Here is a 56231-nt window from a genome sequence, read left to right on the forward strand (position 1 = left end):
GCCACCAGTAACCAGGGATAGAACTCCGGCGAATGCAGCACGGCCCCGAAGCCGCCTTCGGCCACTTCGACGACTCCCTTTGTCAGCACCGCGAACAGTGCCAGAGACGAACCTGCCACCACCGCCAGCAACACCGCCGCGACCGGACGACCAGACCACACCCGCGCCGCCAGCACACACAACACCAATGCCGGGCCCATCACCAGGGCCACGACGATCCACATTGACAGCGGCGCCCGCTCCTGGCCGGACTTCGGGTCGCCGACGATGATGACCGCCGCCAACGCGCCGGCAAGTACTACCGCCCATATCCACTCCCAGCGCGTGACCCGGTGATGGGTCAGCCGCGCGTAGATCGGTAAGGCGAACAGCAGCGCGGTAACCTGCAGCGCCGTCACCATCACCACCGACCCCCACGCCAGCGCACCGGCCTGCAGGCTGTAATTGACGACAGCCGCCGCGCCGCCCAACCACCACCGTTTGTCGCGCAAGGACATGCGGAACAGCTCCAGGTGGCCGACTTTTTTGTCGGTGATTTCCTGTGCGGAGCGCTGCCGGATCACATCGCCGATCGCGGAGGCCAGTGCCGCGCACAACGCAATCAGCGCCGCGACATCCACTTTCGACATGGGGACCCCCTCACCAGCGTTCCCGTCAGCCTTCCCGGCGAAAGCTGTACGTACACGTGTTGTTCGGTCACAGTTCAACGACAACTGTAGTGCGGCAGCGCCGGGGTCTCGACCCCGGCGAGCCGCGATGGCCCATCAATACTCACCCAAAAAACGATGCACCACCTGTGTGAATCCTTTGTAAAGGCCGGGCTGCGGTTATGCCTCGCAGGTCGCGCGCAGCTCGACCGGAGCGGCGACACCGCAATATCCACCCTGGCGATGGTTATCCCCCCCGTAACAGCCGTAACATCTCGTCTCCGTCACGGTAACGGGCCAAGCGACCTTGCCACATGGCCGGAGCGACGGTGGAATCGAACTGTTATCCACCCGGGGCGGACCAACGCCGGCAAAAGGTAGGCGCGCACGGCCCGGCAAGCTGCTTGAATACTGTTGGAACCGGTTGACGACCAGCTGGCGCTAGCGGCAGGGCCGCGCCAGCCTCTCGGCCGGATGGGTGCCGCTACGCGCGGCAGGTGCGCGGCGCACAGCCGCGCAGAAGGTTGTGAAAGAGTGGTGACGAGCGCATGACGGCCGACGAGCCCCGCAGCGACGATTCAGCTGATCCGATTTCGGGGCCGGCACCACGTCCCGGGCCGCGACCCGGTCCACGGCCTCAGAGCTCGGGGCCACGACCCGCCTCCGCCCACCCGGTAGTAGGACACCAGCCCAGCAATCCGCACCAGTTCGGACGCGTCGACGACGACGGCACGGTGTGGCTGATCAACTCGGCCGGCGAGCGCATCATCGGCTCCTGGCAAGCGGGCGACCGTGAATCCGCATTTGCCCATTTCGGCCGCCGATTCGACGATCTGAGCACCGAGATCACGCTCATGGAGGAGCGTCTGGCGTCGGGGACGGGTGACGCCCGCAAGATCAAAGCCAATGCATCCGCGTTGGTCGAAACCTTGCCGACGGCATGCGTGCTGGGCGATGTCGACGCGCTCGCGGGCCGGTTGACCAGTCTTCTCGAGCTTGTCGAGGCCACGGTCGCCGCGGACCGCTCCCGGCGCGATGAGCATCGGGCCACCCAGACCGCCCGAAAGGAGGCCCTGGCGGCCGAAGCCGAGGACGTGGCCGCCAACTCGACTCAATGGAAAGCCGCCGGCGACCGGTTACGCGCAATCCTCGATGAGTGGAAGACGATCAGCGGTCTGGACCGGAAAGTCGACGACGCGCTGTGGAAGCGCTATTCGGCGGCCCGAGAAAACTTCAACCGGCGGCGGGGATCACATTTCGCCGAGCTTGACCGGGAACGATCGGGGGTCCGGCAGGCAAAGGAGCTGCTCTGCGAACGGGCCGAGGAGTTATCCGACTCGACGGACTGGAACCCCACCAGTGCGGAATTCCGGAAGCTGCTCACCGAATGGAAGGCGGCGGGACGAGCGAGCAAAGATGTCGACGATGCCCTGTGGCACCGCTTCAAGGCCGCCCAGGACTCGTTCTTCACGGCCCGTAACGCCGCGGCAGCGGAAAAAGACGTGGAGTTGCAGGCCAACGCCACCGCCAAAGAGGCGCTGCTGGCCGAAGCGGAAAGGCTCGACACAAGCGACCATGACGCCGCCAGGGCGGCGCTGCGGTCCATCGCCGAAAAGTGGGACGCGATCGGCCGAGTGCCGCGGGAACGGTCCGCCGAGTTGGAGCGGCGGCTGCGCGCGGTCGAGAAGAAGGTGCGCGACGCGGGCGAGTCGGACTGGTCCGATCCCCAGGCGCAGGCCCGAGCCGAACAGTTCCGGACTCGTGCCGAGCAGTACGAGCAGCAGGCCCAGAAAGCGGCGGCGGCCGGCCGGACCAAAGAGGCCGAAGAGGCCAAGGCCAACGCCGAACAGTGGCGGCAGTGGGCCGAAGCAGCCGCCGAGGCGCTGACCCGCAGACCCTAGTCTTCGGACTCCGGATGCGTCGGGCGTTCCGGGTCGCCGGGATCGTCGGAGATATCGGTGTTGGTTTGCAGGCTGTCCAGCAGCGTCATGGCCTGCTCGCGTGCGGCGACCCGGCGCCGCTGCTCCTCGGCCGCGAGTTGCACGACAGTGCGCGACCACACCACACGAGCCCAGTGAAACGTCAACAGGATCACGGTGATCCACGCGACGATCAGCCCGACCCCGGGGCCGGGATGCCCGGCGGCCACGGTCTGGCGCGACCACACGGCCAACAGGCCGGCCGCGCTGGCGACCGACGTACCGGCGAGCGCGATCCAGGCCAAGGCCCAGCGCCGGGTCATCAGCGCCAGCATCGAGAAGCCGATGCCGAACACCAGCGCCAACCAGGCGAACACCCGCGAAGGCAGGGAAACCGCGGCCGCGCCGGCGCCGTGGGTGTCGAACAGCACATCCCATCCCCGCACATCGCCGGTGTGCGGCAAGATGAACGAACCCAGCAGCACGAACACCAGGATCGCGACTACGAAAGCCCTTGGGCCAGGCTCGATCTCACGTGCCACACGCCGTTCTGCGGCCTCGATTTCGGTCCGTAAAGCGTCAAGGTTGGCGTGTTCTTTCTTCATCGGGCACATCCAAGGGGTTCGGCCGGGCCGACGGAAGGCCCAACGGCGGGCATGCCAAGACCGATGGTGCCCGGGCGCTGCCCGGCCGCGTACGCGTCGCCCGCACGCGTATGGCGGTGGGTGAGGATGCCCGCGTCCGCGATGAGGTGGTGCGGCGCGGCGTCGGTGATTGCTGTGGTGATGATGTCGCCGGGGCGCACGTGTGTGTCGCGGGGCTTGTTCGAGGCAAAGTGCACCAGCCGACCGTCGCGTGCCCGGCCGGTCATGCGCGCCGTGCGGGTGTCCTTGCGTCCTTCGCCGGTGGCGACCAGCAGCTCGACCGTCCGTCCGATCAGAGCGCGATTGCCCTCCAGGGAGATCCGCTCCTGTAGCTCGACCAGCCGCTCGTAGCGTTCCTGCACAACGGCTTTCGGCAGCTGCCCGCTCAGCTCAGCGGCGGGGGTGCCGGGCCGCTTGGAGTACTGGAAGGTGAAAGCCGCCGCGAACCTGGCCTGCCGCACCACATCGAGGGTGGCCGCGAAGTCCTCTTCGGTCTCACCGGGAAATCCCACGATCAGATCGGTGGTAATGGCGGCGTCTTGCATGGCCGCCCGAACCCGCTCGATGATGCCGAGATAGCGCTCGGCGCGGTAGGACCGCCGCATCGCGCGCAGCACCCGGTCGGAGCCGGACTGCAGCGGCATGTGCAGGGCGGGGCAGACGTTCGGCGCCTGCGCCATCGCCTCGATGACGTCGTCGGTGAACTCGGCGGGATGCGGGGAGGTGAACCGCACGCGTTCCAGCCCGTCGATACGGCCGCAGGCGCGCAGTAGCTCGGCGAAGGCGCCGCGATTGCGGGGTAGCGCCGGGTCGGCGAACGAAACCCCGTAGGCGTTGACGTTCTGGCCCAACAGGGTGACTTCGACCACGCCGTCGTCCACCAATGACCGCACTTCGGCGAGGATGTCCGCCGGACTGCGGTCGACCTCCTTGCCCCGCAGCGACGGGACGATGCAGAAGGTGCAGCTGTTGTTGCACCCGACGGAGATGGAAACCCAAGCGGCATAAGCGGACTCGCGGGCGCTCGGCAGCGACGACGGGAACTGCTGCAGAGCCTCGGCGATTTCCACCTGGGCGACCTTGTTGTGCCGGGCGCGGTCGAGCAGCGTGGGCAGCGATCCGATGTTGTGCGTGCCGAAGACGACATCGACCCACGGCGCCTTGCGCAGCAGTGCGTCTCGGTCTTTTTGGGCCAGGCAGCCGCCGACCGCGATCTGCAGGTCGGGATTAACGCGCTTGCGCGGGGCCAGATGGCTGAGGTTGCCGTACAGCTTGTTGTCGGCGTTCTCCCGCACGGCGCAGGTGTTGAAGACGACCACGTCGGCGTCGGCGCCTTCGGCCGCCCGCCGGTAGCCGGCCGATTCCAGCAGGCCCGCCAGCCGCTCGGAATCGTGGACGTTCATCTGACAGCCGAAGGTGCGGACTTGATAGGTACGCGCCGACCCCGATGCGGCCGCGGGCCCAGTCGGCCCGAAGGCGTCTGGGGCGTCTTTTGCCACCATCGAAGTCACGGAGCCATGGTACGGCGAGCGGGGCCGACCGGATTAACCCGCAGCTAGACCCGCCGGCGCTCCCGTTCGGCGGCCAGCGCGGCGAGGACAACCTCGCTCGCCAGGTTCTGGCTGTACCCACGGCGCGCCAGCATCGCCACCAGCCTGCGGCTCACCCGCACCTCGTCTTTGCTGTCCTCGCTCAGCGTCTCCCGCCGCAGTCTGGCCCGTACCAACTGCTCGGCGCGGTCTCGCTCGGCACCGGCGTCGATCCCGCCCAGCACCGTGGTGATCACGTCGTTGTCGACACCCCTGGTGTGCAACTCGGCGGCCAGGGCGCGCTTGCTTTTCCCGGCGTTAGCCCGGCGTGATTGCACCCACTGTTCGGCGAACTCGGTGTCGTCCACCAAGCCGACGGCGGCGAGCCGGCCGAGCACCCGATCGCTGACGTCGTCGGGATATCCGCGTTTCGTCAGCTGGCCCGACAGCTCGGCCCGAGTGCGCGATCTCGCGGTGAGCAGGCGCAGGCACAGCGCGCGCGCCTGCTCTTCGCGGGATGGCTCAGAAATCGACGGGGGCGGGCAGGACACCGTCACCAGAGGGGCCATCCGTCACGACCGCGCCAATGCCAAGCTTTTCCTTGATCTTTTTCTCGATCTCGTTGGCAACGTCGGGGTTTTCCTGCAGGAAGCTGCGGACGTTCTCCTTGCCCTGGCCGAGCTGCTCACCCTCGTAGGTGAACCACGAACCGGACTTGCGGATGAAGCCCTGATCCACACCCATATCGATCAGCGAACCCTCCCTGCTGATGCCTTTGCCGTAAAGGATGTCGAATTCGGCCTGCTTGAACGGCGGCGACACCTTGTTTTTGACGACCTTGACCCGGGTGCGGTTGCCGACCGCATTGGTGCCGTCCTTGAGTGTCTCGATCCGGCGTACGTCCATGCGCACCGACGCGTAGAACTTCAAAGCCTTTCCACCCGTCGTGGTTTCGGGGCTGCCGAACATCACCCCGATCTTTTCGCGGAGCTGGTTGATGAAGATCGCTGTGGTTCCCGAATTGCTCAGCGCGCCGGTCATTTTCCGCAGCGCCTGGCTCATCAGCCGGGCCTGCAGTCCGACGTGGCTGTCCCCCATCTCACCTTCGAGTTCCGCGCGGGGCACCAGGGCCGCCACCGAGTCGATGACCAGGATGTCCAGCGCGCCGGAGCGGATCAGCATGTCGGCGATCTCCAGGGCCTGTTCACCGGTGTCGGGTTGGCTGACCAGCAATGAATCGGTGTCGACGCCGAGTTTCTTGGCGTAATCCGGGTCCAGGGCGTGCTCGGCGTCGATGAACGCCGCGACGCCGCCGGCAGTCTGGGCGTTGGCCACCGCGTGCAGTGCGACGGTGGTCTTACCCGAGGACTCCGGACCGTAGATCTCCACGACCCGGCCACGTGGCAGGCCGCCGATGCCCAAGGCCACGTCCAGTGCGATCGATCCGGTCGGGATGACCGAGATCGGCTGACGCATCTCGTCGCCGAGGCGCATCACCGAGCCTTTGCCGTAGCTCTTCTCGATCTGAGCCATCGCCAGTTCGAGAGCCTTCTCGCGGTCGGGGGCTTGCGTCATGGTGCCTCTCCTGTAGTCGGTGTTCATGACCGGTATCGGTCGGTTGGCCGTGACACTAGAGAAGGCCACCGACAAGTCGTCCTCTTCGAATGATCACCACAGTAGACGAACACCTGTTCGATTCAAGTGAGACACGCCGTGGCAGGCGCCGAGTCTGCGCTAGTGGCGCCGAGCCTGCGGTGGCGGCGCGATTTTCAGCTGACCGACGCTCTGGACGCAGGCTCGATCGCAGGCTCGATCCCGAGAAAGATCACCACTGGTCGCGCGGCACGTCGAAGTCGACGCACAACGCCCGCCAGACCTCGCGGGGCTCGATACCATCCTCGATCGCCTGGGCGGCAGTCCGGCCGTCGAGGCCGGTCAACACATGATCTACCAGCACCGATGCGCCGTACGCGGAACCGAATCGCAGGACAACCCGTTCGTTGAACTCCGTCAGCCGCACGCCAGCCAACATACCGAGCGGATTACCCGGCCAGCGCCAGCGCTTCGTGGCACACCCGCACCGGATCGGCGACGCCGGCGATGCTGGCGGCGGCTTTTTGAGCGGCCTCACGGTAGTGGGGCGACGACAGCACCTCGTTCACCGCGGCCACCAGCGTGTCGGCGGTCAGCGGCCGAATCAACCGAGCACTCCCCTGACGTACCACCCGGTTGGCCATCTCCCACTGATCCCCTCCGCCGGGCACGACCACCAGCGGCACCCCGGCCAGCAGCGTCTTGGCCACCATCCCGTGACCACCGCCGCAGATCACCAGGTCGGCGTGCGTCAACAATTCAGATTGGTGTGCCAGCCCGACCACCGCCCACGGCGGCACGACCAGCTCCGCTCCGCCCAGGCGCGAGACCGCCAGGCGCGATCCCGTCGGCATCGTCTTTGCGGGTATGAGGCATTGCAGGGCGACTTCGGCCATCCCCGAGGTGCCGGTCAGCGCGGTCGAGGGCGCGATTACCACCAGCGGCCCGGAGCCTGCGGGGATATCCAGCACCCGATCGGTCGGCTCGAAGTGCAACGGCCCCACCACGAAGGCCTCGGCCGGCCAGTCCGGGCGAGGAACCTCCAGCGCGGGCAACGTGGCGATCAACCGTCGCAGCGGACCGGGGTCACGGGCCGGCAATCCGATCTCGACCCGCACTATTGCGCGCTGCCGCAGGCCGGCGCGCCACGACCGTGCGGTGAGCGCCCGCATCGTGGCATCGCGCAGCCTGCCGCGGATGCCGGTACCCGGCGCCAGTCCACTGCCTATCGGCGGCAGCCCCTTGGACGGCAGGTACAGCGGATGAGGGTTGAGTTCAATCCACGGGATTCCCAACAGCTCGGCGGCCATGCCGCCACCCGCGGTGATGACGTCGGACACCACCAGGTCGGGCGAAAGGTCGCGTAGCGCCGGCACGTTGAGCACGGCCATCCGCGCCGCACGGCGGTGGATTCTGGCCCCGGCGTCCAGGTCCTCGTCGGTGGCGGCGAGCCCGTCCAGCGGGACAGCGTCGATGCCCGCGGCGCGGGCGGCGTCGATCCACTCCTCGCCGGTGAACAGCGTGGGCTGATCGCCCGCTTCGCCGAAGCGTTTGCAGAGCGCAATCGCGGGAAACGAGTGCCCGGGATCCGGCCCGGCGACCACGGCGACACGCATCCGCCTTACCCTGCCACAGCGCCGAGCCGCCACGCTCGCCTACGCTGGCGACCATGACCGAGCCGATTGGCACAGCCGTTGCGAACACCCGCACGGTCGAGGGTTTCCTCAACGCCCTGCAGGACGCGGACTACGAAACCGCAGATGCCGCTTTGGACGAGAATCTCGTCTACGAGAACGTCGGGCTGCCGACGATACATGGCCGCGCCAGAGCGATGAAGCTGTTCCGTCAGATGGAAGGCCGCGCCGCCTTTGAGGTGAAGATCCACCGCATTGCCGCCGACGGCGCCGCGGTACTCACCGAACGCAGCGACGCGCTGATCTTCGGCCGACTACGGCTTCAGTTCTGGGTGTGCGGCGTCTTCGAGGTTCGCGACGGGAAAATCACCCTGTGGCGCGATTACTTCGACTTCTTCGACATGCTCAAGGCGACCGCACGCGGTCTGGCCGCGCTGGTAGTGCCGTCGCTCAAAGCGACGTTTTAGCCCGGGGCGGCTAGCGCTGGGGCAAGCCGCCGAGCTCGTCGAACGCCTGCGCCCAACCGATCAGGCGATCAGTAGCCCCGACCAACTCGGCGCGGTAGCGCTGCTGCGACACCGCTAACCCAGTCCCCGTGTCGCCGTTCGCCGACGACACCAATTGCGCTGCGGCAGTGACCATTTCGTTGTACTGCCGAACGCCGGCACTCAACTGCGCGGTGAACGCATTTATCGTCGGCACCAGATACGACCGCGATGATTCGGAATACTGCGCCGCCCGCTCCATCGACACCACCTGGGTGGCGGTGGCCGCCATCGCCGCGGAGCTTTTATTGGCCGCGGCGGTCAAGTCTCCGATCTCGGCCGTCGGCAACATGGAGCCCCGCTCGATCACGCCCAACAACGAGAAGAATCCGCGTTCGGAGGCGCCCAACGCGGACATCGCGGGCCGCGCCGCCGACCCGGGTGGCGGCAGCCGACGGGTGTTGGCGGACCGGCGTGGCGGCAGGGGCTCCGATCGCAGCCAGCGGTACCGAAGCAACAGCAATGTCGCCGGAATCGCCTGTACGGCCGCGACAAAGCCGGTGATCTCCAGCAGCAACGCGAACCAGCCCCAAGCCGCCAGCAGCGCCGTCACCACCGCCCAAAACACACACCCCGCGCTGAATATCAAGCCCCACCGCAGCGCGCGGCGGCGACGGCGCAGCAGCCGTGCCCGCGGATCGGTGACGGCGCTGATCTTTCGCGCCACCAAATCGGAAAGTTCGGTGGCCGTGTCCAATCCACGCTCCACCAACGCGCGCCACGGCGCGCGCTGAGCCGCTTTCATCACCATCGAAGGACCACCGCCGTGCTATTGGCCAAGGGGCTTCTCGGCAACTTGCTTACCGGTGGTCTCGGCGGGCGCGGGAGTGGCCGCGGTGACTCCGGGAGCAGCGGGCGTGCCGCCCGTCGGCAGGGCTTCGCCACGCATCGACGCGCGGATCTGCTCCAGTCGGGAATGACCGGCCATCTGCACACCGGCCTGCTCGACCTCGAGCATCCGCCCTTGCACGGAACCCTGCGCGAGTTCGGCCGCACCCATCGCGTTGGCGTACCGGCGTTCGATCTTGTCGCGCACCTGGTCGAGGCTCGGGACGTTGCCCGGAGCGGCGATCTCGCTCATCGAGCGCAGCGATTCGCTGACCTGCTCCTGCATCTTCGCCTGCTCGAGCTGGCTGAGCAGCTTGGTGCGCTCCGCGATTTTCTGCTGCAGCACCATCGCGTTCTGTTCGACGGCTTTTTTCGCCTGGACCGCGGCGGATAGCGCCTGGTCGTGCAACGTCTTGAGGTCTTCGACGCTCTGCTCGGCGGTCACCAGCTGGGCCGCAAACGCCTCGGCGGCGTTGTTGTACTCGGTGGCCTTGGCGGCGTCACCGGCGGCGGTGGCCTGGTCGGCCAAGGTAAGGGCCTGGCGCACGTTGACTTGCAGCTTTTCGATGTCCGCCAGTTGCCGGTTGAGCCGCATCTCCAGCTGCCGCTGGTTGCCGATCACCTGCGCCGCCTGTTGGGTCAGCGCCTGGTGGGTGCGCTGCGCATCCTCGATGGCCTGCTGAATCTGCACTTTGGGGTCGGCGTACTCGTCGACCTTGGAGCTGAACAGCGCCATGAGGTACTTCCACGCTTTGACGAACGGATTGGCCATGATGTAGCTCCACCTTCGCTTCTTGTGTGCCGGAGGGCCCGCTCGGGGCTCAGTTGGGCTGTGCGCTCATCCTGCCGCCCAATTTAACGGGTCGGCGCCGATCGCCCCACCCCACGCGCTGGATCCGTTTGCGCCGGTGCCACCGGGCGCTCAGGCCACCGCCAGGGATGCCACCGGCGGAATGACGACCTTGGTGCTGGCGTCGATGGTCGTTCCGCTCGTCTCGGTGGCCGGCGTGCTGTACGCCGCGCGCTCCTCGCCCGCCATCCGCTCACCCGCGTCGGTGAGGACCGACGACAGCGGTACCTCCAGCGCATCGCAGATCGCGTTGAGCAACTCGCTGGAAGGCTCCTTGCGGCCGCGCTCCACCTCCGATAGGTACCCGAGGCTCACCCGCGCCGAATCCGACACCTCCCGCAGCGTCCGGCCCTGCGATGTCCTGGCCCGGCGCAACACGTCGCCGATGACCTCGCGCACCAATGGCGGCATCCTGCTCTCCTTCGTCCAGTCGGGCCTGCTCAGCACGTAAACAACCCCAAATTCGGCGGGCGCTCTCTAGGTGAACGCCAGCGGCGGTGCTGTTGGTTCCCGACCCGTCCTAGTCCGCCCTCGCCCGGCGAACTGCCCTGACGGTCGACACCACGTAGTCGATACCGGTGACCACAGTGAGCAGGATCGCCGCCCCCATCACCACCGATGCCACCACTCGAAACGGTCCCGACAGCGGTAGCACGAACAAGCCGATCGCCACCGCCTGGACCACGGTCTTGAGTTTGCCGCCCCAACTTGCCGGAATTACGCCGCGGCGTATCACGGCCAACCGCAACAGCGTCACCGCCACCTCGCGGGTCATGATCACCACCGTGACCCACCACGGCAACTCCCCCAACATCGACAGGCCGATCAGCGCCGACCCGATCAGGGCCTTGTCCGCAATCGGATCGACGAACGCGCCGAATTCGGTCGCCATTCCGTAGTTTCGGGCGAGCAGACCGTCGAAGCGGTCGGTGATGCAGGCAATCGCAAAAATCACGAAAGCCAATATGCGGCCGGCGATTTGGTGGCCGCCGTCAGCGAACAAGGCGAGCAGGAAAATCGGGACCAGCAGCAGCCGCAACAGGGTCAGGATGTTGGCGAGGTTGGCGATGCGGGCGCGGCTTACCATCGGACCTGTTTGAGGCTGCCCCGACACGGCAACAGAATAACGGTTGACCAGCGCACCCACGCCTGATGTCGATACTGTTACCCGTGACCGAAAGCTCACAGGACCGCACGCTGGTGGTCCGGCGTGCGCGAACATCCGATGTTCCCGCGATCAAACAACTCGTCGACACGTATGCGGGCAGGATCCTGCTGGAAAAGAATCTCGTGACGCTCTATGAGGCCGTCCAGGAGTTCTGGGTGGCTGAACACGAGGGCAAAGTGGTCGGTTGCGGGGCCCTGCATGTGATGTGGTCCGACCTCGGCGAGATCCGCACCGTCGCGGTCGACCCGGCGATGACCGGGCACGGCGTCGGCCACGCGATCGTCAACCGGCTGCTGGATGTCGCCCGCGAATTGCAGCTGAAGCGACTGTTCGTGTTGACCTTCGAGACCGAGTTCTTCGGCAGGCATGGGTTCACCGAGATCGAGGGCACCCCGGTCACCGCCGAGGTCTTCGAAGAGATGTGCCGCTCGTACGACATCGGTGTCGCCGAGTTCCTGGATTTGAGCTACGTCAAGCCGAACATTCTCGGCAACTCGCGGATGCTGCTGGTCTTGTAACTGCGCGAGCAGACGCAGACTCGCACGACACGCCGAAGAATGGCGCGACTTTGCGTCTGCTCGCCGATCTACTCCGAGTCGTCGCCGCCAGCCGAGTCCAGGCCCCGGACCGCGGCCAGTGTCGCGGCCAGCTCGTCGGGCTTGACCAGCACCTCACGCGCCTTGGATCCCTCGCTGGGTCCGACGATGCCGCGGGTTTCCATCAGGTCCATCAACCGGCCGGCCTTGGCGAAGCCGACGCGCAGCTTGCGTTGCAGCATCGAGGTGGAACCGAACTGGCTGGACACCACCAGCTCGACGGCCTGCAGGAACACATCCATGTCGTCACCGATGTCCGGGTCGACGTCGGTGCGTTCGCCGGTGGGCTTGGCGGTGGTGACGCCTTCGGTGTATTCGGGTTCGGCCTGGTCCTTGCATGCGTTGACGACGGCGTGGATCTCGTCGTCGGTGATGTAGGCACCCTGGAGCCGTAGGGGTTTGCTCGCGCCCATCGGCAAGAACAGGCCGTCACCCATCCCGATCAGCTTTTCCGCGCCCGCCTGGTCCAGGATCACCCGGCTGTCGGTGAGCGATGACGTGGCGAACGACAGCCGGGCCGGCACGTTGGTTTTGATCAGCCCGGTGACCACGTCCACCGACGGGCGCTGGGTGGCCAGCACCAGGTGGATGCCCGCGGCGCGGGCCTTCTGGGTGATCCGCACGATGGCGTCCTCAACATCGCGCGGCGCGGTCATCATCAAGTCGGCCAGCTCGTCGACGATCGCCACGACGTACGGGTAGGGCCGATATTCACGCTGGCTGCCCAGCGGCGCCGTGATGGCACCGGACCGCACCTTGGCGTTGAAGTCGTCGATGTGGCGCACCCGCGACGCCTGCATGTCCTGGTAGCGCTGCTCCATCTCCTCGACCAGCCACGCCAGCGCGGCCGCCGCCTTCTTCGGCTGGGTGATGATCGGGGTGATCAGGTGCGGAATGCCCTCGTAGGGTGTCAGTTCCACCATCTTCGGGTCGATCAGGATCATCCTGACCTCTTCCGGGGTCGCCCGGGTCAACAGCGACACCAGCATGGAGTTGACGAAGCTGGACTTGCCGGATCCGGTGGAGCCGGCGACCAGCAGGTGCGGCATCTTGGCCAGGTTGGCCGAGATGAAATCGCCCTCGATGTCCTTGCCCAGCCCGATCACCAGCGGGTGGTGGTCGCGGCGGGTCGAGGGCGCGGTGAGCACGTCGGCCAGCCGCACCATTTCGCGATCGGTGTTCGGCACCTCGATGCCGACGGCCGACTTGCCGGGGATCGGGGCCAGCATGCGGACGCTCTCGGTGGCAACCGCGTACGCGATGTTGCGCTGCAGCGCCGTGATCTTCTCCACCTTGACGCCGGGCCCCAGCTCGACCTCGTAGCGGGTGACGGTGGGCCCGCGGGTGCAGCCGGTGACGGCGGCGTCGACCTTGAACTGGTTGAGCACCTCGCTGATGGCATCCGCCATGACGGTGTTGGCGGCGCTGCGTCTCTTTGGCGGATCACCGGCGACCAGCAGGCTCAGCGACGGCAGGATGTAGGGGCCCTCGACGACCCGGTCCAAGGCCTGGGTCCGCTGCTTCCCGCGTCGGCGGCCACGCGTGATGGCGGGCTCCGGGACGGTGGGAATGTCGTCTTGGTTCTCGAGAGAAACCGCAGCCGGGTCCGCCGTCGGCCAGGCCTGTGGCTCATCGTCAGGGTTCAGCGAACTCTCGTCGTAATAGCCGTCGGAGAAGTCCTCGGGTGTGCCTGGGTCCGCTTCGTCGTCGTGGTCGTAGTCGTAGTCGGCCTCGTCGCCGTCCTGGTAGAAGCGGGTGCCGAACATGGCACGCACCACGTCGGGCACCTCGCGGATGGTGGTCCCGGTCAGCAACAGCAGCCCGAACAGCGCGCCGATGAACAACAGCGGCGCGGCAATCCAGGCCGTCAGCCCGTCCGACAGCGGCCCACCGATGGCAAAGCCGATGAATCCCGCTGTGCGACGCCGCAATTCCGGGGTTTCCGGCGAACCCGCCCACAGGTGGCACAGGCCGAGAACCGAAAGGGCGATGAGGCTGGCACCCAGAATCAGCCTGGGCCGCGCATCGGGATTGGGCTGGGTCCGCATCAGCGTCACCGCCACTGCGGCGGTGACCAGCGGCAGCACCACGACGGTCGAGCCGATGAACGTCCGCAATACCGTGTCGACCCACGCGCCGACCGGTCGGGCGGCGTCGAACCACGAGCTTGCGGCGACCACGACGGAAAGGCCGAGCAGAACCAGCGCGATCCCGTCGCGGCGATGTCCGGGGTCGATATCGCGCGCCCGCCCGATCGACCGGGCCGCGCCGCCGGTGCCCCTGGCCGCCATCAGCCAGGTGGCACGCATGGCCCGCCCGCAGGTCAGCCCGGCGGCAACCAGCAGGGACCGATTACGCCGTTTGGCGGGCTTGTTCACCCTTCTGCGCGGTGCTGCCGGTCGTGCACTTCGCGACTTACTGGCGCGCGAAGTGGCCTTTGACCTGCTCGTTCGGGTTCCGGAGCGGGCGACGGTCTTACTAGCCATGGTGGCAAGGGTAGTCGCAAATACATCATCTACACCACCCGCCACACTGGCAACGCCCGCCTCGTGGCCAATGTGACGGACCGGTCACGAAAAGGCGTGAGTAGGGTGACAACCGGTGACAAAAGTCATGCCGTCACCCACCCCCGAAGCTCCCAGGAGGCCCTACCATGCCTGTCGTCGTCGCCACCATGACCGTCAAACCCGAATCGGTCGACACCGTCCGCGATATCCTCACGCGCGCGGTCGAAGAAGTGCACGACGAACCGGGCTGCCAGCTCTACTCCCTGCACCAGACCGGCGAGACTTTTGTCTTCATCGAGCAATGGGCCGACGAGGAAGCCCTCAAGGCGCACAGCACCGCACCCGCGATTGGCAAGATGTTCACCGCCGTTGGCGAGCACCTGGCCGGGGCGCCGGACATCAAGGTGCTGCAGCCTGTTCCCGCGGGCGATCCGGACAAGGGACAGCTGCGGCAATGATGGGCGTGTCCCCCAATGGCCCCCGAGGGGGGCCGCTAAAAGGGAGAGTTGCCTTCATCACCGGAGCCGCGCGCGGCCAGGGCCGCGCACACGCGGTTCGGCTGGCCGCCGACGGCGCGAGCGTGATCGCGGTCGACCTGTGCGACCAGATAGCCAGCGTTCCCTATCCCCTGGCCACCCCGGAGGACCTGGCCGCGACCGTCAAGCTCGTCGAGGACACGGGCGCCTGCATCGTGGCCAAACAGGGCGACGTCCGCGACCGCGCATCGTTGTCATCCGCGTTGCAGGCGGGTCTTGACGAGTTCGGCCGGCTCGACATCGTGGTCGCCAATGCCGGTATCGCCCCGATGCAATCCGGTGACGATGGCTGGCGCGACGTGATCGACGTCAACCTCACGGGTGTGTACAACACCATCAAGGTCGCGCTACCGACCATGGTCAAGCAGGGCACCGGCGGATCGATCGTGCTTATCAGTTCGGCTGCGGGACTGGCCGGCGTCGCCAGTGCCGATGCCGGCTCCGTCGGGTATGCCGCCGCCAAGCACGGGGTGGTCGGGTTGATGCGTGTATACGCGAATCTGCTTGCACGGCAGAGTATTCGGGTAAATTCGATACATCCGTCCGGCGTCGACACCCCAATGATCAACAACGAGTTCACCCGGCAGTGGCTGGCCGACCTGGTGGCACGGTCCGATTCGCCGCCGGACATGGGCAACGCCATGCCGGTGGAAGTACTGCAAGCCGACGACATCGCCAACGCGGTGGCGTGGCTGGCGTCCGACCAGGCCCGCTACATCACCGGCGTGACCCTGCCGGTGGATGCGGGCTTCCTGAACAAGTAGCGGCAGATGGTGCAAAATCCCGCGGCGCAGACCGCCTTTGGTCCGATGGTGTTGGCGGCCGTCGAACAAAACGAGCCACCTGGGCACCGCCTGGTGGACGACGATCTGGCGCAACTGTTTTTGCCGAGGCCACTGCGGTGGCTCGTCGCTGCGACGCGCTGGGCGCCGGCCCGACGCCTCATGATCCGCGGATCGGAATTCACCGGCCCTGGGCTCTGGGCAAATTTGGCCTGCCGCAAGCGATTCATCGGTGACAAGCTCGAAGAGGCGCTCGACGGCATCGACGCGGTCGTCATCCTGGGCGCCGGATTGGACACCCGCGGCTACCTACTGACTCGTCAGGTCCGCATGCCGGTCTTCGAGGTGGACCTCCCGGTCAACATCGCCATGAAAGCCAAGACGGTGCGGCGGGTGCTGGGCGAGCCGCCGCTGTCGGTTCGGTTGGTGGCCCTGGACTTCGAGCGTGACGACCTGCTCACGTCGTTGGCCGAGCACGGCTATCGTACCGATTACCGCGCTTTCTTCATCTGCGAAGGCGTGACCCAGTACCTCACCGAAGACGGTGTCCGGCGCACCTTGGAAGGGCTACGAGCGGCCGCCCCGGGTAGCCGGTTGGTGTTCACCTACGTCCGCAGGGATTTCATCGAGGGGACGAATCGGTACGGCACGCGCACGCTGTACCGCAGCGTCCGGCAGCGCCACCAACTGTGGCATTTCGGCTTGCAGCCCGACGAGGTTGCGGAGTTCATCGCCGATTACGGCTGGCGGCTTGTGGAGCAGGCCGGCCCCGATGAACTTCTCCAGCGCTACGTGCAGCCCACCGGCCGCAAACTCAATGCCTCACAGCTGGAATGGTCGGCCTACGCGGAGAAGACGTAGCCCGGGCAATTCAACCTGGCTGGCTACCTTTTGAACACCGCGACACTGCAACGTTGGCGACGACACGCCGAAAAATAAAGCCGTGGTGCAAGTTTCGCGGCAGCGAGTGCGGCCGCCTTATACCTCGATGACTGTCGGCACGATCATCGGCTGCCGGCGATAGGTTTCGCCCACCCACTTGCCGACGGTACGACGCACGCCTTGGGCGATCCGGATCGGATCGGTCACCTTGGCGGCGACCAGCGACTCCAGCTCTGCCTCGACCTTTCGCACGCCGGGCTCCAGCGCCTTTGGGTCTTCGGAGAATCCGCGCGAGTGTAGTTGCGGCGCAGCCACCGGACGCCCGGTGCCGCGCTTCACCACCACGGTCACCGCGACGAAACCCGACGACAGAATGAGCCGTTCACCCAGGGTGATATCGCCGACATCGCCGGTGATCAGACCGTCGACAAACATCTTGCCGACTGGCACCGCTCCAGCGATCGAAGCCTTGCCGGCCACCAGGTCCACGCTGACACCGTTCTCCGCCAAAAGAATTGACTCTTCGGGTACCCCGCTACGCGCCGCCAACTTGGCGTTGGCGCGTAGCATCCGCCAGGTGCCGTGAACCGGCATCACGTTGCGGGGCCGTACTCCGTTGTAGAGGAACAGCAGCTCGCCGGCGTATGCGTGACCTGAAACATGGACGCGCACTTGTTGGTTGGTGACGATACGGGCCCCGATCTTGGCCAGCGAGTCGATGACTCCATAGACCGCTTCTTCATTACCGGGTATCAGCGACGACGACAGGATCACCAGATCCTGCGACGTCAGCGTGATACTGCGGTGTTCGCCGCGCGACATCCGAGACAACGCCGCCATCGGCTCGCCCTGGGTTCCGGTGGTGATCAGCACCACCCGGTCGGGCGCCATCATCTCGGCGGCGGAGATGTCGATGAGATCGGAATCGTCGACCCGCAGGAAGCCCAGGTCCCGGGCGATGGCCATGTTGCGCACCATGGATCGCCCGACGAACGACACTCTTCGGCCCAAAGCCACTGCGGCATCGATGATCTGCTGCACCCGGTCCACGTTGGAGGCGAAGCAAGCCACGATGACGCGGCCGTCGGCGCCCCGGATCAACCGGTGCAGTGTGGGGCCCACCTCGCTCTCCGAGGGCCCGACACCGGGTATTTCGGAGTTGGTCGAGTCGCACAACAACAGGTCCACACCCGCGTCGCCCAGCCGGGACATGCCGGGCAGGTCGGTGGGCCGGCCGTCGAGCGGTAGTTGGTCGAGCTTGATATCGCCGGTATGCAGAACGGTTCCCGCGCCCGTGCGGACCGCGATGGCCAACGCGTCCGGGATCGAGTGGTTGACGGCGAAGTATTGGCACTCGAAGACGCCGTGCGTGCTGCGCTGCCCCTCTTTGACCTCCACGAAAACCGGCTTGATGCGGTGCTCGCGGCATTTGGCGGCAACCAGCGCCAAGGTGAACGTCGAACCGACCACCGGTATGTCCGGCCGCAGCCTGAGCAAGAACGGAATCGCCCCGATATGGTCCTCGTGCGCATGGGTCAGCACCAGCGCCTCGACGTCGTCGAGCCGGTCCTCGATGTGGCGCAGGTCCGGCAGGATCAAGTCGACGCCCGGCTCGTCGTGGGTCGGGAACATCACCCCGCAGTCGATGATCAAGAGCCGGCCCAGGTGCTCGAAAACCGTCATGTTACGGCCGATTTCGCTGACGCCGCCCAGCGCCGTGACCCGCAACCCACCCGCGGTCAGCGGACTCGGCGGGGCGAGGTCTACATCCACTTCTGGGCCACCCTCTGGGTCACCTGAGCACCGAGGCCGCACGCATGTCGGCCGCCAGCCTGTCGGCCTGCTCCGGCGTTGCCGGCATTTGCGGCAACCGGGGATCACCGACATCGATACCCTGCAGCCGCAAGCCCGCCTTGGACATCGTCACGCCGCCCAGGCGGGTCATCGCGTTGCACAGCGGGGCGAGGCCGACGTTGATCTTTCGCGCTGTGGCGTTATCTCCGGAACTAAAGGCGGACAACAACTCTCGGAGCTGGCCCGCTGCGAGATGGGAGATCACGCTGATGAAGCCGGTGGCGCCCATCGCCAGCCAGGGCAGGTTCAGCACGTCGTCGCCGGAGTAGTAGGCCAGCCCGGTTTCGGCCATGATCTGGCCACCGCTGTGCAGATCGCCCTTGGCGTCTTTGATTCCGACGATGTGCGGGTGGGCGGCCAGCGCGTGGATGGTCTCGGGCAGGATCGGTATCACCGAGCGTGGCGGGATGTCGTAGAGCAGCACCGGCAGTTCGGTGGCGTCGGCCACGGTGGTGAAGTGCGCGATCAGACCGGTCTGCGGCGGCTTTGAGTAGTACGGCGTGACCACCAGGAGTCCGTGCGCGCCTTCGGCCGCGCAGGCCTTGGCCAGCCGAACGCTGTGGGCTGTGTCATAGGTGCCTGCGCCCGCGATGATGCGGGCGCGGTCGCCCACCGCCTCCAGCACGACACGCAACAGCTCGCGTTTCTCGTCGTCACTGGTGGTCGGCGACTCACCGGTGGTTCCCGAGACCACCAGCCCGTCGCACCCCGCGTCCACCAGGTGGTTTGCCAATTGCGCCGCAGCGGTCGTGTCGAGGCGGCCATCGGCGCCAAAAGGTGTCACCATCGCGGTCAACAGGGTTCCCAACCGTGCCGGGACGTCGAATCCGACGGTGCTCACGGTGTTCAGGTTACCTGGCGGTGCCAAGCTCTTTTAGCACCGCTGGCCAGGCTGTGTCCGGTCAGGCTTCGGTCGCGAGCGGGCTGGTCGCGACCTCGGTCCCGTCCGCCAGCGTGGAGACCTCGAAGTCGGCGAATACCGTGGGCGCCACGCCGACGAGCTGGCGCAGGCACTCGATGGCCAGGCGCCGGATCTCCACGTCGGCGTGCTCGCTGGCGCGCATGGCGATGAAGTGCCGCCATGCCCGGTAGTTCCCGGTCACGACTATGCGGGTCTCGGTGGCGTTGGGCAGCACGGCGCGAGCCGCCTGGCGCGCCTGCTTGCGCCGCAATGCTCCGATCTTTTCGGTCGGCTCGCCCGTCGCGAACTTGGCTTCCAACTTGGCCAGCAGTTCCGAGTAGGTGGCGCGGCTGGCATCGGCGGCGGCGGCCAGGATCTGCTGCAGTTCCGGATCGTCCTCGAGCCCCGGTGGCATGACGACCTGCGAGTCCCCCTCCGGCACGTAACGCTGCGACAACTGCGAATAGGAGAAATGCCGGTGCCGGATCAGCTCATGGGTGCACGATCGCGAGATGCCGGTGATGTAGAACGACACGCTCGCGTGCTCGAGCACGGAAAAGTGCCCGACGTCGATGATGTGCTTGATATAGCCGGCGTTGGTCGCGGTCTTCGGGTTGGGTTTTGACCAGCTCTGATAGCAGGCTCGGCCGGCGAACTCGACCAGCGCGGAGCCACCGTCGGCGTCGGTTGTCCACGGCACGTCCGGCGGCGCCAGGAACTCGGTCTTGGCGATCAGTTGCACGCGCAGCGGCGCGGTCTCGGCCACGGCGCTCACCTTAAAGCGTGCCGATCGCCTCGGCGTCGCTGACCCGGACCTTGCCCGACATCAGCAGCGGAAGCATGGCGTCGCGGAACGCGGCCAAACGCATGCACTCGGCACGGCGCGTGTGACACAGCGCACCAAGGCCGGTTATGGTCCGTGACGCCGCGGGGGTCAAACACCGGACATCTCGGACCCGCACATCGAGCAGGTCACGCGGCTGGATCCGCTGATGGCTACCCGAGGTTCCGGCGGCCCGTTGCTGCAGCCCCTCTAGAACATCCCGTTGGCGCAGCGCCGACCACAGCGCCGACGTGTCGACATCGATCGGCTTCAGCACGACGAACTCCGTGCTGGCCAAAGCCATTTGCGACGGCAGACTCACCACGTTCCAGATTCGCGGGATTCTGGGATTCAGCTTGGCGAACAAGACGCACGGCTCCGACAAGAGAAACTTGCCGCTCTTCACGAATTCCGCGGCGACAAGCTGCGGTTTCGCACCGTCGTCGAACGCCGGAAGGCTGAAGTGGGCGACCGCGTCTTCGAACTCCCCGGGGCTGAGAAACGCCTTCGACCTGCCGGCGAGGCTGGACAGTGGCGCGCGATCGGAGACCGACTCCACGATGGCAGCCATCAAACTCTCGGCGGTCTCGATAACCCGTTCGTTGGCGGCAATTTTGTCGTCGAGGGCGCCGAGCAACTCGGAAATCCGCCCGCGTTGCGGCGCTGCGACCGTCCAGACCGGGACGTCACGAAGAATTCTCTGATTGAGTAGGGGCTGGCCCGATCCGGCTCGGTGTTCGTTGAGTCCGCAGCTTCGCAGCGCGTAATACCAATATCGCGTCTCTTCAGGGTTCTTCGCGCGGCATACCAGCGCATTGTCGGTAACCCAAACGTCGGAAGCGCAATAGCGCACGCTGCCGCAATATGATCCAACGCGACCGAGCACGATCAGCGGACCGCTGGAATTGTGTTGATCCGCAAAGCCGATGGCTCCGTTGGATCCGTAGACGGGGACGCGCCCGTTTGGCTTTCGGGCCGGTGGCGTCGTTCCGTTGCTGAAGTCGAGGTGGTCACCCAGTTTGGCCTTCACCGCAGGCGCTGCATTTGGTCTCGCACACGCTTCTCCAACCGCGCTGATTCGTCGAGCGCCGCCAGCAGGTCTTCCCTCAACCGCGCGATCTTCTGGTCGACGGGCTCCCCGTCGTCCCCGGAGGCGGGCGCCCCCACGTAGCGTCCCGGCGTGAGCGCGTAGCCGGCGGCCCTGATGTCGTCCAGCGACGCGGATTTGCAGAATCCCGGAACATCCTGATAAGTAAGGCCTTTCGCGGCTGCCGACGCAGAACCGGACCATGCGTGATAGGTGTCACCGACGCGGACGACCTCCTCGCCGGTCAGTGCGCGTTCGGCGCGATCCACCAGATAGCCGAGCCCGCGGGCGTCGATGAACAGCACCTGCCCGGACCGATCGACCTTGTTCAGGGCAAAAAACCACAGGCACACCGGAATGCCGGTGCTGCGAAACAGCTGCGCCGGGAGCGCGACCATGCACGACACCAGGTCCGCCTCGACGATCCGGGCGCGAATGTCGCCTTCCCCACCCACATTCGACGACATCGAGCCGTTCGCCATTACCACGCCGGCCTTGCCACCCGGGGCCAGCTTGGACAGGATGTGCTGGATCCAGGCGTAGTTCGCGTTGGTGGCGGGCGGAACGCCGAAGCGCCAGCGCGGGTCTCGTTCGTCGCGAGCCCAATCCTTGATGTTGAACGGCGGATTGGCCATCACGTAGTCCATCTGCACGTCGGCGTGCCGGTCGTCGACGAACGTGTCGCCCCATCGCGCGCCCAGGCCCGTGTCGTCGATGCCGTGGACGGCGAGGTTCATCTTGGCCATCCGCCAGGTCTGCTCGACGCTCTCCTGGCCGTAGATACGGATGTCCCTGGGATCGCCGTCGTGTTCGGCGATGAAATGCTCGGTCTGCACGAACATTCCGCCCGAGCCGCAGCACGGGTCGTAGACCCGCCCGCTCGACGGCTCGAGGACCTCGACGATCACCCGCACGACGCTTGGCGGGGTGAAGAATTCGCCGCCGCGCCTTCCTTCGGCGCGGGCGAAATTGCCCAGGAAGTACTCGTACACCTCGCCCATCAGGTCCCGCGCGCGATGGCCGCCCTGCCGGCTGAATCGCGCGCCGCCGAGCAGGTGCACCAGCTCACCGAGCCGGCGCTGGTCGAGGCTCTCGTATAGCCGCGGCAGCGTTCCGGCCAGCGTGGGGTTCGCCGTCATCAGGGCGCCCATCGCCTCGTCGATGAGCCGGCCGATGTTGGCGGCGGTTGCATTGTCCGCCAGGAACTTCCAGCGTGCACTCGGCGGCACCGCGAAGGTGCGCTCGTCGTGGGTGTCCGAGACGTACTTGAGGAATACCAGCCCGAGGATGACGTCCTTGTACTGGCCGGCCGAAAGGGACCCGCGCAGCTTTTCGGCGGCCTTCCACAGGGTGGCCTCGAGTTCCTTCTTCGTCGACGGGGCCATCAGCTGGCCCGCTTGCCGGCCGCGCGCAACTCCCCGGCCAAATCGCCCCGGCCGGACACGCTGAACCCATCCAGGCCCAGCCACGACGCCATCGACTCGAGCTCGCGGGCCAGCGTCGCGGCAACACGCGCTCGTGGCACGTCCGGCTCACCGAACGCGCCCACGACATGCAACGCTTTGGTAGCCCGGTCGGCCTTGAGGTCGACCCGGCCCACCAGGTGGCCGTCCATCAACAGGGGCCACACGTAATAGCCGTATTGGCGCTTGGCGGCCGGTGTGTAGATCTCGATGCGGTAGTGAAAGTTGAACAGCCGCTCGACCCGCGGCCGGAAGAAGATCAACGGGTCGAACGGACACAACAGCGCGGTGCCGCGGTCGCGGCGCGGCACCGTCCGGCCCTCCCGCAGATACGCCGGCGCGGACCAGCCGTCGACGTCGACCCGCTCGATCTCCCCGGTGGCCAGCAGGCCGGCGATAGCGGGTTTGACCTGCTGGGCCGACAGCCGAAAGTAGTCGCGGACATCCGCCACGCTGCCGACGCCCAGCGCGGTGACCGCCCGCAGCGTGAGCTCGCGGACGGCCTCGTCGTCGTCGACCTCGCGGGCCAGCACGCTCGCCGGCAGAACTTTCTCGACGAGGTCGTAGTGGCGAGCGAAGCCCACCCGGGTGGCCGTGGTGAGCACACCGGAGGCGAACAGCGCCTCGGCGACCCACTTGGTGTCACTGCGGGTCCACCAGGTTCCCTGCTTCCTGCGCGGCTCGGCGGCCAGATGCGCCTCGATCTGCCCGGCGGTGCTGGGCCCGAGCTCCGCGACGGCGGCGACGATATCCTCGGCGAGCCGCGGATTGGCCTTGACGATGTGAGTACCCCAGCGGCCATGCAGGCACTGTTCCAGGTCGTAGTGACGAGCGAAACCCACCCGGGTGGGTTTGGTGAGCACGCCGGAAAGACACACTCAACGATCCGAACTAAAATCCAAACACTTACCCTCCTGACGGACCACGGGGCATCACCGAACCCCCGATGGGGGGGCCGTAGCCACCCTCTCCCGGCTTGTCCCGTTGTGGCTTGCGTGAGCCGGGCGGGATGGGCGGGATGAACACCGGCATCGGCATACTTCCCTCGATGGCTGTTGCCATCGGCGCGGTCTGCGCAATCAGGCGAACGGCGCTGGACGGGGCAGACAATCCACCCAAAGGGACGCTCTGGCCAAAAGAAGCGGTGATCGGCCCCCTGATAGGTGCCCCGGCCCCGGACCCTGCACCCGCTCCCGCTCCTGCACCTGCGGGATTGGGAGCGAACCCCACGGCCAAACCGCTGATGTCGCCGTATCCCGCCGCAAGATTGCGTGATGTGGGAATCAGGGTGTCTGGAAACTGACCGGGTACGTAGTCATGACCAGCGGCGAACGCCACGCCGATGGTTTGGGGGGCCTGTATCAATCCGCCGGTCGCGTTCTGCAGGTAGCCGTTGACGGCCTGGATGAACGGGTTGCTGAAGAAGCTGTTCTGGGCCGGGGTAGCCGCTTGTACGGCAGCCTGGGTTCCCACCCCTGCCGGGTTGGTGGTCTGCGGCGGGGGGGTGAACGGTTCTAGGGTCATGGTCTGCAGGCTGGTGGCGTTGTAGCCCAGCAAGGCGGCGGTGTTCCCGGCCCACATCTGCATGTATTGCGCCTCGGTGGCCGCGATGGCCGGGGCGTTGATCCCGAAGAAGTTGGTGGCGATCAGGTGGGCCAGCTGCATGCGGTTGGCGGCAACTACGGAGGGGTGCACCACGGCCAGTTCGGTGGCGGCGAATGAGCTGGCCATGGTGGTAGCTGCCATCGACATCTGTTCAGCTGTCCCGGCGGTAGCGTGCATCCACGCCAGGTAGGGCTGTACCGACGCGATCATGGCCGTCGCCGACGGTCCCGTCCAGGGGATGCCCGCCACGGTGCTGGCGTACTGCGCGGCCGTCTGTTCCAGATCGGTCGCCAGCTGGCGCCAGGCATTGGCTGCGGCAAGCAGAGACCCGGCACCCGGTCCCGAATGAATCAGTGCTGAAGTGATCTCCGGGGGAGCACCGAAATCCATCAACTATGCCGCCATCGCCACCCTGGCTCGATTGATGATCCGCTGGACGATGAACGGGACAAACGGGCCATATTGCGAGTGTGGCGCTGTTTGCCTTGGGGGCGGCAAAGGACACGCCGTTGAAGATCGCATGACAAAGCGCAATCGTGTTGGACAGCGGGTACTCGACTCCTGCGCGATGCCCTTGGCGATCGCCAACAATCCGCAGCAGCGGTTGTCGCGTGCGGACCCTTTACCCAGTTCAGGAAGGGCTTCGGAACTTCGCTATGCGTTGGCGACACCTCAGGCTTGTACGCGAGAGGGCCGAAAAAGAACGGCAGCGCGGGACGCTCAGTTTGAAAAGAAGCGGTCGGCCCTGCCTGCTCGCCGGGGCCATCTTCATGCAGGACCATGTTCATCCATGACCAGGCGATGCGGGCCATCCCAGGATCTGCGTCCTTAACGGCCAGCGACGGTGCCTCACGTGATGCATCACCTAGCGTCAGGCCCTCGGTGTCAATCTGTCGTGGGCCTGGTTAGGAACACCAGACCGAACTTGCCGATAGGATCTCGTCGCCGCTGGCCAGCACCGCCGACTGCACCGGTTTACGGTTGAGATAGGTCCCGTTGAGGCTGCCGAGGTCGACTACCCGGAATTCGCCGTTTTCCTTTCGGAACTCGGCGTGCTGACGGCTGACGGTGACGTCGTCGAGGAAGATGTCGCAACCGGGATGACGGCCCGCCGACGTCACGGCCTGGTCGAGCAGGAACCGCGTTCCGGCGTTGGGGCCGCGCTTCACGACAATCAGCGCCGAGCCGTTCGACAACCCTTCGACTCCCCACACCTCCGCCTCAGCGGCGGCAGCAGCCGAAGCGTCGAGTTCGCCTAGCAAATCCTCGCGGAAAACGGGGGTAGTTTCCGTGATGACGTCGTCAGACGTCTGGTCGTTGTCCTTTTGGCTCACGTGCTGTTCCCTGTCGGCCAGTTCTGACGGTATGGCATGAACTTCAGTTTTCTGACGTGACCCTACTACTCGGACGTTACCGGCGGACTAGCTCTGTGGTCGCGTTTGACCAAGTCAGCGCTAGTTTCGGGGTTGGCGCAATGTGCGTTCTAGAAGAAAGTGCCCATGGGTGTACTGGCGCATCCGCCAGCGCAGCAGCGGCCAGTCGTCGACGGCCATCAGCGCGGCCTCGTGCGCCCAATACTCGACCAGCAGCCGCGACGAACGGGGACCCCAGGCGGCGCGGTCCAGAACGTCGCGATCGTAGGGGCCGAGCCGGCTGAACACCGGCGCGTAGTGGGCACGCACCGCCACCGACACCGAATCCAGTTGCAGCACTTGGATGCGGGATATCAGCCGACGCAGGTGCGAGCGGGTGATCTTGCCTGACAGCCGCGGCTCGTTAAATCCTTGGGCCGCAACGGCTATCCGCCGGGCTTGCGCGGCGGTCAGCCTAGGGGGCCGAATGGACACGGCGCTGAGAATACCGTCCTTTCGGCTACCCCCAGCGGCAAGACTTACCCCGTGCTGACTTTCTGCTTCACCGGCATCACCCCGTTGGCCTCCGGGCTCGCCTCCCGCGGACTCTTTTGTTCCTGGTATGCCGACTCAAGAGCGGCCGGAACCGTTTCCAGGTCGCGGTATAGGCCCATCAGCTGCTCCAGGATCTTGATCCGTTGCTGACTCGCCTCGTCCACGGCTCGCCGGGCCTCCTGACGATCCCGATCGGTCCTCTGCTTTGCGTCGGCGAGGAGCTGCTCACGCGCCTGCTGGGCGTCAGCGCGCAGGCTGGCCAGTTCGGCCTCGAGCTTTTCCTTGGTTTCCTGATGGTCGGCTTCCAGGACCTTTTGCTGCGCGGCCAGGTCCGCCAGCAGCTCTTCGCCCTTTCGCTGCGTGGCCTCGGCCGACGCGATCAGCGCCTCTGCCTCGGCCCGTGCCTCGGCCTGCATCTCGGCAACCTCGTCGACCGCACGCCGCAGCATCTTCGCCAGGCGTAGTTGCATCGCGTGGGGCGAGGGTGAGGTGTCCGTGAGGACGGCGACCTCCTTCCGCAGCGCGGCTGCCTCATCGCCGGATTTGCTCAGCCGGGCCCTCAGGCTCTCAACGTCGTCGAGCAGCAACTGCTGCTTGGTGGTCAACATCTCGATGTGGGCATCAACCGCCGCCGGGTCGTAGCCCCTGAACATGCGAGAGAACGTCTTTGCGGGTTCGGTTATCAACTGCCAATTCCCCCCATTTCTGAAAATGTCTGGCGCACCCGGTGAGACCACCCCCGAGTCGAGTATGTCAGGTCATGCCGCTGGCGCGGACATGAGCGCTCACGGCCTACGGTAGCTGTGAAACCGGTACCGCAGCCCCGTCCGGCTGACCTGCCACTCGCCCGTCACACCCAGCCACGTCGCGTCGAGAACCGGGGCGAGCGAGTCGTCATCGTCGCGCCGCAGGTCGATGTCGACCTCGGTGACCTCGCACCGGGAGGCCAGCGGCAGCGCGAGCAGATAGATTTGCTCGCCGCCGATCACCCACGTCTCGGGTTCGGTCTCGGAAAGGGAAAAAGCCTGTTCGAGCGAATCGACCACCTCGGCACCGTCAGCGATGAAGTCAGTCTGACGGGACAGTACGACATTTCGGCGGCCCGGCAGTGGCCGAACGGTGGCCGGCAACGATTCCCAGGTCCGCCGGCCCATCACCACCGTGTGCCCCACAGTCACCTGCTTGAAGCGGGCCAGGTCTTCGGGCACCCGCCACGGGATGTCGCCGCCCCGGCCGATGACACCGGATGTCGACTGAGCCCAGACCAGGCCCACCTCCGTCATCCGCGCCACTCCTTGATCCCGGTTACGCCGGCATCATCGTCGTCGGCGCGCGTCATACAGCGACTGGGGCTTTGATCGCCGGGTGCGGAGCGTAATTCTTCACCACGACGTCGTCGTAGGTGTAGTCGAAGATCGAATCCCTATGGGCCAGAAAGAGTTCCGGGTAGGGCCGCGGTTCGCGGCTGAGCTGCAGGCGCACCTGTTCGACGTGGTTGTCGTAGATGTGGCAGTCGCCGCCGGTCCAGACAAACTCACCGACGTCCAGGCCCGCCTGGGCGGCCATCATGTGGGTGAGCAGGGCGTAACTGGCGATGTTGAACGGCACACCCAGAAACAGGTCGGCGCTGCGCTGATAAAGCTGACAGCTCAGCTTCCCGTCGGCCACATAGAACTGGAAGAACGCGTGACACGGCGGCAGCGCCATCTGTGGGATTTCGCCGACGTTCCAAGCGGACACGATAATCCGCCGCGAGTTCGGATCGCTGCGCAGCAAATCCAGTGCGGCGCTGATCTGGTCGATGTGCTCACCCGACGGTGTCGGCCAGGACCGCCACTGCACACCGTAGATCGGACCGAGATCGCCTGTGTCGCTTGCCCACTCGTCCCAGATGGTGACCCCGTGCTCGTGCAGCCAGGCGACGTTGGAGTCACCGCGCAAAAACCACAGCAACTCGTACACGACCGATTTGAGATGCACCTTCTTGGTGGTGAGCAGCGGAAAGCCGGCCGACAGGTCGTAGCGCAACTGCTGGCCGAACAGGCTGCGGGTCCCGGTGCCGGTGCGGTCGGATTTGGCCGCGCCCTGCGCGAGTACCAGGCGCAGCAGATCCTCGTAGGGCGTCGGGATCGGCACGCGGTCAGCTTACGTCGAGGCGCGTGGAGTACAACGGAGCCATGCCGAAAATCGCCGACAGCGTCACCACTCCCGACGGCTCCTGCCCCGTCCGCCTGTTCACCCCCGAAGGGTCCGGCCCCTGGCCCGGCGTGGTCATGTACCCCGATGCCGGCGGGGTGCGTGACACCTTCGACCAAATGGCCGCCAAGCTGGCCGGATTCGGCTACGCGGTGCTGCTTCCAGATGTGTACTACCGCAACGGCGACTGGGCCCCGTTCGACATGGCCACCGCGTTCACCGACGAACAAGAACGCAGGCGCCTGTTTTCGATGATCGGCAGCATCACCCCGGACAAGATGGCCGACGACGCCGGTGCCTTCTTCGATTACCTGGCCGCTCGCCCCGAGGTGTCCGGGAAGCGATTCGGTGTGTGCGGCTATTGCATGGGCGGTCGGACCTCGGTGGTGGTGGCGGGCCGGGTGCCGGAGCGCGTCGCCGCCGCCGCGTCCTTCCACGGCGGCGGCCTGGTGACCGACACCGCGGACAGCCCGCACCTGCTGGCCGACCGGATGAGCGCGACGGTGTATGTGGGCGGCGCCGAAAACGACGCGTCATTCACGGCCGATCACGCCGAACAGCTCGACAAGGCGCTGACGGCGGCCGGCGTCGCGCACACCATCGAGTGGTATTCGGCGGCCCACGGGTTTGCGGTCCCGGACAATCCGCCCTACGACGTCGCCGCCGACGAGCGGCATTGGAAGGCGATGACGGAGCTCTTCGGTTCGGCGCTGCCGCACTGAGGCGGCGCCGGCCGGGTCAAGTGCTGCACACCGAGGCCGCGGCCCTTCTCGGCTGACCGCGTCCAGCAGCAGGGTCGCGGCCACCTTCGCTCCGTCGGTGCGGATCACGCCGGCCACCTCACCCGCTCGTGCTCGGGTCTCGGGGCTAAGGGTCGTCTTGAGCGGGCGTACAGGGTCTCAACGGTCGCGGTCCGACCGTCGTATGCGGTGCCGATGCCCAGGTCGGCCACCCGGCCGGCCCAGTACAGCTGGTCCGCCCCCTGGGGTACCACCACCTGAGGCGCGCCGGCCGGGCGGCCGTCGTCGTGGTGCCCGCGCCGCCGTGGTGCACCACGGCGGCCACCCGGCCGAACAGCGCCTGGTGGTTGACCTCGCCGAGGGCAAAGCAGTCGTCGCGATCGTCGATCGGGGCCAGGCCGGCCCAGCCGTGGGAGAAAAGCGCGCGGCGGCCCTGCGCGCGGATTGCCTCGATGGCCATCCGGGCCATGTCCGTCGAGGCGTGCAGCGGCATGCTGCCGAAGCCCACGTACACCGGTGGTGTGCCGGCATCCAGGAACGCCTCCAACTCGGCCGGCAACGGGCGCTCGTCCGGCAGGAGCCACGCGCCGGTCTGGACTACGGCGAGGTCGGCCGGCTCCGGCCACGGGCCCAGGGTCGGGTCCGCCGCCAGCCACGGCTGATCGGTCAAGGCGTAGTCGCGGACGTCGTCCAGCGGTGGCAGGCCGATCGACGCCCGGTGGCCGTTGAGGGTCGCGCCGAACACCCCGTTCATGTTCTGGGCGTCGCGGTTCCACAGCACCCGGTTGTCGATCATGAAGGGCAGCCAGCCCGAATAAGCTGTCGGCGGGTGGTGCGGCGATGGCAGGTGGGTCGGGTGGTAGCTCGCGTATACGTAGTGGATGCCTAGTTTTTCGGCCGCCGACCGCGCGCCGGCCGCGATAGCCGGCATACCGGTCGCCACCAGCGCGTCACATCCCTCGGCCGTCGCGGCGACCGTGTCGAACTGGGCGGCGATCAACTCGTCGAAGTGCCGGCGCAGGTCCGCCTCCGACGGCGGCGTCGTCGCGGTCAGCATCGTGCGCACCGGCGGGCCGAATGAAACCAGCGGTACGCCGAAACCGGCCAATCGCTCGGCGAACTCCTCATCCGGCGGCGCACGCCCGCACCTGGGCGCCGAGTGCCTGCAACTGCACCGCGAGCCCCAGTAGCGGTTCGACACCGCCGCGCGAATCGTATGTCGACAACAAGACACGCATTCGCGACTCCGATTCCGGGATTGTGGCCTCGGCATGCAATCGTGGCGGCGGACCAACCGCGGTGTCAAAGGAAGGCAGGCAATTTGTCGGGTACCCGCATTGACTGCCGCCCGAGGTAGCGCGGCCTGGACGGCGCAGTTGCTGGCACAGCGCGGTGACGATGCCGAGTTCGTTGCGGGTGTCCGGCGCAGCGGCCTACCTGATGAGGAACGGGCTGGCTAACCGTTCACGATTTTGATCGAAGCCATCGCCTCCGATTGGTCCATGCTCTCAGCGGTTCGCGTGGCAGAAAAATTTGCTGCGATGGGCCAGCCACTCGTGCCACCCAGAAAAGATCGGCCAGACAGCTAATAACCAGTGCCAGGAAAGGCTAGTGCAGAGACTTTGCAGGACAGTACAACCTCATTGTGCACGTGATCAATAGCTAATATCGCTAACGAACAATGGACGAACCGTCGAACTTACCGTACATTTGCTGCAGCGCGTTTAGACAAGAGCGAGCTCACCGCATCGGGGCACAGTGCCAGTTCGAGGCCAGTTCATGCCAGTTCGACGATGGGGGGATCCCGCGATTAGGCAACGTCCCACAGCCGCTGGCGGTCAACCGGTTGAGCGCCGACGTCCGAGGCCGGCTGACCAATTGCCCATCGACGAATTGCAGCAGATGCCGGCACTGGTCGTTCTGGAGCGGCTACCGGCTCCGGCCCTGGCGGTTGATCGGGTTGGAATCATCCTGTTCGCAAATGACTCGTTCTGCGACATGGTGGGTTACCCGGCAGATCAGCTCCTGTCGACGAATTTCGAAGAAATCTTCCAAACCGTGCCGGCCGACGACCGCTGGGTCACGCTGGTTGGCACGGGTGCTGCGCAGCTCGTTGAGCTGCGGCACCGATACGGCTATTCCGTGTGGGCCAGCATGAGCAAGTCGGCCATGCGACGCTATGACGACACCGTCGCGCTGGTCACCTTCCACGACCGCACCGAAGAGCTCTGGCTCAATAACGCTGAACAACGCTGAATAACAAGGCCGCAGACCACGCTTAGTTCGGGGGCAGGTTTATCAACTCGGCCAATCGGGCGCGGTGACGATAGGCGGTGCCGAGGGCCAATTGGTCGCTCTTGGCCCGCTTGAGGTACAGATGGGCCGGATACTCCCAGGTCATTCCGATGCCGCCGTGTAGTTGCACGCACTCCTCGGCGGCGTGCACGGCGATCCCGCTGCAGTAGGCCTGCGCGATGGCCGCCGCGGTGGCCGCGTCTTCATCGCCGCGGGCGCACGTGTCGGCGGCGTACCGCGCGACCGCGGTCGCCGCGCCGACCTCAAACCACAGATCCGCCAACCGGTGCTTGATCGCCTGGTAGGAGCCGATCGTGCGGCCGAACTGCTTGCGCTGCTTGGCATAAGCCAGCGTGGTTTCGAAACACCACTGGGCCACCCCGAGTTGCTCGGACGCCAGCAGGGCCGCCCCCGTTTGGAGGGCTTCGGCAACGGCGCCGGCCGCGGGCCCGACCCATGATGACGCCGCCCCCGAGAACCGCACGTTGGCAAGGGGTCTCGTCATGTCCAGCGCCAGCAGCGGCGACACCTCGACACCGTCCGTGGAGCGGGCCACGGTGTGCAGTTCGGGTCCGTCCGGGCCAGCGACCGGAACCACCAGGACGTCGGCTTCGGCGGCGCCTGCCACGCTGCCGACCAGTCCGGTCAGCCCGCGCGCGCCAGTGCTCACCCCCGTCACCGGATCGGCCGGCGCGGTGGACAGCGGCACCACCAGCGCCGCGGTGCGCTCACCCTGCGCGAGCGCGGACACCGTCTCGGTGTCTCCGGCGCGCAATAGCGCGACCGTGGCCAGGACGGCGCTTGATAGGAACGGCACCGGCGCGACGGCCCGGCCGATCTCCTCCATGACGACCGCGGCCTCGCGGGCACCCGCGCCGGCACCGCCGAGCGACTCGGGCACCAGCAATCCGGCCACTCCCAGCTCCGCGGCCAGCCTCTGCCAGATTCCCGAAAAGTCTTGTGGTACTGGGTCGTAGGCTCGAACCACCGATTCGGGCGGGCACCGGTCGGCGAACAACTGGCGAACGCTGTCGCGCAACGCCTCCTCGGTGTCGGAGTACAGCAAGTCGGCGGCGCTCATCGGGCCAGGTCCTTCCAGGCGACGTCCTTGTCGACGCGGTGTTCGCCCGGCAGACCGAGAATCCGCTCGGAAATGGTGTTGCGCAGGATCTCCGAGGTGCCACCCTCAATGGAGTTGCCGCGTGCCCGCAGGTAGCGGTACCCGGGCTCGCGACCGACCAGGTCGACGACTTCTGTTCTGCGCATGGTCCAGTCGTCGTAGTGCAGTCCCGCTTCGCCGTGCAGCTCGATCTCGAATCCCGAGATCGCCTGCGCCACGCGGGCGAAAGCCACCTTCATGCCGGCGCCTTCCGGTCCGGGCTGACCCGCGACAGCCTGCTGCCGCAGCCGCTCCCCGGCCAGCCGAAGTACCTCTGCATCAACCCACAGCCGCATCAGCTCGTCGTGCATTGCGGGATCGCGCAGTGCCGGCTCGTTTCGCCATGCCGCGGTGACCTTGCCGATGTGGCCGCCTTCGCGCGGAGCGCGGGAGCCTGCCCCGATCGCTACGCGCTCGTTGTTGAGCGTGGTGGTCGCGACGCGCCAGCCGCCGCCTTCGGGGCCGAGCCGATTCGCATCCGGCACCCGCACGTCGGTGAGAAAGACTTCGTTGAACTCCGCCTCACCGGTGATCTGGCGCAGTGGCCGGACCTCGACACCGGGTTGGGTCATGTCGCACAGGAAGTAGGTCAGGCCAAAATGTTTGGGCACCGTCGGGTCCGTACGTGCGACGAGGATGGCCATGTGCGCGTGCTGCGCCTGCGACGTCCACACCTTCTGCCCGTTGACGATCCAGTCGTCACCGTCGCGGACCGCTCGCGTGGCCGCCGCGGCCAGATCTGATCCGGCACCGGGCTCGCTGAATAACTGGCAGTAGATCTGCGCACCAGTGAATAACGGGCGCAGGAACTTTCGCTTCTGTTCATCGGTTCCGAACGCCGCGATCGTCGGTGCCGCCATGCCCATGCCGATGTAGTTCTTCACAGTGCCGCCCACCGGCGCGCCCGCGGCGGCCAGCTTGGCGTTCACCCGATCCTGAGCGGTCCGCGGCAAGTCCAGCCCACCGAATCCGACCGGCAGGTGCACCCAGGCCAGGCCGGCGTCGAACTGCGCGCCGAGGAAATCTTGCGGTTCGCTGGTAGCCGGATCGTGCTCGTCTAACAGCGCCTGCACCCGCGCGTCCAGGTCATCGTGAGCGCTGCTCATTGTCTGCCTCCTGGTTGCATCTGGAACCCCTGCGCGGGGCCGAGCAGCAGACCGCCGTCGATCACCATCGTCTCGCCGGTGATCCAGCTCGCCGCATCCGAGACCAAAAAGGCGACCGCGCCGGCCACATCGACCGGCTCGCCGATGCGCCCGAGCGCTATGGTCGACGCCAACGGGTCCTCGTGGTCTTTCCACAGCGCCTCAGCCAGCCTGGTGCGAACCACGCCGGGACAAACCGCATTGACCCGGATACGCGGGGAAAGTTCCAGCGCCAGTTGCTTGGTGACGTGGATCAGCGCCGCCTTGGTGGCGTTGTACATGCCCATGGCCGGCGACTGGTGCATGCCGCCGATGGAGGCGGTGTTGACGATCGCACCGCCATGCTCGCCCATCCATGACTTGACGACCAATGAGGTCCACAGCAGCGGCGCCCACAGGTTGACGTCGAAGATCTTGGCGAAGCGGGCGTGATCTTGCTCGATCAGCGCGCCGTAGGCCGGATTGGTTCCCGCGTTGTTGACCAGGATGTTCACGCTGCCGAAGCGCTCCAGCGTGAGGTCCACACAGCGCCGCGCGGCGTCCTCGTCGACGGCGTGAGCGCCGACGCCCAGGGCCGTGTCACCGACTTGCGCGGCGGCTTGCTCCGCCGCCTCCTGCTTGCGGGCGGTGAGCACCACATTGGCGCCCGCCGCCGCCAGCTGCTGCGAGATCGCCAGCCCGATTCCACGCGAGGCGCCGGTGATAATCGCGGTGCGACCGGTCAGATCCAGTGAGGTCATCTTGGTGTGCCTTCTGTTGCGTTGTGGCCCGGATACCGCCTGCTGAGAGCGTCGATTGCAACCAATCTTCCGTGCGATGTTTTGTACACGTGTAGGCGTGGTATGCGACAACGCATGTTAGCGAAATTAACCCTCATGAAACCACTGGTGGTGGCCGGGGCTGTCGCTGCGGCGATCGCCGCCGCACCGACGGCCACCGCTGCTGCCTTCGCGGCTGGACCAGCGATGACGGGCCCGTCGCCGACGCACGTCGTCTTCAAGGACGACCCGGGCGGCGGTGGCTGCGACGCGAACGGTAACTGCGGTTCCGGCGGCCAGAACGGCGGCCCTGGCGGCGGTCCGGGCGGGCAGGGCTGCATCCCGGGCGTCGGTTGCGGATCCGGCGGCCAGTTCGCGGGCCCCGGCGGCCTGCCGGGCGGCACCGGATGCCTGCCGGGCGTCGGTTGCGGATCCGGCCACGGGTAACGGTTCGACCCTCAGCCTCCCGGGAGCCTGGTAATCCAGGCCCGGGAGTCTGCGGGATCGATGACGTCGTCCAGTTCGAACGTGGTGGCTGAGCGCAGCGCCTTCCCGTGCTGGTAGGCCGCCGCCACGAGGCGATCAAACAGGTCCTGACGTTCGACCGGATCGGCCACGGCGGCAAGCTCTTTGCTGAAGCCGAGCCGGACGGCTCCCTCCAGGCCCATACCGCCGATTTCTCCGGTCGGCCAGGCCACGGTGAACTGCGGCGCGCGGAAAGAGCCGCCCGCCATCGCCATGGCGCCAAGCCCATAGCCCTTGCGCAGGATGATCATTCCGAGCGGCACCGTCAACCGTGCGCCCAGGACGAACATCCGGCCGAAGCGGCGGACCGCGGCCTCTTTTTCCGCATCCGGCCCGACCATGAACCCCGGGGTGTCGCAGAGCGAGACCACCGGCAACCGAAAAGACTCGCACAGGGTGAGGAAATCGCCGGCCTTGTCGGCGGCCTCGGCATCGATCGCGCCGCCGAGATGGTGAGTGCTGTTGGCCAGCAACCCGTATGCCACACCCTCGACACGAACCAGTGCGGTGACGATCCCGACGCCGTAGTCGGGACGCAGCTCCAGCATTGAGCCGACATCGACGATCGACTCGATCGCCCGGTGCACGTCATACGCGCGTAACCGGTTCTCCGGCACCACATGTCGAGCGAGCCGCGGATCCGGTGCCTCCCAGTCGTGGACGCTGCCCTGAAAGTACGACAGATACTGTTTGGCCAGTGACACCGCGTGGGCCTCATCGCGGGCGACCACGCTCACCACGCCGTTGTGCCGCTGCACGTCGATCGGGCCGATGGCCTCCGGCTGGTACACCCCCAGTCCGCCGCCCTCGATCATCGCCGGCCCCCCCATCCCGATGTTGGCGTCCGGGGTCGCGATGATCACGTCGCACACGCCGGCCAGCGCGGCATTGCCGGCAAAGCAACGACCGGACACGATTGACACCAGCGGTACCTGGCCGTGCAGGCCGGCCAGCATCCGGAAGGTCGGCACGTCCAGCCCGGCGGCGCCGCCGACGTCGGTGTCCCCGGGCCGGCCACCGCCACCCTCGGCAAACAGCACCACTGGCAGCCGCTTTCGGGCGGCCAAATCGAAGATACGGTCAGTTTTGGCATGGTTGCGCATCCCCTGCGTTCCGGCCAGCACGGTGTAGTCGTAGGACACCACGACCGCCTCGGCCGCCGCCCGCCCGAAACGGTCCGCGCCGATCGTGGCCCGGCCGGCGATCAGACCGTCGGCCGGGGTGTTGGCGATCAGGTCGGATTCCGAGCGCCGGCTGCGCTGCGCCGCAATGGCCAGCGCGCCATACTCGACGAAGCTGTCGGCATCGACCAAATCGGCGATGTTCTCCCTCGCGGTGCGGCGACCTTGGCTGTGCCGCCTGGCAACGGGGGCCTGGCGACCCTCGTCGAGGGTGAGTAAGTGCCGGCCGCGCACCTCGTCGAGGTCGGCGCGCGGCCGGTCGAGATCTACCGCGGCCACCAACGATTCGCCATCGGCGCCGGCCGCGGCACGAGTGAAGACCAGCAACGGGTCACCGGTTCCGACGACCTGGCCGGGCGTCACCAGGCTCCGGACCGTTCGCAGCGCGTCCGGCGCGACGAGCACGTGCTGCATCTTCATCGCCTCGAGGACGACCAGTTGGCCGCCGGCACCGAACTCAACGCCTTCGGCCGCCACCTCGACCACGGTGCCGGCCAATTGCGCGCGCAGCACTTCCTCGCCCGGATAGAGTTCGACCGGTGCGACACGGATGTCGTGCTGGTGCGACAACGCTGCCGCGGCCAAGTTGGGAAGCTTCTCGTCGAGAAAGCCAGTCGTTACCCAGCCCGACTGAAGCTGACCGTCGGACAGCAGCTCTCGCAGAAATCCGATGTTCGTGCGAACGCCCTCGACGCTGAATTCACCCAGGGCGGCCCTGGCCTTGCGCACCGCCGCCCCTAGCGACGATCCATGCACATGTGTGATCACCTTGGCCAGCAGTGAGTCGTACTGCGGGCTCGCGACCAGCCCTGGCCGGCCATAGGTGTCGACGCGTACCCCCGGACCACTTGGCGGCGAAAACACCGTCAAGGTGCCCGCCGCGGGAACGACAGACCCGTCGGTGGCAATAGTCTCCATGTTGACGCGGGCCTCAATCGCAATGCCTCGTCGCGCGGCCGGCTCGCCGATGACTTCGCTTCCATCCGAGGCGATTCCGGCCGGGAGCCCGAGCTGGTAGTACGACGCACCCCCGGCGATGGCCAGCTGGACGGCCACCAGGTCCACCCCGGTGGTCTCTTCGGTGACCGTGTGCTCCACCTGGATGCGCGGATTGACCTCGAGGAAAACGAAATTCTCACCGGTGACCAGGAATTCGACGGTGGCCAGGCCACGCAGGCCGACCCTGGCGCACAGCCGGGCCGCGGCCTGGTGTAGGCTTCGGCGCAAGTTATCCGAAAGTTCTTGGGCGGGAGCGATTTCGACGAGCTTCTGATAGCGCCTCTGGATGCTGCAGTCACGATCGCCGAGGGCCAGCGCGTGCGTCTGATGCCCGGCCGGTGCGCCCACGACCTGCACCTCGATGTGCCGTGCGGCGTCGAGCAGCGCCTCGGCGAACAGCGCCGGATCGCCGAAGCCGAGTTGAGCCTCCGCGGCGCATTGCTGGTGGGCGCCGTCGATCTGATCGGCGCTGTGCACTTTTCGCATTCCCCGGCCGCCACCGCCCGCGAGCGCCTTGATCATGATGCCGCCGTCCTGGGCTGCGAAAAACGCCTTCATGTCAGCGGGACTGCTCGGCCCTGCGGTGGCGGGCAGCACCGGAACCCCGGCGGCAACAGCGGCCGCACGGGCCGAGGACTTGTTCCCGATCATCTCGAGCACGTCGGCGTCCGGCCCCACGAACGTGTACCCGGCCGCCGCGCACGCGCGGGCGAATTCGGCTTTCTCGCTGAGGAACCCATAGCCCGGATGAATCAGCCCGGCGCCGGACGTCTTGGCCGCCGCCAGCATCGCCGGCTGATCCAGGTAGGCTTTCGGGCCGGCGCCGGGCAGGCCGATCGCTTCGTCGGCCGCATGCACGTGGGGGCTGTCGGCATCGTCGTCCGCGTAGACCGCGACCGTTTGGATGCCCAGTTCTGTAGCAGTGCGGATGATTCGAAGCGCGATCTCGCCGCGGTTGGCGATCAACAGGGTCGGGCTCATCGGAGCGGGTCACCCCACCGCACCTGCTCACGTAGCTTGCCCTTGAGCAATTTGCCGCCGGCATTGCGCGGCAGCGCGCTGTCTACCACCGTGACGTATTGCGGAACCTTGAAGTCGGCCAACTGCCCGCGGCAGTGTTCGAGCACCGCCGGCACGTCGATCCGCTGCTGGCCGCCGAAAAGGACGGCGCCGACTTTTTCTCCCATGACTTCGTCGGGAACGGCCAGCACGCAGGCGTCCGCGACATCGGGCGCCCCCAGCAGCACAGCTTCCACCTCGACGCTGGAAACATTCTCGCCACCCCGGTTGATGATGTCCTTGAGCCGATCGACGATGTGCACCCGACCGGCGTCGTCGACGCGGACCACGTCCCCTGTGTGCAACCAGCCGCCCACGATCGTGGCCGAGGTGGCCTCCGGCCGATTCCAGTATCCGGCGGTCACATTCGCTCCGCGCGCGACCAGCTCGCCCACCACGGGATCGGCACCGAAGGGTATTATGCCGAGATCCACCGAGGGGACCGCATATCCAACCGAGTCGGCGTGCTCGACGGCATCCCGGTCGGGAAGCACGGTCATCAGCGAGGCGGTCTCGGTCATGCCATAACCGTTGAACACCGTGGCTTGGGCAAACGAATCCTTGACCGTGCGCACCAACGACGGGGCGATCGGTGCGCCGCCATAGCCTACCCAGTGGATGCCGGATACGTCCGCCCCGGCAAAATCCTTGTGCCGCAGCATTAACGAGTAAATTGCGGGAACGGTTACCATCACCGAGATGCGCTCGGCGGTCAGCGTGGCGATCAGCTCATCGACGTTGAGTGCGGGCATGATCACCGCTGCTCCCCCGAGACGGGTCGCCGCCAAAAGCTGCGAGTTGCAACCGGTCACGTGGAACAGCGGCACCGAGATGAGGGTGCGCATTCCCTCGCCGAGATCCCTTGGCTGGTCGAGACACCGAAGCGCGTTTTCGGTGTTGGTCAGGAAAGCCTCGTGGGTGGTCGGCACCCCCTTGGGATGGCCGGTGGTGCCCGAGGTGTAGAACAGCGCGGCTATGTCTGCACGGTCGAGTTGCTCGCTGACATACGGCTGTCCGTCGGGCAGAGGTGTGTCTGCGGCCAGATCCACGTGGGCCCCGGCGTCGGACAGCACGAAGTCGACCTCCGGTTGCGCCGATCGCGTATTGACCGCCACCGCAACGCCACCGGCCATCACGGTACCCCAGAACGCCAGCACCCAGTTGATCCCCGCGGGGTAGCGCAGGGCGACGCGGTCGCCCGGTGTCAGGCCGGCCGCGCGCAGCCCGCCGGCCACCCGCGACGCCCGGTCCCACAGCTGCCGGTAGGTCAGTCGGTCGGCGCCTCGTGCTGCGATTTCAACCACGGCTTCGGTCCTTGGGCGGCTATCGACCTGCTCGGCGAGCATGTCCAGCAACGTGGCCGGCAACTCGTCGTAGCGCGGCACGCCGTTGGCGTCGCGGGACACACCCGTGATCGGGAACGGGTTATGGTCGCGCGGAATTTCGATCACAGGAGGCATGCCCGGTCCTTACCATCCGGTGTCCTATCGTGATAGCGGTGACGATCGAGGATTCCGCCATCATGCCCGAGGCGTTCTTCACTGTCGACGGCGACTCCTACCTGCCCGGCGTGCTGACGCAGGGACCGTGGGGCGCGGCGATGGGCGGCCAGATCGTCGGGGGCCTGTTGGCTTGGGGGATAGAGCAATCGGGTATCGATCCTGCCCTTCAGCCGGCCCGCCTGACAGTCGATCTGTTGCGTCCGGCTCTGCTGGAGCCGGTGCAGATTCAGACTTCGGTGCAGCGGGAAGGTCGGCGCATCAAGCTGGTCGACGGCACATTGGTGCAGAACGGAAACACTGTCGCGCGGGCCAGTGCGCTGTTCCTGCGCCGAGGCGACCACCCTCACGGGGAGGTGTGGTCCTCCACGGTGGAGATGCCGTCGCTTCCGACGGACTCAGACGGTATCCCCGCGGACGTGCCATTTCTCATTTGGGGCTATGGAGCCACAGTCGGAGGCAGTCCCGGTATCGCCGCGGGAGAGTGGGAGCAGTCTCACTCACAGAAGTTCGCCTGGGCGCGGCTGTTTCGCCCAATGGTGCAGGGCCACCCTCTCACGCCGTTTACTCGCCTGGCATTCGTCGGTGACATTACGAGCTCGCTCACCCATTGGGGCACTGGCGGATTGCGCTACATCAACGCCGACTACACCGTCACCGCGAGCCGCCTGCACGACGGTGAGTACCTCGGGCTCGCAGCCCAAAGCCACTACGGCACAGCCGGTGTGGCCACCGGCTCCGCGACGCTGTTCGACCGGCACGGTCCGTTCGGCACCAGCTCGGCGCTGGCCCTGGCCCAACCCGCCGACGCGTTCAACCCGGCCTTTAGCTAGACAGCCATTCGTCGAGCAGCCCGCCGCGTGGTCTTGCCTGAGCTCCCAAACCGCTTCGGTCTGTGCGCCTAGCGTCCAGGGTGCTTCTCAGGATTTAGCGGCGCCAGCGTTTCCGTTGTCCGGGCCGGGTCGATGCGGTAGTCCCGGGAGCGAGACAGACAGACCCGCCCCGATTCCCCGATGAATCTCGTCTTTCAGAACCGGGCTGCCGGCTGGAGCCGTCTCTCGGCAGCTACTACAGCTCAGGGCGCCGAACGGGTTCGTACCGGCGCTGGCCGGGTTCGGGTCGGCACTGGCCGGTGCCGCTATCCCGACACTGGCGCCGAGGACGATGGCTGCGCTGACCAGTATTTTGTTGATCGACATTGCGACCTCTCCCTTCATTGTGCCCGGGCCCCTTTGACCCAGGTCTGTGGCACCGACAACGGGCCAAGCGAGACTGCCCCGGCAGGCCCTACTGACTGAAGGGCCATCCGGTTCAGGACCAGGAATGCGAAACCGGCCCCGGCGCTGGCCACCATCGGTGGTAGCAGCAAGAGACACAGGTCCTGCCATGCGAATCCGGTGAGTCGAACGCCGGCCAGCAGCAGCGCAGCGTTGAAGGCGAGCGTGCCGATCAGGTAGACCGTGTGCCTGGTCAAAGCCCGCGGGTACACCGCACCGGCGTGCGCCTCGACGTTGGTCCGTGAAAGGGTGGTCGTCTTCACGGATTCAGACTCGCGTCCCGAGCCCCATTGCGTCGTTAGTGCTGACATCCGTTCTCTTGACAGGGCTGACCTGACTGCGGCAATACCTGCTAGCTGCAATTACGCTAGTCACTGCCGTTAACGATTCGGGAAAGGAGCGCCGTCGAGGTGCAGCCGGAACAGGCGGGTGTGCGAGTCGTCCTCGCCGACGACGATGTGCTACTGCGGGAAGGGCTGGCCAGCCTGCTGACACGGTCGGGCTACCAGGTTGTGGGCCAGGCCGGCGACGCCACGGCCCTTCTTGAATTGGTCCGTGTCGAGAAACCTGAGCTGGTGATCGTTGACATCCGGATGCCGCCGACCGGCACCACCGAGGGGCTCGATGCCGCGATGGCCATCCGCCACGAGATGCCGGAGGTCGGAGTGGTCATCTTGTCGGCCCATGTCGCAGTCGAACACGCGGTGCGGCTCTTGGCCAGCGGCCGCGCCGTCGGCTACCTATTGAAGACCCGGGTCAGCGATGTCGGCGACTTCCTCGACACACTTGCCCGCATCGCCACTGGCGGTTGTGTGATAGACCCCGCTCTGGTTCAGGAATTGGTAGAGGCGCCCAAGCGCAACGATCCGCTCGCCGTGTTGAGCCCACGGGAAATGGAAGTGCTCGCCCTAATGGCAGAAGGGCGCTCGAACGCCGCTATTGGCCGTCGGTTGTGGGTGACCGAGGGCACCGTCGAAAAGCACGTTCGCAGCATCATGACCAAATTTGATCTGTACGACACCCCCGACGATCACCGACGCGTTCGTGCGGTCATCACCTTCCTCAAGGCTCGCTGACCGGTGATGCAAGCTAAGCCGCGGACGCTGGCTCGGTTGGGGTCGATGCTGCTGGGACGGACGCCGTTACCCGCGCCGCTGGGCCTCGCGGTGGCCGTCGGTTGCATTGGGGTGGAGACCGGCATCATGCTGCTGCTCAAGACGTTCGCGCCGGGCAACGCCTTCGGCGTGGTGTACCTCGTCGGCGTTCTGATCATCGCAACAGGCTGGGGCGCTGGGCTGGCGATCGCCACGGCGGTGCTCAGCGCCATCGCTTTCAACTGCTTCCGTAGCTGGCCAGACTTCGGCACGGCGCTGACCCAGCTCCAGGACTGGGCGGTTTTGTTCGTCTTCGTGGTGGTCGCGCTGGTGGCGCACCTCGTGGCCCGCGTAGCGCGAACGCGTGCCGCGGACGCGGAAGAGCGCAGGCAGGAAGCCGAGGCGAGCGGTGCGCAACTGGGCGTTCTGGCCGAGCAACAAGCCGCGCTGCGCCGGGTCGCGACACTGGTCGCGCGCGGAGTCCCCGCGTCCGAGGTCTTCCCGGCGGTGGCACAAGAACTGGCGACATGCCTTGGCGTTGCCAACGCGTCGATCTGGCGCTACGAACCTGATGGCACCGCAACGCTTGTCGCGGCCCGCGACGACCCCGTACAGACGGAGCGCATGCCCGTCGGGAGCCGGTGGCCCCTGGCGGGCGAAAACATCGCCGCCATGGTGGCCCGCTCCGGCCAACCCGTCCGAATGGATAGTCATGACAACGCAGTCGGTGACGCGGCTGCACTGATTCGCCGTCTCGGATTACGCGGCGGCGTGGGAGCGCCGATCGTCGTCGAAAGCCGCCTCTGGGGTGTCGCGGTTGTGGGGTCACCGGGCGAGCCACTGCCGCCCGACGCCGAGCAGCGGGTGGGTGAGTTCACCGAACTCGTCGCTACCGCCATCGCCAATGCCGAAGCCCACTCGGCACTCACCGCCTCCCGCGCACGCATCGTTACGGCCGCCGACGATGCCCGACGCCGCCTTGAGCGCGATCTGCACGACGGCGCACAACAGCGGCTGGTGTCGCTTGTAGTTCAACTGCGCTCGATCGAAGCCGGGGTACCCGCAGAACTTGTTTCGCTCAAAGAAGAAATCTCCGATACCGTGGCCGGCCTGATCGCGGCGTCGGGCGATCTCCAAGAGCTGGCGCGGGGAATTCATCCAGCGATCGAATCCCACGGTGGACTTGGTCCGGCGCTCGAGACGCTCGCCCGCCGCGGCGCCATTCCGGTCGTGCTTCACCTCGAACTGGAGGGGCGAATAAGCGAGTCAGCAGAAGTCGCGGCGTATTACGTTGTGGCCGAGGCCATGACGAATACCACCCGGCATGCGCACGCGACGGGGATGGAGATCGACGTCCGAGTCGACGGGTCGGAGCTGATGCTGTCGATTCGCGACGACGGCGTCGGTGGAGCCGACAGCAGCAATGGATCTGGGCTCATCGGCTTGATCGACCGAGTGGAAGCCCTCGGCGGGCACATGCAGATTGCCAGCCCGTCCGGCGGCGGCACCGCACTGTACGTCGCGATTCCCACCCGTGCGTGAGAGCGAAAACCACGCTCCCTCACTCCATTAAGGTCGCGGCCAGTGTGCCGCCCAGCTCGTAGGCCCGCTCACGCACACCGGCGTCGACGGCGCCGACGACCTCCAGCACGTCGGCGGCCTGGCTCAGCGACAGCCCGGTCGCCAGCTTGCCGACGGCGGCCGCGGCGCCGACGGTTTCGTTGTTGCCGTGCACCCACAGCCCGTAGGGGCGGCCCGAAACGTGGTCCAGGCTCGGGTAGTAGACGGTGTCGAAGAAGTGCTTGAGCGCCCCGGACATGTAGCCGAAGTTGGCCGTGGTGCCGAACAGGTAGCCGTCGGCGTCGAGCATGTCCGGGAGGGTCGCGGCCAGCGCCGGCCGGGAAACCACGTCGACACCGTCGATCTCGGGGTCGTTGGCTCCTGCGAGCACCGCCTCCAGCAGTTCACGGGTGGTCGGCGACGGGGTGTGGTGCACCACCAGCAGTGTCTTGCTCATTGGCGGCTTTGTAGTTCGAGGGCAGTCTTCATAGACTCTCGTGCCCGGCGACGATCTCCTGCGTAGTCGTAGGCCCGGGCCAGCCGGTACCAGCGCCGCCAGTCGTCGGGGTCGCGCTCCACCTCGGCGCGCACGGTCGCGAAAAGTGCGTCGGCCGCGTTTCGTTCGATGCGGCCCGACGGCCGCCGCGGCAGCGCGCTGGTGTCGAGTTCCATGCCTTCCGCCTCGATCAGCCGAGCAAGCTTCTGGTGGGCGAATCCGGCCCGCAGCGTCGCAATCATCACCCATAGCCCGATGACGGGCATGATCAGAACCGCCAGTCCCAGGCCCACCGCGGCGGCCCGGCCCGAGCCGATCAACGCAATGGCCGTGCGGCCCAGCAGCACGAGATATGCCACCATTGCCACGCACATGAAGGCGATCAGCAATTGGATTCGCACCGTGCGTGCGGTGTCGTTCATTGCAGGTCGAGCAGGGGCTCAAGGCCCACCGTGAGGCCAGGGCGTTCCTTGATGCGCCGCACCGCCAACAACACGCCAGGCACGAACGAGGTGCGGTCCAGGCTGTCGTGGCGGATGGTCAGCGTCTCCCCCGCGGTCCCGAACAGCACCTCCTGGTGGGCGACCAGTCCGGCGAGCCGCACCGAATGCACCGGTATTCCGTCGACATCGGCGCCACGGGCACCGGGCAGGCTCGTGGTGGTGGCGTCGGGGTTGGGCGGCAAGCCTTTTCGCGCCTCGGCGATCAGTTTGGCAGTGCGAGCCGCGGTGCCCGACGGGGCGTCGGCCTTGTGCGGGTGATGCAACTCGATCACTTCCGCCGAGTCGAAGAAGGGTGCCGCCTGCTTCGCGAAATGCATTGACAGCACTGCCCCGATAGCGAAGTTCGGCGCGATCAGCACACCCGTTCTCTTATCGCCCAGCCACGACTCCACCTGCTCGAGGCGCTCGGCGGTGAAGCCCGTGGTGCCGACCACGGCGTGGATTCCGTTGGCGATGAGGAACTCTAGATTGCCCATCACCACGTCGGGATGGGTGAAGTCGATGACGGCCTCGGTGTTGCCCTCCGCCAGCAGGCTCAGCGGATCACCGGCGTCCACCTCCGCGGACAGGGTCAGATCGTCGGCGGCGCGCACGGCCGTCACCATCGTCGACCCCACTTTGCCCTTGGCTCCCAACACGCCCACCCGCATGGATTAACCCTAGACCGCGGCGTTGTGGGTCCTCGAACTTCGTGTCACAACACGTCTTGCTGACCCGATCGATGCGAGCTTGTTGCGGATGCTGGCGCGCCTCGGACATATGCGATTGATGACAGTCCGTTCCGACGAATTTCGAAGCTATTTCACAGCTGTACGGGCTACGGTAACCATGTTATTGGCACCGATCATGCGAATGAGGTCGGCAGCCTATTCAATAGTGCGCTTTGTCAGGGAATTCTCCAAGAATTGAGTTTTCCATTTCAGTCGAGCCAAAGGAGATAGAGTTATGGCGGCACGAAGGCGCTATTGCCGAATTATGCGCTTAGTGTTGCTAAGTGGCCCGCTTCTGGTCGCCGGGGCCGCCGGGGCCGGCCCGGCCCAGGCTGACACCGCCTCCTATCTCACTGACCTGCACAACGCCGGGATCCACGACGTCGACGGCGGAGACCCCGCGCTGTTGCAGGTCGGCCAGAAACTATGCACCCAAGTCTCGTACGGCGTCTCTCCCACGGAGCTGCAGACCCTGGCGCTGCAACGCTCCGACGCCAGGCTGGGCGCCGGCGGGCTGACCCCCGACCAGGCAAACGAACTCGTCAACTACGCCCTAGCCGATCTATGTCCCAACTACTAATCGGTGTTAGAGGAACAACCCCTGCGGCCGAATTCGGCCACTCGACTTCGTTTATGTGTGCGTCAGGATGAGGATGGGGATGGGGATGGGGATGGGGATGCGGATGAGGATGCGGGTGTCTCTTTGATTTGTGTCCGGTCGGTTTGTGTGTATCCCGCCGGATGGCCGCAGGCCGGCACGATGTAGGTTTGTTGAGCTGCGCCTGCAAGGGTATTTGAATCCCACGTCATGTGGGAGGTCGTGGCGTACTGAACGTAACTACCGTCCGCGCAATTGACGTTGTTGGACGTGTCTAGTACCCATTGATCATCGACCAACCGCGCTTGGCTACCCCCCGCCCCAGCCTTTATGAAGACGCACCCGTCACCGCAGGAATTGACGGTCCAACTGGTGGTAAAGGTTGCACCAGCCAGCAGGCGTTGTCGAGGTCAAGGTGTAACTGCCGTTCATCGTCGGTGTGTCAGCCCACGCTGTGCCAGCTGCACCGACAGCCAAACCGGCGAACATAGCGGTTGCGGCTAAGCCCCGTGCGATAGCCATGCTCTTGTTCCTTCCATAGAGCTAGTCAGTGCGTCGGGCACTGTTGATGGTGTACCACACGTTCAGGTTTGTCGCGATTTGGCAAACGCCCACCATTACCTCGCGGCATTCGACGAGCGCTCAATGCGCCCGCTGTAACTCGGCCGGCGCCTACTTCTTGAAACGCCCGGCGAACCCGCGCAGCGGCAGGTCGGCGCTGGTGATGAGTCCCGGCCGCGCCGCAACCACCGACTTGATCGCATTGAGCGCGGGCATGCCGGTCACGGTCATGCCGATGGAGGCGAAGTTATCCGGATTGGACAGGTCCACGCCGGGCGTGGGGAAGATCATGTGCTTGTTGTATACGCACGGATCGCCCTTGATCTGGGTGATGTAGCAGCCCTTGATGTTCCAACTCGGATCGGTGTGCGGGGTCATCTGCCACTCCAGATGCGTCTCGACCCGCGGAACCCCGTCGACCAGGCCCTGATATTTGATGTAGTTGCCACCGAGCGACCCCTTGGGCAGCGTGTACCAACCCAGGTCCACGTCCTTGGTGCAGGCGCCCAGCTCGTAGCTGAACTTGACCTCGTCGAGAGGCAGATCGAAGCAGTCAGCCATCATCAGCACGCTGTCGGCGAAAACGCGAGTGTACTTCTCGAGCTTCGATGGGATCTGCGGATCGTCGACCGGCTGGCCGTAGCCCACCTCGATCCAGGTGTCCTTGGAGTGGTGGCATGACACGTCGACGGACTCGATGGTGGTGATGTTCTCGATCTCCGCGACGTCGGCCGAGCACACCACACCGAGGATCTGGTTCAGGCCTGGGTTCATCCCGGTGCCGTAGAAAGTCGCGCCACCCTTTTCGCAGGCCTCGGCCAGGAGCCGGGTCACCGGCCTGCCCGACGGGTGCGGGTGGTTCTTGTCACGGTGCCACCCGGTGATCCAGTCGGCGGTGGTGACGATATTGATGCCCGCCTCAAGCACTTTGACGTAGAGGTCCTCGTCGGGGAACACGCCGTGAAAGGTCAGGACGTCCGGCCTGGCGGCGATGATCTCCTCGACGCTGCCGGTGGCCTTCACCCCGTTGGGCGCCAGGCCGGCGAGCTCGCCCGCGTCCCTGCCGACCTTTTCCGGCGAGTAGCAGTGCACGCCGACCAGCTCCAGATCGGGCTGCGTGGCGATGCGCTTGATCATCTCCTTGCCCACGTTCCCGGTAGCGACCTGGAAGACGCGGATCGGTCGAGCGGGTGCATTCATTCGGTTCAGCCTTTCTGCGATGCCGCGTGCACGTCGGCGGCGCTGCCGCCGATGCCGTCCGGATAGAACTGCTTGGCCCACTTGCGGATTGCGGTGAAGCCCTCATACTCGGCGGCGGCCAGCGCGGGCGGGTCCGAGTAGCGCTGATGCCGCCAGATTTCAATGTCCTGCTCGAACTGCCGGATCACTTCTCGCCCGAATTCCTGCGCCTTGAGCTCGGCGCGGGCCGGATCCTTGCCCGGCGCACGGCCGATATAGACCATGAACCGCACATCGGAGGTGGACTCGTCGACCGGGGTGATCGCCGAGATGGTGCGGTTGTCGACCATGCCCCAGCTCTTGGTCACCGCGATTCCCAGACCGCCGTTGATGGCCTGCACGCCGCTGTTGACGTCCTCGATCCGCTGGCCGTCGTCCCCTTCGAACGTGATCGTGAAGTCGACGAAGGACACCGCGTCGCCGAAGTCATGGCGGGTGAAGACCGGCACGATCGGGGTGTTGTGCACGAACTTGAAATGCGCGAAGTCCACCCCGTTTTCGAGCACGTACTGCGGGTGCAGTTCCAGGGTCTCCCGGTACAACCTCTGCTGCGGGTAATAGTCATCCGCGCCGCTGCCGTCCTCGAATGCGCCGAACACGTCCGGCGCGTCGAAGTACGGCTCGCGACGCTGCACGTCGTGCCAGATGTAGACCGACTCGTTGCGCTCCACCACGGGATAGGTGCGGATCCGCCTGCCGCGGTTGGGCCGATCCTGATAGGGGATGCGGACGTTGCGGCCCTGCTGGCTCCACTGCCACCCGTGGAACGGGCACTGCAGCACCTCGCCGACGACTTTGCCGCCGTAACCCAGGTGAGCGCCGAGGTGTTCGCAGTAGGCGTTCATCACGGTGAGCTCGCCGGACTCCGACCGCCAGGCGACCATCTCCTGATCGAAATACTTCATCGTGTGGACATCGCCGACGCCGATCTCGTCGGACCAGGCGACCTGGAACCATCCGGTCGGTTTCATCGACAACGGCGGCCTAACCATCGAGCTCTGCCATCCGAGCTGTCCTCCTCGCGTAGGAATGATAGGCCGCGCCGAGACAGAATCACAGTACCTTCTATGAAAAAGCACGATCAACCCGATAGGCTCGGCGGATGACTCGGCAGGCTACCGGGGCACGCATCGCCGGCCGGCGCCCCAACCGGCGTGGCCACGCGACGCGCGAAAGCATGCTCGAAGCCGCGCTCAAGTCGCTGGCGTCCGGCGAGCCAGGCTCGGTGTCGGCCAATCGCATCGCCAAGGAGATCGGCGCCACCTGGGGCGCGGTGCAATACCAGTTCGACGACACCGACGGTTTTTGGGCAGCGGTTCTGCACCGCACCGCCGAGCGGCGCGCCGCGACATTCTCCACACTGGCGACGCCGATCCACCCGGACGCGCCGCTGCGTGAGCGCGTCGGCGCCATCATCGACACCCTCTACCACGGCTTGGCATCGGCGGATTCGCGTGCGATCGAAAACCTGCGGGCGGCGCTGCCCCGCGACCCGGGCGAGCTCGAACGCCTCTACCCGCGCACTGCCGCCGAGCTGTTCTCCTGGGGCAAGAGCTGGCTGGAGACCTGCCAGCACGCGTTCGCCGGCCTGGACGTCGACCCAGACCGGGTCCGCGAGGTGGCCGCCCTCATCCCCGGCGCCATGCGCGGCCTGGTGTCGGAGCGCCAGCTGGGCTCGTACGCCGACCTCGACATGGCAAGGCGGGGTCTGACCAGCGCGCTGGCCGCCTATCTGGAGCGGCGCCGGGCGGAATGACTGCCGTTCCTGCCCGCTCCCCGACGCCATTTCGGAGCGCCCGCGCCGGCACGTCTTAGCCTTAGACACGTGACGTCCAGTGACATCCGGATCCGTGAAGCCAAGCCGGCCGATTTCGCTGCCGTCGCGGAGATGCACTTTCCGGTTTGGCGACGGTCCTGGACCGGAATGGTCGCGGCGTATTTGCTCGACCTGCTCGGTCCGCCGACACGCTGGGCGGCGGTGGTTTACCCGCAAGCCCTGAGTCGCCGTGGGTGGAGCATGTGGATTGCCGAGTCGGGCGGCCGGATACTCGGCATGACGATCTTCGGGCCAGACGATGCAAACCCTGGCCAAGTACAAATCGACTCGCTGTACATAGTGGAGGAAAGCCAGCGGCATGGAATCGGTGGCCGCCTGCTCGATAAGGCTCTGCGCGCGAATCCTTCGGGTGACGTGATTCTGTGGTGTGCAGATAACAACCGCAAGGCTCGCCGCTTCTACGAGAACAAGAACTTCCAGGTTGACGGCCGTACCCTGGTGTGGGAGCCACTGCCCGGTGTGCGGGTCCCCCATGTGGGCTACACATTCAATCGATCAGCGCCCGACGGCTGAGCTCCGTCAGGCGTCGATGACGACCCGGTTGCCATTCGCCCGCGACACACAGACCAGCATTTCGTCATCTCCCACCGCCGTGCGGCCACGGTGATCGACCCGCCCGGCAAGCACTTTGACCTTGCATGTCCCACAGAAGCCTTGCTGGCACGAGTAGGGGGTCGTCGGATCCCGATCGCGCATGACGTCCAGCGCCGACCGATTCGCCGGGACACTGAGCACGCGGTGCGACCGCGCCAGCTCCAAGTCGAACGGAACCCCGTCGACGATCGGCGGCGGGCTGAACCGCTCGTAATGCAGTGGTGCGTCGGCGTGTTCGTCGCGGACCACGCGCACCGCTTCCAGCATGGCGGTCGGTCCGCACACGTAGACGGCGGTCGTCGGACCGCTGCCGGCCAGCAGGTCGTCGACGGTGGCCAACCGACCGTGCTCGTCGTCGGCCCAGACCGTCACCCGAGCCGGGTCCACCGACACCACCTCGTCCAGGAACGGCATGTATTCTCGGTTGCTACCGGCATAGATTGCGCGCCAATCGATTCCGCGCTGCGCAGCCACCTGGATCATCGGCAGAATGGGCGTCACGCCGATGCCCCCGATGACGAACAGCACGTCGCGTTCGGCCATGCCGAGATAGAACGCGTTACGCGGGCCTTCGAATACCAGGGTGTCCCCCACGTCGAAGGCGTCATGCATCTCGATGGAACCACCACCGCCGTCAGCGATCCGGCGGATGGCGATGCGATAGTCCGTGCGCCGCCCGGGCGGACCGCATAGCGAGTATTGCCGGCGTCGGCCCGAGGGCAGCGCAACGTCGATATGCCCGCCGGGCGTCCAGGACGGGAGCAATCGCCTTGCCGCGTCCGCCAACGTCAAGGCGACCACGTCGGGGGCGACGAGTTCGCGCTTGGTGACCACCGCAGATTGCGTCCGGCGCACCGGCTTTACCCGTGACGGCTGCCACCGCGAGGTCGAGGCCAATCCTTCGAACAACACGCGGACCCCCCACAACAGTGCGCCGAAGCGGTCGCGGTCGCGGCGACCGTACAGGTCAGCGGGCCTGCTGTTCCAGATGCTCTCCGGCACAGTGATTTTCCTAAACCTGCCGAATGTCGAAGCGCGCGAACAACCGCAGCATCGACGGACTGATGCGCCGCATCGCGTAGCCGATCGTGGACTCCGCGGCGATCGGCAGCACGGCCGGGCCCGTCTTGATGGCCTTGACGATCGCCTTGGCCGTGGCCTCCGGCGTGTAGTTGCGGCGCCGGTACGCCGCATCGGCCTTCTCCCGGGCCCGCTCCTGCTGCTCGGCGGTCATCCCGGCGTAGATGGTGCTTTTGGCGATGTTGGTGTTGACGAATCCGGGGCACACGGCCGTGACGGAGATACCCTCGTCGGCGAGGTCCGCCCACAGCGATTCGCTGAAGCCAAGGACCGCCGCCTTTGTGGTGCTATAGGCGACCATGGATTTCGACGGTATGTAGGCCGCCGCCGAGGCCACATTGATGATCGTTCCGCCCTCGCCACGGTCGACCATCTGCGCCCCGAACGCCCTGCTGCCGGAGATGACGCCACGGACATTGACGCCCATGATGTCTTCCCAGTTCGCCGAACTCGTCTCCAGGAAGCGGCCCGCCATCCCGATGCCGGCGTTGTTCACCAGGATGTCGACCACGCCGTGTTCGTTAAGAACCTGTGCGGCAAGGTGATTCATCGCGGATTCGTCGCTGACGTCGACTTGGTACACCGCGGCCTCGGCGCACGCGGCGCGAACGGCATCCGCACTTGCGTTGGCCGCGGCGAGGTCGCGATCGACGATCAGCACCTTGCGGGCGCCGTGACGGGCCAGTTCCATCGCGGTCGCCCTGCCGATGCCCGCGCCCGCCCCGGTGACCAACGCGAGCTTGCCTCGCACCTCGCGCGCTCCGGCGCGCACCTCGGCCGCGTCCGCACTGGCCGCGCCGCTGACGTTTTGATCGACCCACTCGCCGGTCAGCCGGGCGATGACGTCGGGACGCGATGTCACCACCCAGTGCCCGCCCTCGATCGGAACCACCCTGCCGCCGGGCGGGATTGCGCCGGTGAATCGTTGCAGCGCGGGCGTCACGAAGATGTCCCGGCGCGGCACCAGAACCTGGACCGCGACGGTGGTTTTCGGCAGCCGCGGCCCCGGCGACACCATGGGCGCGGGCATGTTCTCCCGATACAGCTTGAGCCCGTTGACATAGTCGGCGATCGACCGCGGCGTCGCGTGGCGTCGGCTGCGAGTGCTCGACCGACCGATGCGTTCAAAAGCTTCAACGACTTTCACGCCGAGCCCGGAGCGAAACATCAGTTCCGGCACACCCGGGCACAGAAAGAAGCCGATATATGCCGAAGCCAGCAGCTGCCTGGCGACCTGAGCCACCGCGCGGGGAGTGCGCGCCGAGCGCAGGAAGCTCCCCGCGTACTGCAGGTGCGGGCCCGAGATCGAGGTGAAGGACGCGACTTTGCCCATCACCGAATCGTCGGTGACGGCCGCCCAGGCTTGAATGGAGCCCCAGTCGTGGGCCAGCAAGTGAACCCGCTCGACACCCAGGCTGTCGATCACCGCGCCGATATCGGACACCAGCTGCGCAAACGCATATCCGGATCGTTTTGGCGGACAGGATGATTCGCCGGCTCCGCGTACGTCGTAGGCCACGAAGTTGTACCGGTCCGGGTGGCGCTCGCAGAGTTCCTCGGCCACACCGTCCCAGACGTGATGGTTGTCCGGCCACCCGTGAATGGCCAGGATGGTCGGGTGCGCCGCATCGATTTCGGTGTAGGGGTGTACGGCCAGGGCGACGCCGTCGGACGCGGCGATTCGGGATGTGACGGTCATAGGTCAGTGCGACGCGCGCGCGGCGGGTGAGACGGCCAGGTAGTCGACCGCCAGACCCAGCCCGCCCAGTTGTGACGGGTGGAAACCCGGGCGGTAGTAGTCCGCCACGCCCAGCACGAATCGCAACGGCCCGGGCATCAGGCCGCGGCGCGCCGCTCTGAAGTGGTCGCGCCAGCGTGGCTTGGTGCCCGCCGGCAGGCCTGGGTCCACCGAGTACAGGTATCGCACTCCGCGGATCCACAACAGCAGCATCGCGGGCGACACGACCAGCTGCGCGCGCACCCGTCGCCAGTACCCGGCCTGCAGATGCTTCATGGTGTCGAAGGCGACGGCCTTGTGCTCGACCTCCTCCGCGCCGTGCCATCGCAGCATGTCCAGCATCACCGGATCGGTTCCGATGGCGTCGTGCGCCGGTGAGTTCAGAATCCACTCGCCCAGAATGGCGGTGTAGTGCTCGATCGCCGACACCAACGAAACCTGCTCCAGCAGCCAACCGTGCTGTCGTCGCAGGCTCCACCCGGACCTGGGCCCCAGCAGCTTCTCGAACAGCCACTTGATCTGGTCGGTGTATGGCGTCACGTCGATGCCCTCAGCGGCGAAGTAGGAGAGCACTTTCGAGTGCGCCTGAGAATGCACGGCCTCCTGGCCGATGAATCCCTGGACGTCCAGCCGCAGCTGGTCGTCTTTGATCAACGGCAACGTCTTCTTGAACACCTCGACGAAAAACTCTTCGCCCGCGGGCAGCAGCAGGTGCAGCACGTTCAGCATGTGGGTGGTAAACGGCTCGTTGGGCACGTAGTGGAATGCCAACTTTGCCCAGTCGAACTCGACGTCGCGCGCCTGGAGGACCAGACGCTCGTGGTCTAAACATGCGTCGTGCGGACCCGCGGCCTGGTCGTCAACGGTGCACATCGTGGCCCCCTACCTCGGCGTTTACACCGATTCGTCAGATGTCGCCTCGGTGCACGTCACGCGTCGCAAGTATAGTGACGCGGCCCAGATATGCGAAACCGCCGGTATCGGGTTTTACCCGGAGTTGCCCTCAGTGGGCCACGACGTGCCGACGCATGTCGTACTGTTCCGGATCTACGTTTGCCAGCATGGAGCGGTGTTTGGCCGGCGTGAAGGGCCAAACCTCGGGCACACCGTCCTTGTTCAGATACCAGCTGTCACAGCCGGTCGTCCACACGGTGTCCGGCATCGCGGCACGCAGCTTCGCGTTGTAACTCTCGGTCGCCTCCCACGTCGGCTCCACCGTGTCGAATTCGCGACGGCGCCAACGCTGGATCCACCGCAATATGTGATCGGCCTGCGACTCGGCCACCGCGGTGAGCGCGAGGTTCCCCACCGGGCTGTGCGGCCCCAGCATCATGAAGAAGTTGGGGAAACCGGGCATCGCGACGGTTTGGTACGCCCGCGGCCCGTCGCGCCACACGTCGTCGGCGGCGATCCCGTCCCGGCCGGTCAGCTGCATCGGCCTGAAGAACGCGTGGGTGTCGAACCCGGTGCACAGCACGATGATGTCCACCTCGTGCAAGATGCCGTCATCGGTGACGATGCCCCGCCGCTCGACGTGGTCGATGCCCGCGGTCACCAGCTCGACATCGTCGCGCTGGATCACCCGATAGAACCCACCCGATATCACCAGCCGCTTACACATGGGCTGGTAATCCGGGGTCAGTGCCGCGCGCAACTCGGGGTCGCGCACTTGACGCAGGCTGGCGCGGCATAGGCCCGCCATCCATTTTCGCCGCAGACCCGGCTTGGTCAATGCGACCGCGAAGGTGTCGAAGACACGGCTGTATGCCCGGTAGGCGAGCCGATCAAGCCACGGAATCGCCCGGTGGATGCTGCCGGCGAATCTGGAGTACCGCTGGTTGGGCAGCGAGACTATCCACTGCGCGGTGCGCTGGAACATCGAGACCCGACCCGCGACGCCGGCCAGCCCGCAGACGAGCTGCACTCCGGTGGATCCGTTGCCGATCACCGCGATACGCCGCCCCTGAAGCTCGACGGAATGATCCCAGCGCGCCGAGTGAAAGACGGGACCACCGAAGTCGTCCAAACCCGCGATCGAGGGCATCCGGGGATGATGCAGCACGCCGGTGGCCGAGATCAGGAAATCCACTGTAGATTCCGCCCCGGCCTCCGTGCGCAGCACCCAGCGGCCGCTCTCGAATCGGGCGCTGACGATTTCGGTGCCGAACCGGATCCGGTCCCGCAGCGCGAATCGGTCGGCGATGCCCTGAAAGTACGCCTCGATCTCGCCGCCGGGAGAGAACACGTGGGTCCAGTTCGGGTTATTGGCGAAGGTGTACTGGTAGACCCGTGAGGGCACGTCGCAGGTCAGACCGGGGTAGGTGTTGTCACGCCAGGTGCCGCCCACCTCGTCGGCCTTCTCGTAGATGGTGACATCGGTAATGCCGTTGCGCAGCAAAGCGATTGCGATACACAACCCAGACATGCCGGCGCCGACGACGGCTACGGCGGGATCGCGTCTCGTCATCGCAGCCCCGCCGTTCTCTCGTTACCCGTTCTCGGCGCGTTGCTTGAGGCGGCGCAGGGTGAGTTCGATGTGCTCGCTGTTGGCGGCCGCTCGATCGGGGACGCCGGTGGCCTTGCCGGCGAGTTTGCGGAACCAGCCCGGCCTGCGGTCCCAGGTGCTCTCGGTGACTTGGCAGCCGCCGTCGGCGGCGACTATGTCGTACTGCCAGCGCGCGATCGGAATGACTGTGTGCCGCACATCGAACGCGAAGACGCGCCCCGGTTCGGCGTCGGTAACCGTGCACTTCGTGGTCCAGCGCCGGCCGCTGTTTTCGTTGTGGCCGACGAACACCGCTCCTGGACGGACCGCGCCACCTTTGCGCCACTCCATCGCGATCGCCTCCTCGGCCAGTGCAGCCAGTGTCGGCAGGTCGGTGATGAGCCCGTACACCATGTCGGGACGTGCGTCGATGTGCACCGTGGCCGTCACACAGGGGTCGGTCATCCGCCGATAATACGGCCGCGACGTGGAGGATGAAATCTGTCCGAACTTTGTTCACACTTGAGGCATGCGCGTCGGTATTCCAACCGAGACCAAGAACAACGAATTCAGAGTGGCCATCACCCCGGCCGGTGTCGCCGA

General features: G+C 66.3%; 54 protein-coding genes and 3 pseudogenes (1 of these 57 running past the window's edge). 16 read left to right on the forward strand and 41 right to left on the reverse strand.

The annotated features are described in order from the left end of the window. On the reverse strand, nucleotides 1-629 hold a 629-nt coding region (locus tag ACLP4W_RS04260; RefSeq protein ID WP_442384438.1), incomplete at its 3' end, for a DMT family transporter. A gap of 566 nt (nucleotides 630-1195) precedes the next feature. Here ACLP4W_RS04260 and ACLP4W_RS04265 point away from each other — a divergent pair. Beyond that, nucleotides 1196-2548, forward strand: a complete 1353-nt coding sequence (locus tag ACLP4W_RS04265; protein WP_442384440.1) for a DUF349 domain-containing protein — start codon at nucleotides 1196-1198, stop codon at nucleotides 2546-2548. On the opposite strand, the gene ACLP4W_RS04270 is transcribed toward ACLP4W_RS04265, so the two are convergent. From ACLP4W_RS04270 to ACLP4W_RS04295, 6 genes are all read right to left on the reverse strand, one after another. After that, on the reverse strand, nucleotides 2545-3180 hold the full coding sequence (locus ACLP4W_RS04270; protein WP_442384442.1) for an Rv2732c family membrane protein: 636 nt from the start codon (nucleotides 3178-3180) through the stop codon (nucleotides 2545-2547). The genes ACLP4W_RS04265 and ACLP4W_RS04270 overlap by 4 nt on opposite strands. Beyond that, nucleotides 3168-4712 (reverse strand): tRNA (N6-isopentenyl adenosine(37)-C2)-methylthiotransferase MiaB, encoded by a 1545-nt coding sequence (miaB, locus tag ACLP4W_RS04275; protein ID WP_442384543.1) that lies wholly within the window; start codon nucleotides 4710-4712, stop codon nucleotides 3168-3170. The genes ACLP4W_RS04270 and miaB overlap by 13 nt, the downstream gene beginning before the upstream one ends. A 53-nt stretch (nucleotides 4713-4765) precedes the next feature. Then, complete coding sequence (gene recX, locus ACLP4W_RS04280; RefSeq protein ID WP_442384545.1) at nucleotides 4766-5296, reverse strand: recombination regulator RecX; 531 nt, start codon at nucleotides 5294-5296, stop codon at nucleotides 4766-4768. Then, nucleotides 5262-6314 (reverse strand): recombinase RecA, encoded by a 1053-nt coding sequence (gene recA / locus ACLP4W_RS04285; protein WP_442384444.1) that lies wholly within the window; start codon nucleotides 6312-6314, stop codon nucleotides 5262-5264. Before recA ends, recX begins: the two co-directional genes overlap by 35 nt. Nucleotides 6315-6564: 250 nt before the next feature. Further along, nucleotides 6565-6759: a DUF3046 domain-containing protein gene (locus ACLP4W_RS04290; protein ID WP_442384446.1), complete on the reverse strand. Its 195-nt coding sequence runs from the start codon at nucleotides 6757-6759 to the stop codon at nucleotides 6565-6567. Between the two features lie 22 nt (nucleotides 6760-6781). After that, nucleotides 6782-7948, reverse strand: coding sequence for a glycosyltransferase (locus ACLP4W_RS04295; protein WP_442384448.1), 1167 nt, complete (start codon nucleotides 7946-7948; stop codon nucleotides 6782-6784). 53 nt (nucleotides 7949-8001) lie between these two features. Between ACLP4W_RS04295 and ACLP4W_RS04300 the strand changes: the two genes are divergently transcribed. Next, complete coding sequence (locus tag ACLP4W_RS04300; RefSeq protein ID WP_442384450.1) at nucleotides 8002-8433, forward strand: limonene-1,2-epoxide hydrolase; 432 nt, start codon at nucleotides 8002-8004, stop codon at nucleotides 8431-8433. 10 nt (nucleotides 8434-8443) lie between these two features. On the opposite strand, the gene pspM is transcribed toward ACLP4W_RS04300, so the two are convergent. From pspM to pgsA, 4 genes are all read right to left on the reverse strand, one after another. Next, entirely contained in the window at nucleotides 8444-9262 is an 819-nt protein-coding gene (gene pspM / locus ACLP4W_RS04305) for a phage shock envelope stress response protein PspM (RefSeq protein ID WP_442384452.1), read from the reverse strand. Nucleotides 9263-9280: 18 nt separating this feature from the next. Beyond that, the gene (gene pspA / locus ACLP4W_RS04310) at nucleotides 9281-10111 is read right to left on the reverse strand and encodes a phage shock protein PspA (RefSeq protein ID WP_442384454.1); all 831 of its coding nucleotides are present in this window, start codon (nucleotides 10109-10111) and stop codon (nucleotides 9281-9283) included. A 150-nt stretch (nucleotides 10112-10261) separates the two neighbouring features. Continuing rightward, nucleotides 10262-10600 (reverse strand): transcriptional regulator ClgR, encoded by a 339-nt coding sequence (gene clgR, locus ACLP4W_RS04315; RefSeq protein WP_442384456.1) that lies wholly within the window; start codon nucleotides 10598-10600, stop codon nucleotides 10262-10264. Between the two features lie 109 nt (nucleotides 10601-10709). Continuing rightward, the gene (gene pgsA / locus ACLP4W_RS04320) at nucleotides 10710-11276 is read right to left on the reverse strand and encodes a CDP-diacylglycerol--glycerol-3-phosphate 3-phosphatidyltransferase (RefSeq protein ID WP_442384458.1); all 567 of its coding nucleotides are present in this window, start codon (nucleotides 11274-11276) and stop codon (nucleotides 10710-10712) included. Nucleotides 11277-11341: 65 nt separating this feature from the next. On the opposite strand from pgsA, the gene ACLP4W_RS04325 reads away from it, so the two are divergent. Beyond that, nucleotides 11342-11875, forward strand: a complete 534-nt coding sequence (locus ACLP4W_RS04325) for an amino-acid N-acetyltransferase (protein WP_442384460.1) — start codon at nucleotides 11342-11344, stop codon at nucleotides 11873-11875. 68 nt (nucleotides 11876-11943) lie between these two features. Here the strand turns inward: ACLP4W_RS04325 and ACLP4W_RS04330 are convergent, their stop codons facing one another. After that, nucleotides 11944-14439: a DNA translocase FtsK 4TM domain-containing protein gene (locus ACLP4W_RS04330; RefSeq protein ID WP_442384462.1), complete on the reverse strand. Its 2496-nt coding sequence runs from the start codon at nucleotides 14437-14439 to the stop codon at nucleotides 11944-11946. Between the two features lie 167 nt (nucleotides 14440-14606). On the opposite strand from ACLP4W_RS04330, the gene ACLP4W_RS04335 reads away from it, so the two are divergent. The 3 genes from ACLP4W_RS04335 to ACLP4W_RS04345 are packed head-to-tail and all read left to right on the forward strand — an operon-like array spanning nucleotide 14607 to nucleotide 16639. Beyond that, a complete protein-coding gene (locus ACLP4W_RS04335; protein WP_442384464.1) occupies nucleotides 14607-14918 on the forward strand; it encodes a putative quinol monooxygenase in 312 nt (103 codons plus the stop codon). A gap of 5 nt (nucleotides 14919-14923) precedes the next feature. Then, nucleotides 14924-15760 (forward strand): mycofactocin-coupled SDR family oxidoreductase, encoded by an 837-nt coding sequence (locus tag ACLP4W_RS04340; RefSeq protein ID WP_442384466.1) that lies wholly within the window; start codon nucleotides 14924-14926, stop codon nucleotides 15758-15760. Nucleotides 15761-15766: 6 nt separating this feature from the next. After that, complete coding sequence (locus ACLP4W_RS04345; protein WP_442384468.1) at nucleotides 15767-16639, forward strand: SAM-dependent methyltransferase; 873 nt, start codon at nucleotides 15767-15769, stop codon at nucleotides 16637-16639. A gap of 117 nt (nucleotides 16640-16756) precedes the next feature. Here the strand turns inward: ACLP4W_RS04345 and ACLP4W_RS04350 are convergent, their stop codons facing one another. The 12 genes and pseudogenes from ACLP4W_RS04350 to ACLP4W_RS04405 all read right to left on the reverse strand — a co-directional run bounded on the left by ACLP4W_RS04350 (nucleotide 16757) and on the right by ACLP4W_RS04405 (nucleotide 28436). Then, nucleotides 16757-18433 (reverse strand): ribonuclease J, encoded by a 1677-nt coding sequence (locus tag ACLP4W_RS04350; protein ID WP_442384470.1) that lies wholly within the window; start codon nucleotides 18431-18433, stop codon nucleotides 16757-16759. A 19-nt stretch (nucleotides 18434-18452) separates the two neighbouring features. Further along, a complete protein-coding gene (gene dapA / locus ACLP4W_RS04355) occupies nucleotides 18453-19355 on the reverse strand; it encodes a 4-hydroxy-tetrahydrodipicolinate synthase (RefSeq protein WP_442384472.1) in 903 nt (300 codons plus the stop codon). Between the two features lie 61 nt (nucleotides 19356-19416). Continuing rightward, nucleotides 19417-20181, reverse strand: a complete 765-nt coding sequence (gene thyX / locus ACLP4W_RS04360) for an FAD-dependent thymidylate synthase (protein WP_442384474.1) — start codon at nucleotides 20179-20181, stop codon at nucleotides 19417-19419. Nucleotides 20182-20191: 10 nt separating this feature from the next. Next, nucleotides 20192-21268, reverse strand: a complete 1077-nt coding sequence (locus tag ACLP4W_RS04365) for a restriction endonuclease subunit S (RefSeq protein WP_442384476.1) — start codon at nucleotides 21266-21268, stop codon at nucleotides 20192-20194. After that, a complete protein-coding gene (locus ACLP4W_RS04370) occupies nucleotides 21265-22710 on the reverse strand; it encodes a type I restriction-modification system subunit M (protein WP_442384478.1) in 1446 nt (481 codons plus the stop codon). The genes ACLP4W_RS04365 and ACLP4W_RS04370 overlap by 4 nt, the downstream gene beginning before the upstream one ends. Next, a pseudogene (locus ACLP4W_RS04375) lies at nucleotides 22710-23606 on the reverse strand (winged helix-turn-helix domain-containing protein); the annotation flags it as partial. The gene ACLP4W_RS04370 and the pseudogene ACLP4W_RS04375, both read right to left, overlap by 1 nt. Nucleotides 23607-23694: 88 nt before the next feature. Continuing rightward, nucleotides 23695-24783 carry a PPE family protein gene (locus ACLP4W_RS04380; RefSeq protein ID WP_442384480.1) on the reverse strand — a complete coding sequence of 363 codons (1089 nt, stop codon included), beginning with the start codon at nucleotides 24781-24783 and terminating at the stop codon, nucleotides 23695-23697. Nucleotides 24784-25298: 515 nt separating this feature from the next. Continuing rightward, on the reverse strand, nucleotides 25299-25727 hold the full coding sequence (locus ACLP4W_RS04385) for an FHA domain-containing protein (RefSeq protein ID WP_442384482.1): 429 nt from the start codon (nucleotides 25725-25727) through the stop codon (nucleotides 25299-25301). A 126-nt stretch (nucleotides 25728-25853) separates the two neighbouring features. Further along, a pseudogene (locus ACLP4W_RS04390) lies at nucleotides 25854-26234 on the reverse strand (DNA glycosylase AlkZ-like family protein); the annotation flags it as partial. Between the two features lie 50 nt (nucleotides 26235-26284). Further along, the gene (locus tag ACLP4W_RS04395; protein ID WP_442384484.1) at nucleotides 26285-26986 is read right to left on the reverse strand and encodes a cell division protein DivIVA; all 702 of its coding nucleotides are present in this window, start codon (nucleotides 26984-26986) and stop codon (nucleotides 26285-26287) included. Between the two features lie 99 nt (nucleotides 26987-27085). Then, nucleotides 27086-27583, reverse strand: a complete 498-nt coding sequence (locus ACLP4W_RS04400) for a dihydrofolate reductase (protein ID WP_442384485.1) — start codon at nucleotides 27581-27583, stop codon at nucleotides 27086-27088. Nucleotides 27584-27635: 52 nt separating this feature from the next. Beyond that, nucleotides 27636-28436, reverse strand: a complete 801-nt coding sequence (locus ACLP4W_RS04405) for a thymidylate synthase (RefSeq protein ID WP_442384487.1) — start codon at nucleotides 28434-28436, stop codon at nucleotides 27636-27638. Nucleotides 28437-28477: 41 nt separating this feature from the next. On the opposite strand from ACLP4W_RS04405, the gene ACLP4W_RS04410 reads away from it, so the two are divergent. Then, the gene (locus ACLP4W_RS04410) at nucleotides 28478-29218 is read left to right on the forward strand and encodes a dienelactone hydrolase family protein (protein ID WP_442384489.1); all 741 of its coding nucleotides are present in this window, start codon (nucleotides 28478-28480) and stop codon (nucleotides 29216-29218) included. A 39-nt stretch (nucleotides 29219-29257) separates the two neighbouring features. Here ACLP4W_RS04410 and ACLP4W_RS04415 read toward each other — a convergent pair. Continuing rightward, nucleotides 29258-30474, reverse strand: a pseudogene (locus ACLP4W_RS04415) (glycosyltransferase); the annotation flags it as partial. Nucleotides 30475-31114: 640 nt separating this feature from the next. Here ACLP4W_RS04415 and ACLP4W_RS04420 point away from each other — a divergent pair. After that, nucleotides 31115-31492 carry a PAS domain-containing protein gene (locus ACLP4W_RS04420; RefSeq protein WP_442384491.1) on the forward strand — a complete coding sequence of 126 codons (378 nt, stop codon included), beginning with the start codon at nucleotides 31115-31117 and terminating at the stop codon, nucleotides 31490-31492. 22 nt (nucleotides 31493-31514) lie between these two features. Here ACLP4W_RS04420 and ACLP4W_RS04425 read toward each other — a convergent pair whose 3' ends face one another. The 3 genes from ACLP4W_RS04425 to ACLP4W_RS04435 are packed head-to-tail and all read right to left on the reverse strand — an operon-like array spanning nucleotide 31515 to nucleotide 34575. Then, nucleotides 31515-32612 (reverse strand): acyl-CoA dehydrogenase family protein, encoded by a 1098-nt coding sequence (locus ACLP4W_RS04425; RefSeq protein WP_442384493.1) that lies wholly within the window; start codon nucleotides 32610-32612, stop codon nucleotides 31515-31517. Next, nucleotides 32609-33796: an acyl-CoA dehydrogenase family protein gene (locus ACLP4W_RS04430; RefSeq protein WP_442384495.1), complete on the reverse strand. Its 1188-nt coding sequence runs from the start codon at nucleotides 33794-33796 to the stop codon at nucleotides 32609-32611. Before ACLP4W_RS04430 ends, ACLP4W_RS04425 begins: the two co-directional genes overlap by 4 nt. After that, the gene (locus ACLP4W_RS04435) at nucleotides 33793-34575 is read right to left on the reverse strand and encodes an SDR family oxidoreductase (protein ID WP_442384497.1); all 783 of its coding nucleotides are present in this window, start codon (nucleotides 34573-34575) and stop codon (nucleotides 33793-33795) included. Before ACLP4W_RS04435 ends, ACLP4W_RS04430 begins: the two co-directional genes overlap by 4 nt. Nucleotides 34576-34710: 135 nt before the next feature. Between ACLP4W_RS04435 and ACLP4W_RS04440 the strand changes: the two genes are divergently transcribed. Further along, a complete protein-coding gene (locus ACLP4W_RS04440; RefSeq protein ID WP_442384499.1) occupies nucleotides 34711-35040 on the forward strand; it encodes a PE-PGRS family protein in 330 nt (109 codons plus the stop codon). 11 nt (nucleotides 35041-35051) lie between these two features. On the opposite strand, the gene ACLP4W_RS04445 is transcribed toward ACLP4W_RS04440, so the two are convergent. After that, nucleotides 35052-38279: a carboxyl transferase domain-containing protein gene (locus tag ACLP4W_RS04445; RefSeq protein ID WP_442384501.1), complete on the reverse strand. Its 3228-nt coding sequence runs from the start codon at nucleotides 38277-38279 to the stop codon at nucleotides 35052-35054. Beyond that, the gene (locus tag ACLP4W_RS04450; protein WP_442384503.1) at nucleotides 38276-39817 is read right to left on the reverse strand and encodes a class I adenylate-forming enzyme family protein; all 1542 of its coding nucleotides are present in this window, start codon (nucleotides 39815-39817) and stop codon (nucleotides 38276-38278) included. The genes ACLP4W_RS04445 and ACLP4W_RS04450 overlap by 4 nt, the downstream gene beginning before the upstream one ends. Before the next feature lie 38 nt (nucleotides 39818-39855). On the opposite strand from ACLP4W_RS04450, the gene ACLP4W_RS04455 reads away from it, so the two are divergent. Beyond that, a complete protein-coding gene (locus ACLP4W_RS04455; RefSeq protein WP_442384505.1) occupies nucleotides 39856-40689 on the forward strand; it encodes a thioesterase family protein in 834 nt (277 codons plus the stop codon). 380 nt (nucleotides 40690-41069) lie between these two features. Here the strand turns inward: ACLP4W_RS04455 and ACLP4W_RS04460 are convergent, their stop codons facing one another. Next, entirely contained in the window at nucleotides 41070-41396 is a 327-nt protein-coding gene (locus tag ACLP4W_RS04460; RefSeq protein ID WP_442384507.1) for a hypothetical protein, read from the reverse strand. Nucleotides 41397-41543: 147 nt separating this feature from the next. Between ACLP4W_RS04460 and ACLP4W_RS04465 the strand changes: the two genes are divergently transcribed. Both ACLP4W_RS04465 and ACLP4W_RS04470 read left to right on the forward strand, forming a co-directional pair. Next, nucleotides 41544-42209, forward strand: coding sequence for a response regulator (locus ACLP4W_RS04465; RefSeq protein WP_442384509.1), 666 nt, complete (start codon nucleotides 41544-41546; stop codon nucleotides 42207-42209). A gap of 6 nt (nucleotides 42210-42215) precedes the next feature. Continuing rightward, the gene (locus tag ACLP4W_RS04470; protein ID WP_442384511.1) at nucleotides 42216-43769 is read left to right on the forward strand and encodes a GAF domain-containing protein; all 1554 of its coding nucleotides are present in this window, start codon (nucleotides 42216-42218) and stop codon (nucleotides 43767-43769) included. Nucleotides 43770-43788: 19 nt separating this feature from the next. Here ACLP4W_RS04470 and ACLP4W_RS04475 read toward each other — a convergent pair whose 3' ends face one another. Genes ACLP4W_RS04475 through dapB form a run of 3 tightly spaced genes read right to left on the reverse strand, consistent with a single transcriptional unit; the run spans nucleotide 43789 to nucleotide 45436 of the window. Continuing rightward, nucleotides 43789-44244 carry a flavodoxin family protein gene (locus ACLP4W_RS04475; protein WP_442384513.1) on the reverse strand — a complete coding sequence of 152 codons (456 nt, stop codon included), beginning with the start codon at nucleotides 44242-44244 and terminating at the stop codon, nucleotides 43789-43791. Further along, entirely contained in the window at nucleotides 44241-44705 is a 465-nt protein-coding gene (locus ACLP4W_RS04480) for a hypothetical protein (protein ID WP_442384515.1), read from the reverse strand. Before ACLP4W_RS04480 ends, ACLP4W_RS04475 begins: the two co-directional genes overlap by 4 nt. Continuing rightward, entirely contained in the window at nucleotides 44702-45436 is a 735-nt protein-coding gene (gene dapB, locus ACLP4W_RS04485; protein WP_442384517.1) for a 4-hydroxy-tetrahydrodipicolinate reductase, read from the reverse strand. Before dapB ends, ACLP4W_RS04480 begins: the two co-directional genes overlap by 4 nt. Nucleotides 45437-45731: 295 nt before the next feature. Between dapB and ACLP4W_RS04490 the strand changes: the two genes are divergently transcribed. Continuing rightward, nucleotides 45732-46076 (forward strand): DUF732 domain-containing protein, encoded by a 345-nt coding sequence (locus tag ACLP4W_RS04490; RefSeq protein WP_442384519.1) that lies wholly within the window; start codon nucleotides 45732-45734, stop codon nucleotides 46074-46076. Between the two features lie 690 nt (nucleotides 46077-46766). Here the strand turns inward: ACLP4W_RS04490 and ACLP4W_RS04495 are convergent. Next, nucleotides 46767-47855, reverse strand: a complete 1089-nt coding sequence (locus ACLP4W_RS04495; RefSeq protein WP_442384521.1) for an NAD(P)H-dependent amine dehydrogenase family protein — start codon at nucleotides 47853-47855, stop codon at nucleotides 46767-46769. A 5-nt stretch (nucleotides 47856-47860) separates the two neighbouring features. Continuing rightward, the gene (locus tag ACLP4W_RS04500; protein ID WP_442384523.1) at nucleotides 47861-48886 is read right to left on the reverse strand and encodes a Rieske 2Fe-2S domain-containing protein; all 1026 of its coding nucleotides are present in this window, start codon (nucleotides 48884-48886) and stop codon (nucleotides 47861-47863) included. A gap of 185 nt (nucleotides 48887-49071) precedes the next feature. On the opposite strand from ACLP4W_RS04500, the gene ACLP4W_RS04505 reads away from it, so the two are divergent. Together ACLP4W_RS04505 and ACLP4W_RS04510 are read left to right on the forward strand one after the other, a co-directional pair. Then, nucleotides 49072-49650, forward strand: coding sequence for a TetR/AcrR family transcriptional regulator (locus tag ACLP4W_RS04505; protein ID WP_442384547.1), 579 nt, complete (start codon nucleotides 49072-49074; stop codon nucleotides 49648-49650). Between the two features lie 69 nt (nucleotides 49651-49719). Then, a complete protein-coding gene (locus ACLP4W_RS04510) occupies nucleotides 49720-50244 on the forward strand; it encodes a GNAT family N-acetyltransferase (RefSeq protein WP_442384525.1) in 525 nt (174 codons plus the stop codon). Nucleotides 50245-50250: 6 nt separating this feature from the next. Here ACLP4W_RS04510 and ACLP4W_RS04515 read toward each other — a convergent pair whose 3' ends face one another. The 5 genes from ACLP4W_RS04515 to ACLP4W_RS04535 form a co-directional block, all read right to left on the reverse strand. Beyond that, nucleotides 50251-51327 carry a PDR/VanB family oxidoreductase gene (locus ACLP4W_RS04515; RefSeq protein ID WP_442384527.1) on the reverse strand — a complete coding sequence of 359 codons (1077 nt, stop codon included), beginning with the start codon at nucleotides 51325-51327 and terminating at the stop codon, nucleotides 50251-50253. 10 nt (nucleotides 51328-51337) lie between these two features. After that, the gene (locus tag ACLP4W_RS04520; protein WP_442384529.1) at nucleotides 51338-53104 is read right to left on the reverse strand and encodes an SDR family oxidoreductase; all 1767 of its coding nucleotides are present in this window, start codon (nucleotides 53102-53104) and stop codon (nucleotides 51338-51340) included. 3 nt (nucleotides 53105-53107) lie between these two features. Further along, nucleotides 53108-54016 carry a metal-dependent hydrolase gene (locus ACLP4W_RS04525; RefSeq protein WP_442384531.1) on the reverse strand — a complete coding sequence of 303 codons (909 nt, stop codon included), beginning with the start codon at nucleotides 54014-54016 and terminating at the stop codon, nucleotides 53108-53110. Between the two features lie 130 nt (nucleotides 54017-54146). Further along, complete coding sequence (locus ACLP4W_RS04530; protein ID WP_442384533.1) at nucleotides 54147-55610, reverse strand: flavin-containing monooxygenase; 1464 nt, start codon at nucleotides 55608-55610, stop codon at nucleotides 54147-54149. Between the two features lie 21 nt (nucleotides 55611-55631). Then, entirely contained in the window at nucleotides 55632-56093 is a 462-nt protein-coding gene (locus ACLP4W_RS04535; RefSeq protein WP_442384535.1) for an SRPBCC family protein, read from the reverse strand. A 64-nt stretch (nucleotides 56094-56157) separates the two neighbouring features. On the opposite strand from ACLP4W_RS04535, the gene ald reads away from it, so the two are divergent. Then, nucleotides 56158-56231, forward strand: partial view of an alanine dehydrogenase gene (ald, locus tag ACLP4W_RS04540; RefSeq protein ID WP_442384537.1) — the beginning only. Its footprint extends 1042 nt past the window's final position; the window shows 74 of its 1116 coding nt (coding positions 1-74); the start codon lies at nucleotides 56158-56160; the stop codon falls past the right edge of the window.

Origin of the sequence: Mycobacterium sp. (genome assembly GCF_052145595.1) — a bacterium.
Classification (GTDB): Bacteria; Actinomycetota; Actinomycetes; order Mycobacteriales; family Mycobacteriaceae; genus Mycobacterium.

What these genes read in the sequence shown, in the direction of transcription:
- ACLP4W_RS04265 (WP_442384440.1), top strand. Translation starts at nt 1,196, where the DNA reads ATGACGGCCGACGAGCCCCGCAGCGACGATTCAGCTGATCCGATTTCG.
- ACLP4W_RS04270 (WP_442384442.1), bottom strand. Translation starts at nt 3,180, where the DNA reads ATGTGCCCGATGAAGAAAGAACACGCCAACCTTGACGCTTTACGGACC.
- miaB (WP_442384543.1), bottom strand. Translation starts at nt 4,712, where the DNA reads ATGGTGGCAAAAGACGCCCCAGACGCCTTCGGGCCGACTGGGCCCGCG.
- recA (WP_442384444.1), bottom strand. Translation starts at nt 6,314, where the DNA reads ATGACGCAAGCCCCCGACCGCGAGAAGGCTCTCGAACTGGCGATGGCT.
- ACLP4W_RS04295 (WP_442384448.1), bottom strand. Translation starts at nt 7,948, where the DNA reads ATGCGTGTCGCCGTGGTCGCCGGGCCGGATCCCGGGCACTCGTTTCCC.
- ACLP4W_RS04300 (WP_442384450.1), top strand. Translation starts at nt 8,002, where the DNA reads ATGACCGAGCCGATTGGCACAGCCGTTGCGAACACCCGCACGGTCGAG.
- pspM (WP_442384452.1), bottom strand. Translation starts at nt 9,262, where the DNA reads ATGGTGATGAAAGCGGCTCAGCGCGCGCCGTGGCGCGCGTTGGTGGAG.
- pspA (WP_442384454.1), bottom strand. Translation starts at nt 10,111, where the DNA reads ATGGCCAATCCGTTCGTCAAAGCGTGGAAGTACCTCATGGCGCTGTTC.
- clgR (WP_442384456.1), bottom strand. Translation starts at nt 10,600, where the DNA reads ATGCCGCCATTGGTGCGCGAGGTCATCGGCGACGTGTTGCGCCGGGCC.
- pgsA (WP_442384458.1), bottom strand. Translation starts at nt 11,276, where the DNA reads ATGGTAAGCCGCGCCCGCATCGCCAACCTCGCCAACATCCTGACCCTG.
- ACLP4W_RS04325 (WP_442384460.1), top strand. Translation starts at nt 11,342, where the DNA reads ATGTCGATACTGTTACCCGTGACCGAAAGCTCACAGGACCGCACGCTG.
- ACLP4W_RS04330 (WP_442384462.1), bottom strand. Translation starts at nt 14,439, where the DNA reads ATGGCTAGTAAGACCGTCGCCCGCTCCGGAACCCGAACGAGCAGGTCA.
- ACLP4W_RS04335 (WP_442384464.1), top strand. Translation starts at nt 14,607, where the DNA reads ATGCCTGTCGTCGTCGCCACCATGACCGTCAAACCCGAATCGGTCGAC.
- ACLP4W_RS04345 (WP_442384468.1), top strand. Translation starts at nt 15,767, where the DNA reads ATGGTGCAAAATCCCGCGGCGCAGACCGCCTTTGGTCCGATGGTGTTG.
- ACLP4W_RS04370 (WP_442384478.1), bottom strand. Translation starts at nt 22,710, where the DNA reads ATGGCCCCGTCGACGAAGAAGGAACTCGAGGCCACCCTGTGGAAGGCC.
- ACLP4W_RS04380 (WP_442384480.1), bottom strand. Translation starts at nt 24,783, where the DNA reads ATGGATTTCGGTGCTCCCCCGGAGATCACTTCAGCACTGATTCATTCG.
- ACLP4W_RS04400 (WP_442384485.1), bottom strand. Translation starts at nt 27,583, where the DNA reads ATGACGGAGGTGGGCCTGGTCTGGGCTCAGTCGACATCCGGTGTCATC.
- ACLP4W_RS04410 (WP_442384489.1), top strand. Translation starts at nt 28,478, where the DNA reads ATGCCGAAAATCGCCGACAGCGTCACCACTCCCGACGGCTCCTGCCCC.
- ACLP4W_RS04425 (WP_442384493.1), bottom strand. Translation starts at nt 32,612, where the DNA reads ATGAGCGCCGCCGACTTGCTGTACTCCGACACCGAGGAGGCGTTGCGC.
- ACLP4W_RS04430 (WP_442384495.1), bottom strand. Translation starts at nt 33,796, where the DNA reads ATGAGCAGCGCTCACGATGACCTGGACGCGCGGGTGCAGGCGCTGTTA.
- ACLP4W_RS04435 (WP_442384497.1), bottom strand. Translation starts at nt 34,575, where the DNA reads ATGACCTCACTGGATCTGACCGGTCGCACCGCGATTATCACCGGCGCC.
- ACLP4W_RS04440 (WP_442384499.1), top strand. Translation starts at nt 34,711, where the DNA reads ATGAAACCACTGGTGGTGGCCGGGGCTGTCGCTGCGGCGATCGCCGCC.
- ACLP4W_RS04445 (WP_442384501.1), bottom strand. Translation starts at nt 38,279, where the DNA reads ATGAGCCCGACCCTGTTGATCGCCAACCGCGGCGAGATCGCGCTTCGA.
- ACLP4W_RS04450 (WP_442384503.1), bottom strand. Translation starts at nt 39,817, where the DNA reads ATGCCTCCTGTGATCGAAATTCCGCGCGACCATAACCCGTTCCCGATC.
- ACLP4W_RS04470 (WP_442384511.1), top strand. Translation starts at nt 42,216, where the DNA reads ATGCAAGCTAAGCCGCGGACGCTGGCTCGGTTGGGGTCGATGCTGCTG.
- ACLP4W_RS04475 (WP_442384513.1), bottom strand. Translation starts at nt 44,244, where the DNA reads ATGAGCAAGACACTGCTGGTGGTGCACCACACCCCGTCGCCGACCACC.
- ACLP4W_RS04480 (WP_442384515.1), bottom strand. Translation starts at nt 44,705, where the DNA reads ATGAACGACACCGCACGCACGGTGCGAATCCAATTGCTGATCGCCTTC.
- dapB (WP_442384517.1), bottom strand. Translation starts at nt 45,436, where the DNA reads ATGCGGGTGGGCGTGTTGGGAGCCAAGGGCAAAGTGGGGTCGACGATG.
- ACLP4W_RS04490 (WP_442384519.1), top strand. Translation starts at nt 45,732, where the DNA reads ATGGCGGCACGAAGGCGCTATTGCCGAATTATGCGCTTAGTGTTGCTA.
- ACLP4W_RS04495 (WP_442384521.1), bottom strand. Translation starts at nt 47,855, where the DNA reads ATGAATGCACCCGCTCGACCGATCCGCGTCTTCCAGGTCGCTACCGGG.
- ACLP4W_RS04500 (WP_442384523.1), bottom strand. Translation starts at nt 48,886, where the DNA reads ATGGTTAGGCCGCCGTTGTCGATGAAACCGACCGGATGGTTCCAGGTC.
- ACLP4W_RS04505 (WP_442384547.1), top strand. Translation starts at nt 49,072, where the DNA reads ATGCTCGAAGCCGCGCTCAAGTCGCTGGCGTCCGGCGAGCCAGGCTCG.
- ACLP4W_RS04520 (WP_442384529.1), bottom strand. Translation starts at nt 53,104, where the DNA reads ATGACCGTCACATCCCGAATCGCCGCGTCCGACGGCGTCGCCCTGGCC.
- ACLP4W_RS04525 (WP_442384531.1), bottom strand. Translation starts at nt 54,016, where the DNA reads ATGTGCACCGTTGACGACCAGGCCGCGGGTCCGCACGACGCATGTTTA.
- ACLP4W_RS04530 (WP_442384533.1), bottom strand. Translation starts at nt 55,610, where the DNA reads ATGACGAGACGCGATCCCGCCGTAGCCGTCGTCGGCGCCGGCATGTCT.
- ACLP4W_RS04535 (WP_442384535.1), bottom strand. Translation starts at nt 56,093, where the DNA reads ATGACCGACCCCTGTGTGACGGCCACGGTGCACATCGACGCACGTCCC.